The following is a 57671-nucleotide window of genomic DNA, read 5'->3' as shown; positions in this document are numbered from 1 at the left end:
TTGGCCGGTCCCTCTTGCGCAGGTGCGATCTCTCTTCGGGAATGGAGACTGAACACTGCCGCTCGCAGGCAAGGGTCAGGTCGAGGGGGTTGCTCACGCTCCCTCGGCAAGGGCGGTCAATGGCCGCTAAGACACAACGGCCAGGGTCACTGGTCACCACCCGCGCACTTGGTTACGACTTGCACACCGGACGCAGCGGGGCTGCCTTTGTTCTTTTAATGTTCTCAATCGGTTGCAGTGCAAATTCGGCATGTGCATCGACCGATTTGACCGCAAATCGCGATTTGGATTCGCAAATTGGCTGCAATTCATCTTCGTCTAAAGCGCTGGAATAGATAGGGAACTTTTCGTTTTCCTACATGGCCTTCGTTATTTACTGTGATCCTCGCCTTCCGCAGGTCGAACCAGGCTTCTTGAGCACAAGGAGCTTGGAAAAAATGCAACGTTACAGGGTCCTCCAGACCTACGTCCCGCCGCTGATTGCGGACTGGATTCTGGAGCAGTCAAACACCCGCGATACAAGCGTGAGCGTGGTCATTCGTGATCACCTGGTCACCGCCTGGAACCGCGACAACGATCATGCAGATCGTCCCGGCGGAAGCGATCCGGCTCGCCAGATGGTGTTCCTCACCACGGCGCTCGATGCGCTGCTGGCGAGCCATCCCGACGACACTCTGCGCAAGCGAACCCATGCCGCTTACCACCGCCGCCTGGCCCAGCTCGGCTTCATTCCTGCGCGTGCGAAGGAGGCCGGCGATGAAGAATAGTATCGTCAACTTCACCCGCGGCACCCAGCTCCTGGGACACTTCGGTTTCATGTTTGCAGCCGGTTTCAAGCTGCCGCTCATCATCTCTGCACTGGTCGTGCTGGGGACCTGCTGGTGGCAGGTCAGCAGCGCGCTCGACGACTACCAGGCCTACCTGCTGTGGATGCATCTCTATACTTCGGGCTACATGTTCATGGAGTTCGATCCGGCCAAGCTCGTGAACCTACGCCTGCCCGATGGCGACATGGTTGCTTTCCCCATGGCGGTGGTCCGGGATTTCCCGCCGATGCGCGAAGCATGGGACCTGTTCTTCGCCACGGTGAAGCAGGCGGTGGTGCTCTCCACGGTGTGCCTTGTGCCGCTCATGGCACTCTTCTGGTGGGTTGCCGAGCACTTCGGTGAGAAGTCCAAAGCCAGGCGCCACCTGCGCGGTGCGCGCCTCGTCTCGCTGCCCGAACTCAAGACCGACATCGCGCGCCACAATCGCGGCAAGCGCGCCCTCGAATATGGCCGTGAGCTGGGTTGGAAATGGCGGCTCGCTGGTCGCAACGCATTGCAGGAAGCGGGGCTCTATGCGCCCGCGCATCTCGCTGGTGTCAGCTACCCGTGGCGGCAGGAACAGGGCCACGCCATGCTCGTCGGCACCACGGGCATGGGCAAGACCGTGGCGCTCTTCGAACTCGTCGACGAGATCAGGCAGAGGGGAGAACGCGCGGTCATCTTCGATCTCACAGGGGCCTTCATCGAGGCCTTCTACGAGCCCGAACGCGACGTCATCCTGAACCCGCTTGATGCCCGCTGTCCGGCCTGGAGCGTGTTCAACGACTGCACCACCAGTTCCGAGTTCCATGCCGCTGCGGAATCGCTCGTACCGCATGACGGCGGCGGAGCAGAGCAGTTCTGGGTGCTCGCAGCACGTACCCTGTTCGTCGAGACCTGCCTCAAGCTCGTCGAGAAGGGCAAGGGCACCAACGCGGCGCTCGCAAGCGACCTGATGAACGCCAATCTCTCCGACCTGCACAAGCTGCTCGAGGATACGATGGCGGGGCCGATGACCGATCCGCAGGCCGCCAAGATGGCGGAATCGGTGCGCGCGGTGTTCAACGTCAATGCCAAGGCGCTGCAATTGCTGCCGACCGAAGGGAAGCCGTTCTCGATCCGTGACTGGGTCAAGGGCGGCGGCATGGAGGGATCGTTCCTGTTCCTCTCGGCGCGCTATGCTGACCTCACCGTCCTATCGCAGATGCTCACGCTTTGGCTCGATACGGCGATCAACACGCTGATGACCGGGCGGACTTCGTCTGACCTCAGACTGTGGTTCCTGATCGACGAGCTGGGCGCGCTGCATCGGCTTCCTTCGCTCGAGAAGGGACTGCAGACCGCACGCAACTACGGCGGCGCGATTGTTACCGGCGTGCATGCCTATGCCAAGCTGAAGGAGGTATATGGAGAGAACATGGCGATGACCCTGTCATCGCTCGCGAAGACCAAACTCATGCTCGGTACCGCTGACCGCGAGACGGCCACCTGGTGCTCGGACACTGTCGGTCACCGCGAGGTGCGCGAGGTCGAAGAGAACCAGAGCTATGGGCACAACAGTGCCCGCGATGCGGTGAGCCTGACCGCCCGCCGCGAGATCGCACCGCTGCTGCTTCCCGACGAGTTCATGGGGCTGAAGAGCCTGGAGGGTTACATCAAGTTTCCTGAAGGGCTTCCAACTGCGCCGATCACGCTTGAGCCGCAGGACTGGCCCCGCGTTGCCGAGGGTTTCATTCCCCGCGAGATACCCAAGCTCGCAAGACCTGCTCCCAAGCCCGGCACCGTTGAACCGCCCGAAGACGACGATAGCGGGCATCATGACGGTGACAGCGACGATTCCGGTGAACGCCGTCGCCGTGACGAGAAGCACCGCGGGCAGCAACTCGATAGCGATCAGGAAAAGCGGCCGAACCGGAGGTCACGGCGCAAACGCGCAAGAGACCGATCGAGTGAGGAAGCGCAGTACAAGGATTTGGCCAACGAACGTGGCAGATCGGGTCGCAGCGAAGACCCCGCCAAGGCGCATGGGCGCGCAGACCAAAAGGGTAATCGGCAACGCGAACTGACGCTTGGCACCGACAAGGATCGGGCACGCGATGAGACCACCAAGGGTCGGTCCGCGAAGAGCGGTGACGACCATGATCCGGACCGCGCCAGGGCGAGCAGAGAAGCGCGCTATCGTGCCGACCAGGAGCGCCGACAGCAGGGTCTGCTTGGTGGTGCCGCGCATGACAGGGACCGCGACAAGCCTGACCGGGACGAACCCGACGTGGGCGATATCGAGCCGGATATCTGATGTGCGGGCACGTGCCAGCAGCGGGCTCGTTGGAGGTCTAGGGCAATGCTCTCAATTGCCAATGTGCGATCGCCCTCTGCTGCCGCCAGCTACTTTGCTGACGATAATTACTATGCCCGGGCCGATGCCGATCGGTCCGGGCAATGGGTCGGCGAAGGCGCGAAATCACTCGGTTTGTCAGGGGTCGTCGAGACCATGCAATTCGATGCCTTGTTGCGCGGTGAGCTCCCCGATGGAACGAGCGTCGGCAATCCCGGTCAGGCGCATCGGCCGGGCACGGATCTAACCTTCTCGCTGCCCAAGAGCTGGTCGCTGCTGGCGTTGGTCGGCAAGGACGAGCGGATCGTTGCTGCCTACCGCGAGGCGGTGACCGAGGCGCTCAAATGGGCCGAAAAGAATGCTGCTGAAACGCGCCTTGTCGAACGCGGCAAGGTCAAGACCGTGGCCACCGGCAATCTCGCCATCGGCCTCTTCCAGCACGACACCAACCGCAACCAGGAGCCCAACCTGCATTTCCACGCGGTCGTCGCCAATGTGACACGAGGGTCCGATGGCAAGTGGCGCACGCTCAAGAACGACAAGCTCTTTGCGCTCGGCACTCTCCTCAATTCCATGGCGATGGCGCGCTTCCGGATTGCGGTCGAGAAGCTCGGCTACGAGCCCGGACCGGTCGGCAAGCACGGAAATTTCGAGGCCCGCGGGATTACGCGCGAGCAGGTGATGGTCTTCTCATCGCGGCGGAAGGAAGTGCTTGAAGCGCGCCGTGGTCCGGGGCTGGAAGCAGGCAAGATCGCGGCCCTTGCCACGCGTTCGCCCAAGCAGCCAATCGAGGATCGCACGGTCCTGGGCGAGCAATGGCAGGCGGCTGCGCAGACTGTCGGTCTCGATCTTCCGCGACTGGTCGATACCGCAAAGACAAGGGCCAGCGAGCGCGAAGCTGCCGATGCAAAAGTGCCCAATCTGGTCGAGCGGGGCCTGGCGCTGCTCAAGGACTTTGCCGAACGCATCAAAGGGAAAGAACGCGATCCGCTGGTTCCCGACCATGTCCTCAAGCGGGGGCCTCAGGAGATTGCGGCGGCCCAAGCCGTGGCATTTGCCGTGCGCCACCTGTCGCAGCGCGAGGCGGGGTTTGCGCGCGAAGACCTGTACAAGGCAGCGCTCGATTTTGGCCTTCCCACGACCATCGGGCATGTCGAGAAAGCGGTGCGCTCGCTGGTTCGTTCGGGGCAGTTGTTGCGGGGCAAGGGCAAGCACAAGGGCTGGCTGGCCAGCCGCGAAGAAGTCGAGCGCGAGGCGCGCATCCTCGCTTGGGCAAATGCAGGCAAGGGCGCGGTCGAACCCATCCTCACCGAGCGTCACGCCGACGCCAGTGTCCAGGCATCGGCTCTTATCAATCAGGGCTTCAAGCTGAACGAAGGCCAGCTCGGCGCAGCTCGGCTTATCCTGACTTCGCGCGATCGCACTGTGGCTGTGCAGGGCGTTGCCGGTGCGGGCAAGTCGAGCGTGCTCAAACCTGTCGCCGATGTGCTGCGCGAAGAAGGTCACAAGGTGCTCGGTCTCTCGGTGCAGAACACGCTGGTGCAGATGCTCGAACGCGACACGGGAATTGAGGCGCAGACCCTCGCAAGCTTCCTCAAGCGCTGGGGACCGATCAGCGAGGGGGAGGGACGGTCAGGTCTTGATCGTGAGGCGAGCAAGGAACTGGGCGGCAGTGTTCTTATCGTCGACGAGGCCTCGATGGTCTCGAATGCCGACAAGGAGCAGCTTGTCCGCATCGCCAATCGCGGCGGTGCCCAGCGGCTTGTCCTGATGGGCGATCGCAAGCAACTGGGTGCGGTTGATGCCGGCAAGCCTTTCGACCTCCTGCAACAGGGAGGAATTGCGCAGGCCCAAATGAACACCAATTTGCGCGGACGCGATCCGCTCCTGCGCGAGGCACAGGCGGCTGCGCAGGCGGGACTGGTTCGCACGGCACTCGACCACCTCAAGGGCAACACGGTCGAAGCCAAGGGCGATGGAGCGATAGTCGCTGCTGAGCGCTGGCTGTCGCTATCGCCGGAAGAAAGGGAGAGGACCGCGATCTATGCCTCGGGACGGAAGATCCGTGCCGCCGTCAACCAGGCTGTCCAGACCGGCCTTGCCGCCAATGGTGAGATCGGCCCGGAGAAGCTCCAGCTCGACGTCCTCGACCGTGCCAATCTCACGCGGGAGGAGCTGCGCTACCTTGCCGCCTACAAACCTGGTATGGTTCTCGAGGTTGCAAAACTCGAGCGCGCGCTTGGTCTCAAGCGGGGCGAATATACTGTGCGCAAGGTGGATGACCGGAAGGTCTCCGTCGAACTCGAGGACAGGCAGGGCAAGCTGCACCAGCTCAAGCCGTCGCGCATCGGCCGAATGGGAAAGGACGACAACCTGGCCCTGTTCGACCGGCGCAAGCTCGAGATCCACCAGGGCGATCGCATTCGCTGGACCAGGAACAATCATCGGCGCGGGCTTTTCAATGCCGACCGGGCGCGCGTTGTTCAGATCGACGGCGACCGCATCACTGTCGAGACTACCAAGGGTGTGGAGCACAGGCTCGGCAAAGACGATCCGATGCTGAAGCGCCTTGATCTTGCCTACGCGCTCAATGCCCACATGGCGCAGGGCCTCACATCAGACCGCGGCATTGCCGTGATGGACAGCCGCGAGCGCAACCTTGCCAACCAGAAGACATTCTTGGTCACCGTCACACGCCTTCGCGATCACCTGACGCTGGTGGCTGACAGCGCCACAAGGCTCGGTGCCGCCGTCTCGAAGAACAAGGGGGAGAAATCATCGGCTCTCGAGGTGACCAAGCGCTTGACGGCGGCTGCTCAGGCGGGGACGCGTAAGGCGATGGCTGAAAAAGACCCCAAGGTTTCCGAACAGGAACTCACCAAGGAGCGCAGTCGATCAATGGACTTTGGAATTTGAGGGAATGCGCGGCCTGGACTGACGGCTTTGCGCCCTCATCTAAGTCGTTCAACCCCTCTGACCGTTTTCCCGAGAGCGGACATCGTATCTACCATTGTCGAACGGCAGCAATGGGGGACTGTCCGGACAGGCAGCTTCTGGGAGAGCAGATTGGGATGGCGGACGCTCCCCACGGCGAGCTAGCAAGTCAGCTTCGCGCCTCAATTGAAGCCATTTCGAAGCGTGAACGCGATCCCCAAAGTAGTCGCAACCCCTTTGTAGGTGAGCTCGCCTAGGTAGCCCGTTCCGCTAAGCTCGACGAGATCCGATCCGAACAGCCCCAGACTTGTCGAGCTCAGGGCGAACACGAACGAACGCATCAAGTTTATCTGGCTATTTTTTTGGTTTCATCTGCGGTCTCGCTGCCTCCGCTACCTGACTTTCAGTCTTAAGGTCCTCGACGAGTTTCTCCAGCGCCGAGATGTCTGCCAAGAATTCATCTGGCTTGGGGACAGGGACCGTGTCCGCAGCCGGATTGTCGTGACTGTGCGTATTGGCTTTCGTCATTCCCTCATGGAATCGAATGGCGAGCGCGTCAGACAACGTCACATAGCGCAACAGCTGCGTCTGTATAACGTCGGTGCCGCGGCGCACGATGTCGCGGAAGATCACCTCCTCGACCGCGCGTTCGTACGTGTCGCGCAAACGCCCATAGAGGTGCTTGACCTTGTATTCATATTCGGCCGGACTGGTCGCGAGCAGTTTGGGCAGCGGCGCGAAGTCGTTCTTGATCTTGCCGATGCGCTTGGCGACGTTGAGGCCTTTCCAGACCATGCCTGCAGGGTCAATCTTGCCCGCCGCGTCCTTGTCGCCGAACAGCGCAATCGTCACTGGCTCGATGCCCCGATTTTCGGCTGCAGTGCACAGCTCATTGAAGAAGATGATGTCATGGGTGAACACGATCACCTGGCGCTCACAGGCCTCTTCGGCGAGCCGTTCGGCAACCCGCGCACTGCGATCACGGTCGAGCGAGGACACCGGATCGTCGACGACGATCGGGCCGGAGCCATCGGTTAGCGCCACTTCGGTGAGAAACCCCGCCAGCGCGAGTGCTCGCTGTTCGCCTTCACTGAGAATTTCCGAGGTCACCTTCGTGAGCTTGGTTTGCGGATCGATTTCGAATTCTGCCTTGGTCTGGCCACTTTTGCGCGAAAGACCGACTTTCAAGTGCATGATGTCGAACCGCTCGCGCTCGGCGTCAAACTGAGTGATAACCGCCGAGGTCAGATGCGTGTCGACCAGTTCGTTCGCGCGTTGCGTGATGCCCCTGGTTTGCACTTCGCCAAGCGCTTTGTCGTAGGCGGCGTCGGTGACCAGCAGATCGCGCCGCGTGACGAGTTTTGCGCGATTGGCGGCGAGGATTTTCTTGTCCTCCAGTTCGGCCTTCTCGCTGGTCAGTTTGTCGCGCTCATCAGCCTCGCCAGCCTTCGCGAGCGACTCCTTCTCATCGCGCAGCTTCTGCCCCAGCGCCTTCAATTCGATATGCGGAGAGGTGAACGCCGGAACGGGTACGCTGTCCTCGCCCGCCAGTCTTGCGGCGGCATCAGTTCGCCGCTGGATCACAGCGGCCTGGAAACTCGCGACGGCGTCGGCGAGATCGGCATCACGCTGCCGGACCTGTTCGACCCGATCGGTAAATCCTTCTGCGCGCAATTGCGTCAGCGGCGCGAGCGCCGCAGCGGCATCCTCGCGCGCCTTCTCCGCCTTGGTGGCGGCGACATCGAGCGTGTCGTCCATATATTTCTGGAAGCGCTGCATCCGCTGCGCGCCATCATCGAGCAGCGGTTGCTGGCACAGCACGCAGGCCGCCGGGCTGGTACCGCTGGCCAAGACCGGAAAGTCCGAACCGACATAGGCTTCGCTCACCGAATAGTCGCGCGCCGCGTTCCACAGCGCCCGCCAGGTTTCGCAACCCACTCCCGGCAGCGGTTCGTCGGTGAACAGCGCGCCCGCCGACAACTGGGCCGTCTTGCGCGCGGTTACGGCGGTTTCGCGTAGGTTGGTGAAGGTCGCCAGCGAAGCGTCCGCATAGGCGGTCGCCGCTGTCTCGCATTCGCTGGCGATCGCGTCGACCCATCCGATGAGCGCATTGAGATCGGCGACAGCCGAGGCGCCGGCCGAGAGGACCGCGATGATCTCGTCGAGGCGCTCCTGATCGCTAGGCGCAAATGTCGCCGCCTCGTCGATCTTGGCATCGTTGGTAGTCTTGGTTAGCATTCGGTCGAACGTCTGCGCCTTGGTGTTGCGTTGCAGCGGAAAAGCAATGGCGGTCAGGCTGACCTTGTTGCCGACTGCCGTCGCCCGTTCGGCATCGATACGCTCCTTCAGCTTGAGGCATACCGCGTTGAGCCGGTGTGGCAGGGCGAGGCCGAAGGGCAGATAGCGGATCTGGTTGCCGCCATCGACATAGAGCTGCGCCGATAAAGTATCGAACACCGCAACTTGCATGAGCTCGGGCCGGGCGGTCATGCCGCTCGTCCACGCAATCGGAGCGTCTCCGCTGCCCTCATCGATGATGATGTCGGCGGCTTGCGGCCCCGTACTGCCGCCATAGACGTCGGAGAGTACCTTGAGCTTATCCGCCTTTTCCACCCGGGTTCGGCAAGCGGTCCGCAGGATTCGCACGAAACCACTTTTGCCGCTGCCGTTGCGGCCGTAGATGACCGTCAGCGCAGTTGGACAAAAAGCGAGCCCCGCCTTCGGGACAAGCCGGTTGACGTTTTCAACATTGGCGATGCCCTTGAGCACCACGGGTTTCTGCTTGCCCCCGCCGAAATGCGCCTTCACGAAGGGCTCTGGCGTGGCAGCTGGGTTTGCGAGGTTGAACCCTGCCGCTTGCTTGATCATTGCCAGCAGTTCGTCGAGATCGCCGTCGGTCAAATCGGTGCTTATTGCGAGCCGGCGCAAGGTGTCTTGCCGCCACGGGGCAAGTTTCTTCGACCAATCCTCGATGTCGTCTATCGGCTCCGTCGCCATCTTCCCCTCGCTTCTTCCAATGATGCCTTGCCCGCGCTTACGCTTGGGCATGCCTCTCTTCGTGTCCTGACGCAGCCTGGCACCTGCCAGCAATCGTGTCCGCCGCGTATTCTTTCCAAAATGGACTATTCATTTGTATTGGTAGACCCACTCTTCCTGCCCTGCCGCTATTGTTCGATATTTGTTCTATGCATCGCGGAACTGATGCCGGTTCTGTATGTGAGGCTCTAGCGCAGCCTTGCTGAATAGAGTTTCCTCACAACTCGATTTATAAAAGAGTTCAGTCCTTCACCGGCCCGCGCAAGATCCACCAATTGGTTGAAGTTTATCGACCCGACTGAGGAAGATGTATATCGGTAAACTGCTCCGGTTTTGAATTGAATGTCGATTTGACCTTCAGAAATCTCAAAGGCTCGAACGCCTGAATCATTATCCCAATCTCGATAAGGTTCCATCATTCACCTTTATTTCAGTTGTATAATAATTGACGGATATTGGGCAATCAGCCTAGCCGAGCCTCGATCTGGCTGCCATTTACACCCTTACGCACGGTGAAGCCGTTGGGGACTGCCTGCTGGACCAACGGCACATGAGAAATCAGTCCTACGGCGCGTCGCTCACCTACGATGTTCTGGAGGACCTGCAGGACCTGATCCAGCGTGCCAGCGTCATTTTCCGTGTCGAGGCTGCCAAAGCCCTCGTCGATGAAAATCGTATCCAGCCTTATGGCTCCATTGGTCATTTCCACGATGTCAGAAAGCCCCAAAGCCAGCGACAGGGCTGCAATGAAGGTTTCGCCGCCAGACAGGGTAATGATTTCGCGGGCCCGACCAGTCTCGATGTCGTGAACCCGCACGTCGAGACCCCGCTTCGACCGCCCACCGACACTGACGGTGTCGCGTTCGAAACGATATCGACCACCAGTCATGGGATCGAGCCTCAGATTTGCGGCTTCAAGAACCTGATCAAACATCGCGCCAATGGCAAAGGTCTCAAGGGTAGTGCGTAGCTCGTTCTGCCCGTCAAAGGCTTCGGCCAGACCGCGCAGCGAGCCAGAACTTTGCTCGAGATTCTGCAGATTCTTCAATTCATCAGCCAGGCTCGTTTGCAGATCGACAAGCGATTGATGCTTCTGCCTTGCTCCAGCACTGTTCCTTGCAGCCTCATCGGCTGCTGCCTGCGCTTGAGCACAGTTGAGACGAAATGGCTCCAGGCTGGGCCGCTGGGCGCTACCAACGGCATTCCTTGCTGCTGACAGTCGCCCCCGCGCTCCCGCCAGTTCCTTGTCGAATTTGGCAATCGCCTCCTCCAGCTCTCCAATCAATTCGATGTCGGGAATGGCAGAGCGATAGACCGCCTCGGAGATGTCGAGTTCGACGAGGCGACTCTCAAATCCGGCCTGCTTTCTCGCGACGTCGTCCGCGCAGTCCTTGAGCGAGACCTGCGCGCTCTGCTTGGCCGCTTCGGCTTTGATCTGCGCGGCTTGGTCACTCTGTTGTTGCGCGATTGCGTCGGCGATCGCCTTCTTGCGCAGATCAAGTTCACCAGTCGTGGCTTCAATCGCGGCCCGCAGCGCAGCAGGGGCCCGCAACTCCTCCGGGACCGACGCGATGCGGTCCGCATAAGCCTGGCGGGCAACGGCTTCGGCAGTCGTTGTTTCGCTCAGAGCGGAATTGGCCTGCTGGAGCTTGGTGGTTGTCGTAAGCTTTCGCTCACGCAGTTCCTCAACTTCCTTCGCGAGAAGCGTGACATCGGCAATTTCACCGAGTTCCTCGATTGCCTCGACAGCCAGCCGATAGTCAGTGTCGATCTCGTCCATGCCGCGCCGGGGCACCGGAAGATCGGAAATTGTTGCCCGGCGCGCCTCCAGGGTTGCTGTTGCCGAACTGACGCGTGATTGCGCCTCGCGATCAAGCTTTGCCGCCGCGATGGAAGCGGACTGGGCGCCTCGCCACGCCTTCTCAAGCAGCGCTGCATCGCCTGCCCCTTGAGCTGGCTGGGGATGATCGGCGGCACCGCAAACCGGGCAGGGCATACCATCTTCCAGTCGCTCAGCGAGGATGCTGGCTTGCGCAGAAATGAATTCATGCTCGCGTGCGGTTTCATCTTCCTCCGCACTACGATGGCGGGCTTGCGCATCCAAAGCGGCTGTCGAGGCTGCTTCGAAATCGGCCTGTGCCTGTTCCGCGGCCTCGCTTGCACGAAGATGGGCACCTGCACTGTCCAGTTCACGCTTCAGCTTGTCTCGCTCACCGATCAATCGCTGCCGCTCGACGGTGTTCCTCTGTGCAACCGCGTGTGAGTAAGACTTCTCATCGAAGCTCTGCTCGGCCTTCTGATGGTCGGAAGCTGCTTGCTCATGCGCCTGCTTGGCTCCGTTCAGCGCACTGAGGGCATTTTCATGCTGCCTGTGCCGCTCTGAAGAATCGACCAGAACCTGCTTGTGCCGATCCAGTTCATCGATCTTCCGGGCCAGGCCATCGAGTTCGTGCTCGCGGGACCGGAGATCATCCAGTTTCACAGTAGCCGCCAATGCAGCGTCGCGTGCCCGCGTTGCCTCTCCCGCGGCTTTGGCCAGTGCAGTTTCGGCTGCGGCATGGCGCGAGCGAGCGTCAGCAAGGCTGTTATCGAGATCTGCCATCCGGCGCGCCAGCTCGGCCCTGGATTTGCGGCCACGCATGGTCTCGAATTCGGTGATTTCGCCATCGAGCACCTTCAAGGCTGCATCTGCTGCGTCCACCTCGCCAAACAATCTCTCCTGGGCCTGGGCTGCAGCAAATGCGCTGTTCGCAGCGTTGAGTGCCGCAGTTGTTTCAGCCACAGTCAGTCGGCTCAATTCATATCGATCGAGTGCTGACGCGATGCCGGTGCCGAGTTCATCTGAGCTGGCAAAGCCTTCGGCTTGGAGCCGCTGCCCGTTCAATCGATAGCCATCCTCGATCTCGCGCCGGACGTTCGCAGCATCTGCCTTGAGCTTCTCCGTGAGCCTCCGGTAGAGTGATACGTCAAACAGTTCGCGCAGGATTTCGAGCCGGTCCTTACTGTTCGAGACCAGGAATCGCTCGAACCGGCCCTGAGGCAGCAGAACAATCTGGCGAAACTGCTGCGCGCCATAGCCAAGCAGCTCTTCAATATGCCTCACAACATCGCTGACTTTGCGTTCGGCGATCGGGGTGCCGCAACAATCCGGACTGACATCGTCGACAGCGATTTCCGACACGTCGAACAGCCATGCCGCATGTGCCTGCATAGTCTGTCCTTCCCCTCGGCTCTTGGGGCGAGCCTGATCGGGGATGCGCCGGACGAAATATCGTTTGTCACCGAGTTCGAATTGCAGGCTGACCTCGGTCAGTAGTGCCTCCGGTGCGAAATCCGAGCGCATCGTGCCAATGCCCTGCTCTTCTTTCGCGCCTTCGCCAAACAGGGCAAAGGCGATCGCGCTGAAGATCGACGACTTACCCGATCCGGTTGGTCCATAGATTCCGAAGAGACCGGCGTCCGTGGCTTCGCGAAAATCGATGGTCTCGACCCCGCCGTAAGGGCCGAAAGCGCTGATGGTCAGTTTGATCGGCCTCACTGCCCTTCCTCCGTTGTTTCGAACTCATGAAGGGCGGAGGCGACAATCCCTGTCTCCGTCTCTGACAGCGCATCACCGCGGACGAACTCGAGGAAAGTCGAAGCCAGTGTTTGTGGATCGTTGATTGCCGCGCGCTGTTCTTCGAGGCGCTGTGCGACGGGCCGCTCATTGCGTTCATAAGCGAGCTGGACCGCATTCGGGTAGAACTCCCGGATCCTTTTCATTGGGTCGATCTGCGGTGTCTCATCGGTCAGAACGACACGAACGAGATCGTGGGAAACCCCGGTTGCTGCCAGCAGTTCCAGAAGCTTGCCGCGGATGGATCGCACTTGCCGCAGCGGTTTAATGGGTATCACCGCCACCTCGACGCTGCCGTCAGGCGCGAGATCGATCAGACTGACGGACTTTTCCTGACCTTCTTCGTCAAAACCGAAGGCCAGTGGTGCGCCGCAATAGCGGACATGATCCTGCCCCACCGATTGCGGGCGGTGCAGGTGTCCGAGCGCAACATAATGCGCGCCGTCGAATGCGCTCGCCGATACCGTTTCGATCCCACCAACCGTCCGCACCAGAGGACGCTCGCTTTCGCTCGTCGCTGCGCCATCGACGAATGCATGGGCAACGACGACCCAGCGCATATCGTCGCTGACGTGCTTGCGCGCACTCGCAATCTGAGCGCGGATGACATCGGCAGGACAGGCAATTCCGTCGTCTTCGAAGCACAGTCGCGCCGAATATTCGAATGCGAAAGGCAACGCTGAGATCGCCACCGGACCATGGGCGTCAGAGATGATCAACGGCCTTTCGTCTTCATCCAATGGCCCTCGCACGATTGCCTCACCGTCGTTTGCGAGAACGCCCATTGCTCCGATCTGCGCAGCGGAATCATGGTTGCCTGCGATCAGGACGATGGCGGCGTCGGAGGTTGCTCGTACCGTGGTCAGGAATTCGGAAAGCCGTCTGATCGCGCCTTGGGGTGGGTTGGCCCGGTCGAAAATGTCGCCCGCGACGATCACGACGTCCGGACGATGATCATCGATGATCGACAGGATTTGGACGAGGACGTGGTCGTGGTCTTCCTCCAGGCTCAGGCCATGGAACTGACGGCCCAAATGCCAATCACTCGTGTGCAAGATGCGCATTTAACGGTCCTCGAGTCTCTATATGTATAAAATTTATATAGACAGTGAGGGGCGAGTCAAGTAGCGTCCGACGGGATGAATGGTTCTGCACTCAAACCGGCGATGCTCGCCCGACTGGTCTATCTCGACCAATGCCTGACGTGGCGCGGGCAAGTGAACCGTAAGGACCTGATAGAGCGCTTCGGTATTTCCTCCCCTCAGGCCGCGATCGATTTCAGGGAGTATCTGGAGCGGGTCGCGGAGCCGAAGCCGAGCTATGACACGGTCCGCAAATGCTATGTGGCTGATCGCGAACATGTTGGATTGCCGATCCCTCACGACACCGGCTCGCCCGATGAGCTAATTGCTGGCGCTGCCGAGGACGAGTTCTCGCGCTTGCCGTCGCCGGTGCGGCAGTGTCCGCCTCTCATCATGCGCCAGCTCTATCAAGCAATCGAGCAGCGGTTGAAGATCGAACTCGACTATGTTTCGATGTCGAGCGGGCTCCGCCTGAACCAATGGATCGCCCCCGCTCATTTTGCATCGGACGGTGAGCGATTGCATGTCCGGGCCTGGAGTTTTCATCACCAGGGCTGGCGCGACTATCTTCCTGTCCGGGTTCTACCGGAAAGCAGCTTTTCTGCCGCGCCGATCGACGAAGAGCTTCCGCGGGATGCTGATTGGGAAGACCTGATTGAGATACGCCTCAGGCCGCTGAGCGGCCTGTCGGACGCGCAGAAGGCCGCTGTCCGACTGGAATACGGCTTCACAGAGGATGCCCTGAGCTTTCAGGTTCGAAAGTCGCTGGAGTTTTACATCGAGCGGCGTTGGGGCCTCAACCGACCGGGAGCGCGATTGGAACGATGTTAGATTCTGGCGGATGCGAACGTCAGTTTGGAGGTGATCATGGCAGAAAGCGCAACCATCGATCTGCGTGAATGGATCAAGGTCCATGCCGTCAGATCGACGGGAATGGTGGCGGAAAATTGACAGACGCAAGGCGACCTTGTGCCTCGACATGGCAAAGGTCTGGCGACCTGCGAGTGCCCTTTGCCCGATGCAATGACGGCGTCGCACGTCACGTCGATAAAATCACCGGCAAGTCAATGGGGCCGTTTCGCTGTCTCGATTGTGATGAACTCCTGCAGCTGAGAATTTCGATCAGGGCGCGACCACATTTTGCGCATTTGCCGGATTCCCGCTGCGCAGGAGAAACGGCACTGCATGTCTATGCCAAGGAGCTGCTGCAACGGGAACAAGAACTCACCTTCACACCGCTCGTGTTGCGGAAGGAAGGCCTCGAGGAAGTTGTGTTCGAAGGTGGTCGGTTCAAGCTTGATAACGTCATCATTGAGGTGGATCGATCAGGGTTTCGACCGGACGCAATCGTTGCGTTATCCAGCAAGGAATTTGCCGTCGAGTTCAAGGTTGCCCACGCTGTTGACGATGCGAAACAGGAGAAGGTCGCCGCCGACGATATTCCCATGATAGAAATTGACCTCAACTCCCTAAGGTTTCGGCAGATCAGCATGGAGGAATTGGACGATGCAATCCTTCATAGTGCTGATCGCAAGTGGATACACCATCCCGAACGCGCTAATGGACAGGCCCGTCTAGAAAGCCGGGTCGCTGCCAAGAAAGCGGAGCGCGGTCGGCGCCTCAAGTTCCATATCGAACGCAAGCCGCGTGGCAACGTCGACTACGACTACCATCGGGAGTCACTGGCAGCGCTCGAAGATGCCGGTCTGCTCGACGCGATCGGCATACCGGTGGATTGCCAACACTGGTTCTGTGTCGGCCTGCCGGTTTGGCAAGCAGCTGTGCTGGCCACGTGTATTGTTGCGCCTTCACGGACTTACACTCCGGGGGCGAGGATCAAAGTCTGTGGCGACTGGCCGGACTACCAAGGCTATGCCAACCGTTTGCCCGACTGGATGATCCGCAAAGATCTGAGCCCTTATCATTGGAAGAGGCTGGAAGAAGCGGGTTACTCGACATCCAGCTTCGGCAACGCGGATCACGCGGTTTTTTACTACTTGGCTCACCTTGCCGCCACGCAAGAAATCGTAGCGTGGGACCGGGATGAAGAGGCCTTCTTTGTCACGTCGGAGTTGCACGGCCGGGTGTACAGACTTCACGAACTGGGCTGGAAAATCCGCCGAGTGCTTGAAGCCGCAGGCGCCCCCGACCCCAATGAGGTCAAGGCGCGGTGGCTGCACAAATACAATGTCGATGGCGCATCGCCAGCGGAAATCGCCAGCACCGGAGGTGCCACATACGATCTACTTCTGTCGAGGGTAGATGCACTCGTGCGAATGGCGGACTCATACTATAACCCGGTTGTCGTTGACGACTTATGTGGACTCCCACTTGAGCCGATGCGTCAGAAGCGCTTGACGGAAATTGAAGAGCAGAACGCAAAACTGGCGCAAGCGAAAGCAGTGGCTGCGTTGGCACGCCTAAGTGATCTTGAGAACTCTGCGCGCGAAGGTCTTGGGCCCGATGCCAGGGCTTGGCTTAGCCAGAACGTGGCGGACCCAGCCCAACCGATCAGAGAATGGGCGAGCGAAACCGACGGCAACCTGGCTCAGGCATTCTCCTTCCTTCGTAAGGCAATTCGAGAGAGGAACGCTCGGTTGGCAGCAGCTGACGCCGTCCAGAACTATCAACGCCAACTCGAAGAAGCTGCCAGGAAAGCCTATCCTGACAAGACACGAGCCGGCCTCTTTGTCAGTTCTTGGCGTGCAAAATGTGACAGCCCGTCGGCGCTGCGGTCAATTCTTGAGAAGCTGCCCAAGACCCGGAGGTAAAGGGCGAAAGCCTCCCCGAGCCGGAGCCGCTTCGCTATCTCCGGCTACCCTTCTGCGACGGGCAGGATCGTATGCTGAACGGCAGCTATTGAGAATAACGATATGGAAAGCCGACTGACCGCAAACGGCCCCTAATTTGACGCGCTCGGCCACATCCCGCGACCGAACAGATTGCGAGGATCGATTGCACGCTCGGGAGCTGGAAACCCGTAGAGCTTGCGCTGGACCGCCCAATCGGTCGGCACGTTGGAATTCAGCAACACCTTCCTGTTGAGGCCGGGCGGCTGCGTGCCATCGAAAACCGCGGTGATGATATCCGGGGCAAGATAATTCAGCCGAACCAAACGTGCGAACTGCGCCGTGCGACAACCCTGGATCTTTGCCAGCGCGTCGAGGTCGAGTTCGCGGTTCTCTTCAACGAGCCGTTGCGCTTTTCGGGCGCTGCGAATGAGATCCACAAGCTTCTTGTCGGGCGTCCCCGTGCACGAAGCTTGTCGCGGTTTAATATGCAGGGATGGCCAACGCTCCGCAGTTACCGCTCTTACCGCGACAACATGGTCGTAGCGCGCATCGCTGCACGACCAGTTCGATGGACGCCCGCGGAAGCTCATTTCGCTCTTCCACTCGAGATAGCGACGTACCTCGAGCATACGAAACTCGATTGAGACTTGGTCCTCGCCAAGCTCCACACGATGCGCGATTGCCCTGAAAAGCTCATGCAGATTTGGCTTCGCGGTCGCCATCAGCCGGTCGGAGGCTGCAGGCCCTTTCTCGGCCAATGTTTCCAGGTTTTCGCCGAACAGACCCAGCCCTTTGAGCGCCTTTCTTAGCTTGACCCGGTCGCACAAAAATTCGGCGACTGCCGCCAATACTACCGCATCGAGCTCGTCGGCACTTGAACGATACTGCCGAAGAAACATCTTCTGCGACCAGATGGCGTTGCTTGAAACGTAGGTCTTGTATAACTTGCCCCAATGCCATTTCAGGTCGAGCCGCATATGGCGTCCGAGATCGTCCCAAAGCAGGCCCGCGAGAAAGTGGTCAGTATCTCGATTGTTCGGCTTACGCTTCTTGCGCTCATTACAGATCGCTTGCGCCTCCTCCCAGATTTCGCGCGATATGAGCGCCTCGTGCTCGCCTGGATAGGTGCGATCATGTCCTCGAATTTCGCCGACATACATGGGATTCTGAACGATACCGTAGACGGTACTGGGTGACATCGGCGTTCCCCCGCGCGGCTTGCCCCGCGGCGAATACTTGACCGAGCTGCAAAGACCCCGTTCGCGAACGGCCGTCATGACGCGAGTGTATCGTCGTGTCCGCAGAAACTCGTCGAAGATAAACCGGACAATCTCAGCTTCTGGCTCGTCGACCTTCAATCCCTCAGGTGTGGCAACATAGCCGAACGGCGGCAAACCACCGTGCATCTTCCCGTGCCGCTTTCGCGTACGGATGCTGTCGCGCACCCTTTCCGCGATAAGCTCGCGTTCGAATTGGGAGAAGGTAAGCAGCACATTGAGGATCATCCGGCCCATGCTGTCAGAAGTATCGAAAGCCTGTGAAATGGAGACCAGAGCGATGTTGCGGCGATCGAATATCTCGATCATCCGGACGAAATCGGCGAGGCTACGGGTCAGCCGGTCGATTTTGTATACCACGACAATGTCGATCTCTCCTGCTTCGATGTCCTGCATAAGCTGCGAGAGCGCAGGGCGATCCATTCCGCTCCCCGAGTGGCCGCCATCGTCGTATCGGTTGGGCAGCTCGACCCAACCCTTGTACTGCTGACTCTTGACATAGGCGCTACTGATTTCGCGCTGCGTAACCAGTGAATTGACATCATGCTCGAGGCGCTGGTTAGTGCTTTTGCGTGTGTAAATGGCGCATCGCTTCAACGGTGCGATAGCTTCGATATCCATGGCCATACTCCGAAATTTCTTCGAAAATATCGCCCTATTGTGGTCGGCGGAGAAGACCTAGGCTTCGCCATCATGAAGCCCGAGTGAGGCGCTCGCATGCAGGACCGATCAGTGCCCATATGGCATCAACGACCTCCAGCAGTTCGACATTCTCGAGCTCGATCGAGGCTGCATAGGCGTTCCACTGTCGCTGCTTGTTCGCATCATTTGCCATCTCCGGCGTAAGGCCGGCAGGTCGTTCAGTGGGGATGGCTGTTTCCCGCCGCCCGAAAGTGGCGGCCAGGGCGGCATCGAGTTCTTCGTCGCGGACATTGATTGATCTTGGGATTGCCCACAGATCGTAGAAGTCCTTCATGCGTCCGTTTGCAATTCCGAGCACGACGATCGCCTGGAACTTCTCCGCGATGACTGTTGCGGGAGGATAGGCCCGAATGTTTGGCGCTGGCAGATCGAGCAGCGTTGGATAGTCCAGCTGGCGTGTGGGGTCCGCCATCGCGTCGCCGAAACCGATGTCGATAGTTATGGGGATGCGCGTTTTCTCGAGATAGGCGACTGTCTTCAGCCGAGTTCCGCCATACTCCATCTCCTCGCGGATTGCCGTCGCCGAGAGATTGTCGACATCGAAGACAAGTCCGTCGTCTACAGCAACGCTCATGATTTCCTGGAAATCTGCCACAAGCCGGTCGGCATCCGCATCGCCATGGCCGAGGAAATCGGCATCGCGCGTGACCCGGTTGTCGTCGTCGAGCCAGACGGTGACGAGCATCCCGCCCTTGAGCACGAAACGATCGCGATGCGCGGAAAGCGACAGCCGATAGAGCAGCCGCTCAAGCGCGAAGCGCACCAGCACGACATCGAACACCTTGCCTTCCGCCCGTGCCAGGTTGAGCAGCCGATCCTTGACCGACTTGGCGAGGTTGACCGGTTGCTTAGCCATTGGAGGTGAGGGCTTCGAGATAGGGTTGCATCTTCTTCCAGGCTCCGCCCTCGACGGCCGCTTGGGCTATTTCGCCGGGCCGAACCTTGCGCTGTTCGATCGCGGCGCGAAGGCCTTCGATTGCGACCGAGCGGTCCACGAGCTTCGGGTTCCGGAAGATGTCCGTGAGCGTCTTTGGCACGGAATAAATGGGCACGGATATCCCGGCGATCTGGTGGTGCTCGATCCCTTGCTGGAGGTATTTGTCGCTGAAGCGAACGGTGCGGATTGGCGGATAGGACAGGGTCGGCGACCAGTCCTGGTTTCCGATCGCGACCCAGATGCGGCGCGGCATCTGGTCGGTGAGGCCGTGAAAGGCGAGCGCCGAGAGCATAGCAATGACGCCCTTGGGGATCTTCTTTGCTATTTCCGCAAGGGCCTGGTCTGCGTCGTTATCAGCATCGGCGTATTGATAGAGGCCGCGCGATATTCTCTCGATCTCGCCGTCTTCGACCGCCCGGGCAATGGTCTGAGGAGCGACACCTGCCTTGCGCAGGTCGCGCGCGCGCAGGATGGGCTGCGCGCCAAACAGTTCGCGCAGGGTGTCGCGCTGTGTTTTCTGCACTTCGGGCATCGTGTGACATTTCCTCAAACTAGAATTCATATTATCTGAGGAATTGTCACATAGCACTGGACTACGTTGGATCGCAAGCTCACAGTCCCTTCCGAACCCATGGCCTGGTCTGTCGACCGCAAAGGTCAGAGCGCTCGCCCAAACCAGATAACCCGTCCGACGACGTGTATTTCAGAACGATCCATGTCGTTCCAGGTCGGATAGGCCGGATTGTCGCTGGCGACGGTGATCTGCTTCGCTCCTGGCTTGATGGCGATGCGTTTGACGGCCAGCACATCGTCGGTGCGCAGAACATAGATGCCATCGCGCAGTCGGGCGCCATGATCCGATGCATCGACGAGGACTTCGTCGCCGTCGCTCAGGGTAGGCTCCATGGAATCCCCAAGGACACGCACGATCGACAGGCTAGCGCTCTTGGCGGGCGTCAGTGCGCGCAGCCAGCGTTCATCGAAGCCGAACCTTGTGTAGGCATTTTCGCTCGCTGCAATCGCCCCGAACCCGGCCGAGGCCTGCACATCGAGAATGGGAATTTCGACCATGCCGTCGTTGTCGCTCTTTTCCGGGCCACCGAGCACATGCTCGTCGACGCCCAGAAAGGAGGCGAGCATGCGGCGATCCTCCGGTTCAAGCGTCTTGGGCGAACCGCGCTTGATGAACTGCTGGATGTAGCTGGGGTTGCGACCGAGCATCCGCGAGATCGCAGCATAACCGCTTCCCCGCTCACGCAGGAGCCGGTCGAGCTCTTGTCGGACATGTTCCATCGTCTCGTGCCTTCGTTCTGGATCGTAGGATTCTTCCTAGACCTGAGGATGTCTTCCTACTAAGAACATAACAAGAACACAAGTGATTCTTGAGCTGATGCGAGTTGTGGATGACCCTCCTGGAACGGATCGAAAACCATCTGAGAGATAACGACATTTCGGCGACCACGTTCGGAAGGGAGGCAGTCGGCGATCCACGTTTCGTGCTGGATCTCAGGAATGGCCGCAATCCGCGCCGCAAAACCGTGTTGCGGCTGGAAGCCTACCTGTCTGATCGTGGCGCCAACGCGTGTGCCGGCCAGTGTGGGAGCGACCGCATCATGGACGGGTGTGCCAGTGAGCAATTCAAATATCGGGCCAATTCGGCTATGGTAGAAAGGCTCGAAACTGGAGCGTCCCGGAGGGGAGGCTACTCTGGATCTGGCGAAGGAGACAATCGATGACCAATCCTGAAAACTCCCCGCCGCCATCCAAGGAAGACTGGCAGGGTTTTCGCGAGCTCGATCGAGCCATCGCCGAAAACCGTCTTACAGAATACACTTTCAAGAAGGCGTGGGCTGACCGGTGGGAGCGATATGCATTGATCGCTACCGGTGTCCTCTTCGTTGCGTTCGCTGTCTTTGTCGTGATCTACGACGGATTGCTCTGACCTACCACTCCTTGATCTCGTCGGCCGCTTCCGCGCTTGCTCCCCGCGCATTGCGTGTGCGCCCGTCGAGATAATCGCCAACGCTATCGACCCTTTCGCCGCCACGGCTTTGCACACGGTCCACAGCACGGCCGATATCTTCTCTTGCAGTTGAAGGGCCCGACAGGGTTCCTGGCACCGATCCCAATCGCACAGACCCGCGGACGTCACCTCTGCTGCCGACTCCCGGCCGCGAGACTGGTGCGGCAGCGGGCAGGGACAGTTCGCTCTCGATATCGTCATGAAGCCGGTCGGCGTAGCTGGCGACAAAGCGCGCCTGCAGTTGCTGTCCGGCTGGGCTCATCTGGAATGCGATGTCGTCAAATCGCACGGGACCGTAGTAGTCGCGATTGGCCTCGATCTCCGCCATTCCCCATTCGCGATAGGCCTGGCTGAGATTGAGCGTGCCCGCAGCATTGGCGCTCTCGTACCAACTGGCCTGATCTTCGAGACGGTTGGCGAGTTCTTCGGCGCGACGCGCTTCAATCGTGTAGCTCTGGGCCTCGGTGAGAGAGGTGTTGAGACCCGAGGCGGTTGTCGAAACGAGGCTTTCGGAACTGGAACTGGTCTCCCGCAAGAAGCCCTCGCGCGTGCTCGACCAGTTGTTGCTCTCGGAAATCTGGCGCAGCGTCGAGAGCAGCCGTGACCGATCCTCCGAAGCAATCCCGATATCGCTGTCGGTCCAACTTTGGTTGCGACCACCGCGCAGACCCAGATCACCCCTGAAGGTCCGGCCCTGGCGTCTGGCGCCGACACCTGCATCACCATTGAGGAACCACGACACGGTGATGTCGTCCGAGGCCCGCCGCGACAGCCCGAACTGCTGCTGCAGCGTGCGCGAGGCATTGTCGATCTCGCTGAAGGTGGTGCCGATGCTGTCGCTTGACGAGGTCCCGCTGACGGTTTCGTTCGACTGACCGGTCGAATAGGCATCGCGCAGCTCGAAGAAGCGGGTGATGGCCGAGCTCGTCGATTGCTGCGCGAGGTTGGAATAGGTTTCGCTCTGGCTGCGGCTCTGCCCGGCAATGGTCGAGAGCCTGCTCGAGAAGTCCGATCCCAGAGTCGGGGAGAAAGGATAGCTCGAGGTCGGGACATGCGCGAACTCGGCATCGGGAAAGCCCGTGGTCTGCGTGCCGCTGTCGCCGAAGCTGCGCGTCTGGCCCGCGCCGTAGGTGATATTGGGCGCAAAATTGCCCTGTGCGAATTGCCGCGAGAAGACGGACGAATTCTCAAGGTTGGTGTTGCCGAGCGAGATGTTCCCCGTGCTCGCCTCGCGCGCGGCTTCCTCGGCGGCGTTCTGGCTCGGATTGAGGTAGGAGGTCGCCTGGCCCGAGATCGCCATGGCGCCGCGTGCAACACCGCCCGCAAGGAACGGAATTGACGCAACGAGGTAGCCGGCAAGCACGCCGATATCGGAGTTTACATCGGACATGCCCGCGAATGTCGCGAGGCTGAGGCCGGTATCGCCGCCAGCTGCAGCCACATCGCTCGCTCCCTTGAACATGAGGATCATGTGGAGGATCACGAAGAGTGGCCCCCAGGCGGCAAGGTAGAAGAAGCCGGTAACATAACCTCGCAAGGCAATCGGCCCGGTCCGCGGCATGAGGAAGAGCGGGAAGAGCACCGGGAAAAGCGCGTAGAAGATGACCGTCAGCACGACATTGAGGATTGGCACCCATTTCATGGAATTGTACGCGATCGAGGCATAGGTGCGCTCGGTCTGGATATCGGCGCGAGTCTGGGCGAAGACATCGATGCTGCCCATGCCGCTCGCTCCGGCAAAGCCGTGCATCGCCTGGTTCATGGCGTTGATCGAGAGCACCTGGCGGAAGATGTCGCTGGCGTTGCTCGAAACGCCCGAGAGGTAGCTGTAGGCGATCGGCAGGTCGGCAAAGAGCTTGGCGCGCGCGAGCGCCTCGGTCTGGCGCGGATAGAGCTGGCGGCCGAAGGCAGTGCCCATGTCGTCGATCAGGTTCGCCCATTGTCCGCCAAGCGTGTTGTAGGCGTCGCGGCAGGTGGTGACTGCCGAAGTGACCTCGCCAGTGTTGACGTCGCGGATGAGGAAGCGCTGCGCGCGCGCTTCGCTGCCAGGGCCGATGGTCGCCCAGATATCGGCGCTCTCGGCAAGCTCCTGCATCGAATAGCGACCAAGCAGGACGTCGTAGAACACACATTGCTTGAAATGCTCGTCGAGATTGGCGGCGAATTCGGGATCGGAGATGCGCAAGCCCCGGGTCGCCTCCAGAAGCCGCGCGCCATAGATCATCCCGTTCTTCGAGTAGTTGAGATCGTCGGGCAGGCCGAATACCAGTTCGGCCGAGCGGGTGAGATAGTCGCCAGCCTGGCTGGTGAAACTTGCCATCAGCGCAAGTCCGAGCGGGACATTGGCCACCGTTGCCGGTGCAAGGCTCGGATTGACGCGGTCAGTAACATGGACGTCCATGCGCGGAACCATCAGGCACATGTAGATGAGCGTTGCGCCAAGGAACCAGTTCACCCAGGCGCGCCAGTCCTGGTTGAAGGCGAGCACGATGACGCCAAGCGCCATGCCCATCACGAGCGCCACCTGGATCAGACTCTTGTAGCCGCCCGCGCCGGTCCATGCGGCGACCGCGTTGAAGACGTTGACGAGATATTCGCCGCCGCCAACCGTGTAGACTTCGACCATGGGATTACCTTTTAGGGAACGATCGAGCGCGACTGGATGCCGCGCGACCAGTCGAGCGCGGCGGCCATCGAGGGCGACATCGACGCTGCGAGCATGTTCTCGATCATCGCGGTCTTCTCGATGATCTGGACGATGGCGGTAATGCGCGCCTGCCCGGTCGCCTGCCTGCTGGCGAGCTGGTTTCGGACCTCGGCGACCTGCGCGCGCCAGAGCGTCAGCTTGGCTTCGTCGGCGGCGATGAAGCTCGCCATCGAGCGGCTCGCTTCTGACGATATCCGTTCGAGGATCGCGTGCAAGAGGTCGATGCTGGTGACCTCGGCGAGCGTCGCCCGATCGTCGGTCGCCATCCCGCGGCCATAGGCGGCCTGGACGGTGAGGATCTTGTACAAGGGGAGCGAGGCGACCTGCAATAGCTCGATCTCGGCAGCGCCGATGGCTGTATCTTCGCGGATCGCTTCGACCATATTCCCGATCATGGTCGCTACGCGCGGGCGGATCGCCTTTGCCGAGGACAGGCTCAATTGCTGGAAGGTCGGGTTTAGACAAAGATCGGGCTCATCGCAGCGGAAGACCTGAACGTTTTGGCCCTGCGTCCCGTCGAGCAATGCCGTCACCAGCGTCGAGGAGGCATCGCCCGCAAAGGGAACGAAACTGCCCGGATCATCATCGCTTGGCGGGACGTAGATCACCGTGCCGATCAGCGTCATGGCGTATTCGGCGAGGTCGCGGTCGAAGGTACCGCCGGGATTGAAGAAGGCGGATTCCTTGAGGACATGCCAGGTGTAATTGCGCGGCACGCCGGGATTGACGTCCTCGAAGTCGGGCCCGCCGGCATTGTTGGTGCTTTCACGCTGGCCGCGCGTGCCGCAGCCATGCTTGGCAGCAGCATAGTCGGTGAAGATGCCGGTCGAATTGCCGATCGCTTCGCAGATCGCCTTGTCGGCAAGGTCGCCCTGCGGCCAGACGCCGCCGACGAGGCCCTGTGCCATTTCGCAGGAGTTGATCGACAGCTCGTTCATGAGCTGCGCCTTCTGCGAAAACTCCTGCATGATCTTGTTGCACTCGGGGCAGATCGTGTCGATCGCGAGGCTGAAGGCAAAACCGACCGCATTGTTGGCGACGGCTTTCAAGAGCGCGACCATTTCGCTCGCATTGATGAAGGAGAAGGAGCCGGCAAAGATATCGATCCCGCCGCAGCCCGCACGCGCGCGCGGCAGCTGGAGATTGGCGATGTTGGTCGTCTTCTGGGGAAAGCGGGTCCAGACATTGCCCATGGAATAATAGCCTGCGGACTGGCCTTCGAACGCGGTAGGACCTGTGACATTGGCCGCCGCGCCCATGTCGTCCATGAAGCGGTCCATGCTGTTGCCGACATCCTGTGCTGATGCGGCAATCGGCGTCGCTGTCATTGCGGCTGCGCCCAGTGCGAGCGCAAGTGTTCCGATCCTAGTAGTCATGGCCGGCTTCCCTGGTGGTGAGGAGGTAGATGCGGTCCTGCAGCTCGTCGGCCGAGAGAACGCCGTAGCCGATCGGGATCGGGCGGCGGGTCTCGCTGTCCCACAGGACGACCGCAGGGGTAATGCCGGGCTCGAGGCCCATGCGCGGACGATGCCCGTTTTCGACCGTGTAGTTCGGGAAATGCCGCGAGGGTCCGCCATCGGTCGAGATCGCTCGCACCGTGATGTGCCAGCGCTCCGCGACCGATTTGACGATCGGGCTCATGACCTCGCAGGCGCCGCAGGTCTGGGCGAAGAAGTAGAACAGGCCGTAGCGCTCGGAGAGACGTGCCATGACGACGTCGCGCTCGGCAGCGCGCGCATCCTGCCATTGCCGCTTGGCAAGCGCGCCGACGGGGCGTTCGAGCGTGTAGTCGAGCGCGGGATCCTGCCAGAGTGCGCGCTGCCAGACATCGGAGAACAGCGAAGCGCGATCGAGTTGCTCGCGCTGGAAGCGGATATAGGCGGTGACGTTTTCCGGGGTCGGATAGAGGATCGCCTGGGCCTTCAGTTCGCGCAGTTCGCTCGTGATCGCGTCGAGTTCTTCGGCGGCGCTTGCCGTTGGGGTCTGAATTGCTTCTTCCTCGCGCGGCTCCGGCTCGGGATCGATGCAGTAGAACCAGTATCCGAGCTGCCTCTCCTCACAGTAGAGCGTGTCGGCAGTGCTTGTGCTGGCCCGAACCTCTTGCGCCACGACAGTCTGGCTGACGCCTGGCATGGTCATCGACAGCACAAGCGCGAGGGCGATGAATTGGGCGGCACGGCACATCACGGGTTGCTCCTTGCGTAGTAGTCTTCGATTTTCTGCTGGATCAGCACGCTGGTCTCGAGTTCGTCGGGCAGCCGCGCGGCATCGGTGAACTCGGCATAGACTTCGGAGAAATCCATCTGGCTGAGATCGAGCTGCGCGAACTCGTCGAGTGTGAAGCCTTCGCAGGTCTCTTCCTTGGGGTCGTCCCAGGGCTTGGGCAGCTGCGCGCGGCCTTGCTCCTGCAGGATGCGCGAGAGCTTGGACTCAAAGCAGCAATAGGCCTTGCGCTTGGTGAGGCACACGCCAAGGAACTTGTCCGAGCAATAGGTCCCGACATAGGCGCATAGGCCCTGTGCGTCGCGTTCGTGGAGCAGCACTTCCTCGCGATCGCAGCCGAGCGCCACCAGCAGACTGATCCCCGGAATGAGCGGGAAGCCCTTGCCCTTGCAGCAATTGAGAATGCCGAAGACCTTTGAAGAGCAGGTGTTGCGCGTGCCGGTGAAGAGCGTGAGCGTATCGGGATCGAACTCGCCGCGTGCCTGGTTCATGGCGTTCAAGGCAACGACCGCGTCCTTGAACTCGTCATTGGCAGTCCGCTCGATGGTCTCGCACGAGCCGTCGATACAATAGACATCGCCATCGCAGATATATTGCGCAGGCGCCGAGCCGTCGGGCGGCAATGCGCATTCGTAGATCCGCTCGCTGGTCTGGCAGGGTGTCTCGTCGGTGAGGCATTCTTCGCGCAGGAAGCGGCATTCGGGATTGGCTTCGATTTCGCCGCAATCATTGCCCGACACCGTGTCGAGGCACTGGTAGTCGCGCTGCCATTGCCAGCAGCTGCGGGTGATCGAGACGCCATCGACAATGCGCGTCTGCGGACTGGCATCGGTGCAGGTCTCGGTCACTTGTGAGCAGGTGGAGGCCTGAGCGAGCGGCAGGCACAGGCTGTCATCGAGCCGGACATCGAGTGTCCGGGTGGTCGTCACATCGTCGGGCGCGAAGCCCCCGATCTGCTCGCCGCAGCGAAAGCGGTGCACCTCGATCATGTTCTGCCCGCGGCAGGGAATGCTCGAGAATTGCGGCAGGCTCGCGCAATGTACGAAGGCGGTCTGGTAAAGATTGCAACTGCCGCCGGTATAGTTCGTGCAGGACCACTTGCCGTCGTCGGGCGCGTTGTTGGGCAGGCAGTAATAGTCGTATTCGCTCGTCGTGGTGACTTCGGGCACGAGGCTCGCCGTGCAGCTGGCGTCGACAATTTCGCCCGAGGTCCCGCTGTTGCAGGTCGCAATATAGGTGCCTGCCGAGGCGGAACCGGGCGGCAGTTCGACGCACTGGCCCTGGCTGCCGCCGATGGCCATGCCGCTGGTATAGTCGAGCGGTGCGTCGCTGATCGCTCCCGCCCGCGCGATCACCGCCTCGATCTCGGTGGGATCGAACCGCGCCCGGCGTGCAAGGCTTTCTTCCATCGCGCGGTAGCCTTCGTGGACCTGGGCAGCGCTTCGCGAGTTGTTTTCGATCCGGTCGGGATCGTCGGCCAGCGTCTCGAGACCCTGTACGCCTGCCGGATCAAAATTGGGCAACCGATTGGCATCGACCGGCGCAGAAGCGCTGCCGCGTGCGGTTTCGAGCAGATCGCGCGCTGTCTCCTTGCCATCGGCGCGCGCGGCATCGGTCGATTGCGACATGGCGCTTCCCGGCATGGCGAAGGCAAGCAGGCAAGCGAGGATCGGTGCCAGTCTCATGGCCGGGCTCCTTCAAGCTGGGTGAGGTGATGACGGGCTGCAGTGGCCCCGGGACCGCCGCCTCCGGCGAAGGTTTCGAGGACGAAGGCGACGCTAACATTGCCTGCGAGGCGGTCGTGCGGCGGCACCTTGCTGGTACAATCGAAGCCGTCGCAAGGGCTGAAATCGCCGCCGAGCATGACGAAGCTCGGTGCGGCTTTGATATCGAAGGCGCGGAACAGGCGCGGGTCGATCCCGAGTGCGCCCGTTTCGCTGCCATCGCTCCAGATCGACGCAAGGCGGCGCTTGAAGGCATCGGCATTGCCTTCGGGAAAACCGCGCAGCACGGTGACGCCGCCTGCGCGCGCCATGTCCTGCACCAGCGCCTTCAATGAGGCTTCGGGCATGGAAAGCGAGGCAAAGGCGATAAAGCGCGGACTTGTTCCCAATGCGCTGCGCTCGGCGGCAGCCTGCTCACGCACCATGGCATCGAAGTCGAGCACCTCGCCCGAGCTCTCTGCGTCGACGCTTGCGACATAGGCGGCGCGATTGGCTTGCGCCTCGCTTTGCGTAGTGCGTGCATCGTCGACCAGTGTTTCCGCGCGATTGCGCACGCTGGTTGCCAGCGCCTCGGCATCTTCGGTGAACTCTCCGGCCCGCGCGCGGATTTCTTCGAGATCGAGCGCAGGATCGGTATCCTGCGCGGCGACGGCAGCAAAGCCTGCGGCGGTCACAAGCGCAATCACGACGAGCAGGGGAAAGGTGTGTTTCATAGCGCGCAGCAATTCCTCTTTCGCCAGACGAGGTAGCCCATGTCCTCGCCGATGGCGGGAATGACCTGTCCGGGTTCCTGGAGCGTGGTGGAGGCGCCAATCGGCGGGCAGGCGTAGCGGCCCGAGGTCGCCGGATTGGGGTTGGTCATCTGGAAGCGGTATTGCTGCTTCCTCATCACTGGCATGAGGTATTTGCCGCACAAGCCTGCGCTTCCCATCGTCCCCCAGGAGACGAGTTCGCGATGGAGCTTGTAGGCAAAGCGCGAGAGTACGAGCCGTGAAGCCTGCACATGGCCGATCGAGGCAGAGACATTGCCATTCATCGGATACATCGAGCCCTGGCACCCTGCGCACCAGAACATCTCGTCGAGCGGCAGGTTCGCGGTCGAAGCAGCGCAGTCGGCCGCGCAGGCAGCGAGCGCCAGCGGATTGGCGAAGAGCACGGCTTCGGGATTGATGATCGCGGTGAGTTCGGAATCCTGCCACAGCGGATCGATCTCGGAGATATAGAGAATGTCGATCGAACCGGGTTCAAGGCACAGGAAATCGGCGACGATCTCCATCCAGTAGATCAGCGGATAGGCATACCAGTGGACATGCCAGCTCGAATAATACTGGCTTGCCCCGCCAATCGCCGAGGGACCCGAGATCGAGCGGAACCCGATATCGAAGCCGGGATCGAGCTTGGTGCCGCCCAGATTGACGAAGCACCAGGGCTTCATGCTGACATCGGCAAGTCGCACCGGTTCCCAGAAACCCATCGCGATACCCGGCCGGATACCGCAGAGGCACAAGGGCAGGTCGGGATTGTCGGGATCGGGACGGCTTGACGGCCAGATATCGAGCGCCCCGATCGAGATCGGGAACAGGCACGACCAGCAGATATCGGTGATCGGATTGACGAAGCTGCCGGTGCATTTGCCTGGCTCGCCGCCTGCTGCCGCAGGTGTAGCGAAGGCCAGCGAGACTATCGCAAGCACGGCGGCAAGCAGTTTGCGCAAGGCGGTCATTGGCCAGCCTCCGCTCTGGCGGGCAGCGCGATTTCGCTGACTTCAAGCTGGCGGCCCTGCTGGCGCACGCGCGCAGGGACGGCCCTGATGCCGAAGCGCGAGGTAAGCGTGCCCTGCTGGTCGAAATAGAACCGCCGCTGGCGTGCGCGCATCAGCTGCAGCGGCGCGCCGTTCACGAGGATCAGCTTGGGTTGGCCTTGCTGGCGCAGCGCCCAGGCGAGTTGCTCGGTATCGTCGCCATCGAGAAAGAGGAGATCGGCGCGCAGGGAGACGCTGTCGAGCGGATTGACGCGCGTCCCGGCGGCATGGATCAGCTCGCCGCGCGCACCTCTGATATCCTGCTGCAACGCAATGGTCGGATCGAAGAGCCACGAGCGGCTTTCGCTGGCACGCGCAATCCCGGCGACGGGCGAAGGGCGTTCGACGCGCGCGAGCGTGCGGCGCTTCAGTTCCTCATTGAGGCGTGTAGTTTCGCCAGAAGCTTCCATCGTCACGAGCCGCGACTGGATCTGTTCGAGCAGGTCGCGCTCCACCACCGGGAAGACGGTGCCGCGCTGACCGTAGTCGCGGGCATGCGCCGTTGCGGGCAAAGCGAGCGCAAAGGCGAACATGATAAGGGCGCGGCGCATCACAGGATCGCCTTTCCGCTGCCGAGGATCTGGCCCCGGCAGACAAAGCCGATCTCGCCGTAGCGGCTGTCGAAGCCGCGCGGATGGTCGGTTCCCACATAGAAGCAGTTGTCCGGCACCGATCCGTCAGGGCCGCGCGTCAGCGTTATGCCGAGCCGGGTCCGGGCAAGCCGCGTGGCGACCTGCTTGCCGTTGACGAAAACTTCCATGCCCTCATGGCTCACCACATCGCCCGGCAGGCCAATTACCTTCTTGCCGAACATCTGCGGATCCTCCCCGAAGTGCTCCGCCACGAGCGCGCTTGCGGGCGGCTTGAAGAAAATGAGGCTGCCGCGCTCGATCGGTGCGGTCTTGTCGAGCCAGAAAGCCCAATTGGGGAGGCTCGGGCTCGCATTGATGAGCAAGGCATGGCTCTTGCTGAAAGCGTCGATCGGCGCCCAGGCGAGCGGCAGCGCGACGAGGCCGCACAGCAGGCCGACCCGCTTCCAGTTGAAAAAGCGGCTCATGGCTGCGCCTCCGCTTGGAGCCTTGTGGCGATGCGGGCTTCCAGTTCGGGGGTTGCGTCTTCGGCAGCGCCGGCGAGCACGGCTTCGGCGACCAGCACCACCCGCCCGTCCTTGCCCATGTCGGCGACTGCCAGTTCGGCCGCCTGGAGGTAGGCAAGGCTTGCAGCCTGCACCGTGGCGAGATCGGCATCGGCGCGTGCTGCCTCGTCGATGAACTGGCCGATGGTCTCGGCAAGCCGGACGGTGACGATCCGGGGCGGATCGTCCGTCAGCACCGCGCGGGTGATCCAGCCTGCCCAGAGCAACACGGCCGCAATTGCGAGCGTGGCGGCGATCTTCAAGGCCAGCGGGCGCGAGAAAGCTCGGTCAGTCATGCGGCATCTCCCGATCTAATTTGGTGCAAAGACGCCGAATGAAGGTTGGCAGGCGCAGCAGTGTGAACCCGCCCGCAAGGACCAGGAAGCCCATCTGCAGGTCGCGACTGAACGCGATGCGCGCGTGCTCCTCGGCGCTGGCATAGTGATCGGCGAGATTGCCGAGCTGTGCGAAAAGCAGTGCCAGGTCCCATCCGGCGAGGAACAGGAAGACGAACAGCGGCAGGCCGAGCACGGTGAGCAGCGTGCTCGCGGTAAACCCCGCCGCCTCGATCAGCACCAGGCAGGTGCCTTGCACCATGGGCACGATCGCGATCTTCGGCTTGGGAAATGTGCCGTGCTCGATCCGGTCGAGCATGGTTTCGACATGCATGCACATCATGCCTCTCCCCCAAGAACGTCAGGGCGGCCAGCAACGAGCGCGATGGCCTTGTCGAGCGGCATGCCGTCTTCGACATGGCCATGGATAGTGGCGTAGGTGTCGGGATCGGAGGAGAAGATGGTCGCCGAAAGTGGGTCGAGCACGAGCCGCCCCACCGCCTCGACCTCGGGACCCTTGATATAGAGCTCGCTGTATTCAGATCCCGAGCGCTTGAGGCTACGGATCAGCGTCTCGGTGCGGTCGTCCATGTCGAGCCGCGCCTCTTTCCGGAAATCGGCGATGGTCTCGGGCTTCTGCTGGAGGACCAGCATCCAGTCGCTGTTTTCAAGCGCCGCGCGCGCACCGCCGGACTTGTAATAATCGTTGAGCGACTGCGTTGCTGTCGCAAGCGCGCCGCCATATTTGCGCGCGGTGCGGGCGTAGGTCTCGACGAACTCGCCCATCGATCCGCCCTTGAGCATGGCCCAGGCCTCGTCGATCAGCAGCAGCTTCTTGGTAGACCGCGATGAGCGGGTCATCGCCTGGCCGGTCATGAACATGATCGCCGAAAGGACGACGCTCCTGAGTTCCTCGCGTGACGCGAGATCGCTCATCTCGAAGACGGTAAAATCATCATCGAAAGCAAAGCTCGCCTTGCCCGAAAAGAACCCGGCATAGCTGCCGCCGCGGCAGAAGGGGGCAATCGCGAGCGCAAGCTCCTTGCCGGTTTCGTTCTCGCCCTCGTGGAGGGCATGGGCGACATCGTCGATCGATCCGCCACTGCCAAGGCTCGCCCAGACCTGCGAGATCGCCTTGTCGATGAGGCCGCGTTCGGTGTCCGAAGGCGCGGTGCTTGGCCGCGCCATCTGCCCGACGATCGCTTTCACCATGGCAAAGCAGTCGAGCCGGTAATCCTCGTCGATCTCGGCGCGGGCCTCGTCGATCAGCGAGAAGGGATTGAGCGAAAAGCCCGAGGCGAGCGTGAACTCGACGAAGCGGCCGCCTTGGAGCTTCACCGAATGCTCGAAGCTGCGCCCGTCATCGATCACCACGACCTTGGCGCCGGCGCCGCGCAGGGCCGCGCAGAGCTCCTGCAGCAGCACCGACTTGCCCGAGCCCGACTTGCCGCAGATGGCAATATTGTGGTTGCCCGCACCGTTCTCGAATGGCGACCAGAAGAAGGGCTGGCCGCGGCGGCCAACCAGAAGTAGGTGCGGGACATTCCCGCCGAGATACTCGCCCTGCATGGGGGCGATATTGGCCGCCGTGGTCGAGAGCATGGTGCGAAGGCGCTTGAGGCGCGTCATGTCCGCCGCGAGCCCGTCGGCAAGGCTCAAGGGGAAGGCCGCAACGAGGCCCTGCAATTGCAGGAAGCGTTCGTCGGCGAGATCCCAGCCTGCCGCCTTGTAAATGGCTTTCACCACGCGTTCGTGTGCATCGCCTTCGCCCAGCGGCGAATAGGTGGTGAGCCCGTAGAAGAGCTTGACCAGCTTCTTGCCTTCCTGGAGCTCGGCCTGGACGTGCTTCCATTCGGCAGACTGCTCGCCAAGCCGCGGAAGGAAACGCGCGCTCTTGGTATCGGCAAGGCTGGTCGTGCGCATGAACTTGTAGCCCGCACGCGCGGCGGCGGCTTCCTGGTCGGGGTAGACGAGGCAGAGCATGGTCGCGGCAGGGCAGGGGAAGCGCAGCTTGTCGGTGAACATGTCGCCAATCAGCCGCGCGCATTCCCACGGCGCCCAGCGCTCGGGCGCGGTGCGGAAGGCATAGTGCCTGAGATCAAAGCGGTCGGGATAACATGCACCGACCTGCGGTACGCCCTGGCGGTCGCGTCCGGTCTCGCGGAAGCGTTCGGTGCGAAGGATCAGCCGGTCGTCCTCGACCTCGAGTTCGATATCGCGGCGGATGGCCTGGACATCGAGCGTTTCGTGCGGGTTCCAGTCGATCCGGTCAGGCTCGCGCGCCGTGGTCGGCGAGGTCAGCTCGTCGATGAGGGCGAGAAGGCCCGCGGGTTCGAGCGGCGCGGCGTGCAGGCCGAGTGAATGGAGCATGCCGAGCAAGCCCTCGCGGCACTCGGTGAGCTCGGCGTCGCTAATGCTTCCCGGCACCGGCACGCCCAGGGAGACAACCAGACGGCTGCTGCGGGCATGGAACGGCGCATGCGCGCTTCCCGATTGCCAGACGAGATCGTAGAACCGGCTCGTGCGGGCCTTGGCGATCGCTTCGTAGATCCCGCCCTGTTCGTAGCGCGGGGCAAACCAGGGACCGACGACATTGCCGATCCTGGGCGAGGCGAAATTGAGCACCTGCAGGCAGGCGCCGGGCGGCAGGCCTTCGGAGAAGAACTGGCCGAGGATCTCGCCGGTGCGCTCGTCTGCGCCGACCAGCGGGGTCACTTCGAGCACGAAGCCCTTGGATGCACGGTTGCGATAGAGCCCCGCGCGCTCGTCATAGACGCGGTAAGGCAGCCAGTCCGAGAGCATGTCGAGCGCGAAATGTGCAGCGCCCTTCTCGGCCCGGTCGGTATCGGCGAACAGGCCCGCCATGAGCGCGTCACGCGCGGCAGCAAAGGAGAGGTTCATTGCTCGTCTCCATGGGATTGAAGAGGGTGGGGCACCCGGTCGGTTGTCACCGGACCGCCGGGCGCCCCGATGACCGGCGCGGTTGCGCCGGGCGAGGCCGGAAGGGGCTGCCAAAGGGGGAGTGGCATTTCCGGCACTTGCTCGGGTGTTTCGTATTGGGGTGGGCGGGTCGCATTGCCGTCACGGGCAATCGAGTTGCCGATCGCGCGCAGCACCTCGCCTGTGCGCTGCGGCGCGAGCCAACTGGCACTTGCGGGTTCGGGCAGGGTCACATGGACGACGCGTGCTTCGTGCGTGCGGCCTGCTTCGTCGCGATAGCCGGCGAGCACGATCCGCAGGCTCTGGCCATTCCCGCTGGCGGTCGATGCTCCGGCCACCAGCGCGGTGCTCGGCTGCGCATCGATCCCGGTGGCCGCCGCATCGATCAGCGTCGTCGGCGCGCACGACCCTTCGGGCGCGCGGCAGGCGAAGTCGCCCGACACATTGCCGCCGAGCGTCGAGCAGCCGCCCGCCAGCATGAGCAAGGCAAGGCCCGGTGCGCGCAGATGCAAGAGCGCGCTCACTTGCGCTGCTCCTTCGAAGCCTGCGCAAACTCGCGCAGCGTGGCCGCATCGCGAAATCCGTGGAGCACTGCGCCATCGCTCGCCCGGACGATAACCGGGGTTCCGGCAAAGCCATTGGCGCGGGCGAAGGCTTCGTTGGCATCGAGCCCGCGCGTCTCGGCGCAGCTTGCCCCGCCCGGATCGAGCGCCCCTTCATAGGCCTGGTGCAGCGCAGCTGCGGGACTGCTCGCGCAGATCACGGTCTCGGCAAGGCGGCGGCTTTGAGAGCCGAGGATGGAGATGGGCCGCTCCTCGACCAGCACACCCGCCTTGCCGAGTTCATCGACCAGGCGGAGGCAATAGCCGCACTGGAAATCGGAGAAGACGATAAGCTTCGGACCCTTTTTGTTCCCCCAGTGAATTGCCCCTTCGGCGGGCAGGGTGGAAAGATCGACCTTGTCCGCGACCGGCGCGCTGGCTGCATTTTCGTTTGCAGACGGGTTGGCGCGCGCAGCGCCTGCCGCGATCAGGTCGGGGTTGAGTTCGAGCAGCCGCGAAGCGGTGACATCGCGCCGCTCTTCCATGTCGTAGAGACGCCCGACCAGGAGGTAGCGCGCGCTCTTGTCGATATAGAACAGCGTCTCGCCCGAGACGACCTCGCACCAGGGACCGAACCTGTCGCAGGCGATCTCGTCGATCGGCGTCTTGGGCAACCGCAGTTGCAGCGCCTCGGCGACTTCGCTCGCCAGATCCTGTGCCGTTGCAGGCATGGCAGTGACTGCACTGACTCCGACGGTCAGGACTGCGGCTGCGCTGCTGGCTGCAATGGCGATATGGGCGAGGCGGGCCTTGAGGCCGGGCTGGTTCTCGGAAAAGTTCATTGGGGTGTGCTCCTGACATGGACGCCGTCGAGAAAGACGATCTCGACCTCGATGCCGGTCGGCATCTCGACGACTGGTTGGTATTGTTCGGCGCGTTCGATGAGATAGCGGCTGACTGTATCGGCCGCTTCGCCCGCGCCCTGGCCGATGCCACCGGCAAGGATGTCGGTTGGCGAAAGCGCCTCACGCTGGCCATTGGCGCCGACCTGGCCTGTGAAGATTCCGTTGGCGTTGGCGGAGAAGCCGCGCCCGAACCCGCCGACGATCCCGGCGAGCAGCGCCTGGCTGACAAGACTGCCTTCGCGGCTGACCACGCGGCCGCGCACGCCCAACTTGCCGGCAAAGGCGATGAAACCCTTGACCTCGGAGACCGCGTAGCGGCCGCCGGGCTGGGCGCAGGTCATGCGCACCAGCTGGACATAGACCTTCTCCGCCGAGAGGTCGCCGCGCGCCGCGCCATTGACGAGGCAGCCGGTGATATCGGTCGAGAGCAGTTCATTGCCGCGCATCACCGAGCGTGCGGGTCCGGTGATCCGTAGCACCACGGGCAGCGGATCGGTCTGGCTGGCGACGCCCGTCGAGGCATCGACCCCGACGATGACGCGTGCGGGCGCATAGGAATTCGGCGGCAGGTAATCGCGGCTTGCCTCGAGCATCAGCGCAGGCGCGCGCTCGGAAGCGGCGGGCCGCGCATTTGTTGGCGTACGCTCGCCAAAGGTCAGCATGTCGAGTCCGCCCGGTCGCGCGGCAGCAGGGGTAGCATTGCCATTGCTCTCGCCGGGCGGTGTCACGCCCGGGCCATAAGCGGGCGGTGGCAGGGCATGCGCAGCGGGCACCGCTTCGCGCGAGCGTTCGAGTTCGGTCCTCAGCGCCGCATTCTCGGCCGAGATCGCATCGATCGCGACCTGGCCATCGCTCATCATCCGCGCGTTCTCTGCGCGCAAGGCTTCGAGTTCCTGCTCGATCTCGGGGCGCGGGAGCTGGGTATCCTGTAGGTCCTTGATCGCGCGGCCCTGCGCATCGAGGCGGTTGCCATAGGTGGCAACGAATTCGCGCTGCGAGAGATTGCGATTGACGAGGCCTCCGGTGTCGATGCTGGCAACGCTCTCGCTGTCAGCCGACGCGCTGTCGTCATCGTCGAGGATGAACCAAGCTCCGGCCAGCAGCGCCACGCCGCCAATCCCTGCGAGCAACAGCTTTTGCCGCTGCGCGACATTGGCGTTAAGGTCGCGCCGCGTATCCTTACGCCCAGAATCCTTGTTCCTAGGATCCTCGCGTTCGCTGGGCCGGGTTTCGCTTATGCCCTTGGTGTCTACGTCAGCCATCACTCGAGCCCTCCCGCGGCAAAGACAAGGAAGGCGCTGGTTGCTTCGCCGGGAGCAAGGCTCTCGCGGCCATAGGCAAAGGCGAGCGCACCAGCAGGAGCCTCGCGTTCGCTGGCAAGGTCGAGCGGTTCGTTGCCAAGATTGCGGATGAGGAAGCGCTGGCCGGTTAGCTCGGCGCCATCATATTGGGCGACCTGCTGAACTTCGATCGAACCGGTGCGGCGTGGGCGCGACAGTTCGGCGCGCGCGGCAAAGCCGGGCAGCACCGCATCGCTGGCCATGGCCTCGATCAGCCGGATGGCATTGTCCGACGGGCTTGCGCCTGCCTGCCATTCTTCGGCTTCGCTGCGCGCAAGCGCCGGGTTGGTGATGAACAGCTGGGTCGCTTCGTTTCCACCGAGGCGGCAAGCGAACTTGTAGACATGGCCCGCCTGGCTGGTGGCGAAGAAACTGATCCGGTCCGAGGCATATTGCGGCGGGACCGACACATAGATGTCGCCACGCACCGGCTCATGGGTCACCTGGAAATCATTGTAGGGAAAGCCGCTGGCAATCTTCGAGACGTTGGCAAAGCCGTCCTCGATAAGCGCGATACGGGTGAGCTCGCCGCGCGCCAGTTCGCAATCGATCGTCGAGCCATCGCTCGCCTCGATGAACTGGTCGGCGAGCGCAGGTGTCGGCACGAGCGCAAGGCCGAGCGCGGTCAGCCCCGCGAGTTTAAGCGCGACATCGCGGCGCTGACGTGCGCCCAGGCTGAACATTGCGAGACCGGTTGCCGCAAGCATGGCAGATGCTGGATTGCTGAGGAGGTTCATTGGTCATGGTCCTCTGAAGTTGAATTCTGTTCGAAGCCGGTGAGCGCGAGGCTCAAGCCCCGCCTTGACCAGCGGAATGTGAAGCTGCGCTCCTGGCTCGCGATCACCTGCGCGCCGACAAAGGTCTTGAGCGTGCCGCTGACGGTCGAGGTCAGCGCCTTGGTGTCGACCTCCATCGCGCGGATCACGAAGGCCTGTGAAATGTCCGAGCCGCGTTGCTCCTCGACGATGGCGACGAGCTCGGCCTTGAGGCGGCCATGGGCTGCCGGATCGGCGACCTTGAGGATCTGCTCCATCCAGTAGTCGAGGCTTTCAGGTGCACGGTTCAGCAGCATCAGCGCGGTGTCGCGGGTGACGAGCTCGAGATAATGGGCATCGACCCCGGCGCTCGAGACCGTCAGCGTTTCGGCGGTGATCGGCACCAGAACTATGGCTTCGTCGCTTGTGACGGCAGCGCCGATTCCAATCAGGCTGGTGACGCCAAGCACGCCGGCAAGCGCGGCAAAGCGGTTGCGCTGGGCAAGGTGGCGCTGGGCCTGTTCGTGCGCGAATTCGGATTGCATGGTTGTCCTCCCCTCAGCCAGCAAGAAGGCGGCAGTGGGAGGGCGGCGTGGCCTTCAGCCCGAGGAATGACCCCGGCAGGTACCAGTAGGCAGCATGCACCAGCTTCGCGCCCTTGTTACCTGACTTCGCCTTCCGCAGGCCGAACCAGGCAATGACCGACAGGCCTGTGCCGATGATGATGTGCTGCGTGAGTATGCCCCAGGCGAAGGGGATCAGCATCCCCGCAAACTCGTCCACGGTCCAGAAGCCGATAAGCTCAGGATCGTCGAGCCGCCGTGGAACAATATACCTGTCGGCCATGCCGCCCTCCTGTCGTTAGACCGTGCGACCAGGGTTCAGATGGTCGCGGTCACGACAGAGGTGACGATCGGCACGCCGGTGCCGACACCGATCCCGACGCCGACGGGCACGGCCACCTGGCCGAGTGCGAAACGTCCTGAGGCAAGCGCAATCAGGCCACCGGCGAGCGAGAGCACGGTAATGATCTTACCGCCCGAGCCCTCGAGGAAGTCGGTGAACATGGTGAGCGCCGGATCGAAGGTCGTATCGGCGCCGGCATAGGCGGCACCCGCAATGGCGAGCGCCAGCGCGGCGGGCACCATGTAGTCGCGCATCCGCGGGGCCGAATGGGCAAGGGTCTTGGTGGTCATGAAGGAAAACTCCGGTTGGTTGATCGACAACAGCGAGCTTTGGGGTTCGCTGTATGTTCTTTCCTTCAACCGGAGCGGTGATGTAGGAAATGGGGCGGCGCGCATTTGCGGCGGCTGACCAAGAAAAAAGCGACAATTCGCGCAGGCGAAGCCGGATCGCGCGCCAGCAGGGTGGGATTGTGCGCGGGGACGGCCGGAACCTGCGCGGAGCTTACCGGATTTTGCGATTTGGCGACCGGTTTCTGCGCGAATCATAAGCGCAAAACGATTTGTTCGCTCCTATAGGTTCCTCATATGTTCTTTTCGTTTTCCTACATCCGTCCTTCGGCCTAGCTTTCGAGTCGAACCTTGAGTGATTGCAGAAGGGAGTCGTCCGTGGCTGACGAGACAGACTATTCAGAGGAAGGGATCCGACTTGGGCTTGCGCGCCTATTGACTGCCGCAGTGGATGCGAGCGGGCGGGCCAAATGCGAAGTTGCTGCTGACGCGCGCCTTCACAAGGATGCGCTGCGGCGTGTCTTGCAAGCAGAGCGCTCGGCGACACTGGGTGAAGCCCTGCGCATACTCGAAGCGAGCCGGGCCACACCGCGGGCACACCTGCTGCTGTTCCTGGTTTGCGGCGAAGACCAAGCAATCGACTGGTTGCAATCGGACCTCGCTGAATTCTTCGAGGAGTTCAGTGCCGAGTTCCCGCAAGCATTGCAGCGATCGCTGGGAGACAATGTTGGCGATGTGAAATCGCGTTGGGCAAAAGGAACGGCGAACCGGGTCGCAAGGATGCTTGCCGATCACATCAATGAGCTCGCACGCAAAGACCAGTTTCTGGGAGACTTTCTCGCAGGTGGGCAGGATACAGCAAATGTCTGAGTTGCCGGAAACAAACGCGACAGGACCAGATCAGCCTACTCGCCTCATCCGCATTAAGGAAGTCCAGTATAGGACCGGCCTCGGTCGCTCGACAATCTATCGATGGATGTCGCAGGGAAGGTTTCCGAACCCGGTCCAATTGGGTGGACATGTTGTGGCGTGGCTCGAAGGCGACATCGAAGAATGGATAGATCGCTCAAGTAACAGAATTGTTCCATGAATGTGGCCTGCCTTTGGGATGACAAAGCAAGGTTTTTCGCCAGCTAGGGCCGGTCGTGTTTGCTTGATCGCCCGGCGGTGAGGCACCATGATCGCAATCAGCAGCAAACGACCGCTATCGCTCATTGTGGTATCAGCGGCACATCTCCCGTCCTGATTCCACCATGCTGGAAAGCCGCCAACAGCGCGGTCCAGAAACGGGGTGCAGGTCATAAGTCCAACCCTTTCCGAAACAACTGGTGCAAAATTTTGTATAATTCTTTTGCTAGTGAGGTTCGCACCACACGCGCCTAAGCGATCAGCTCCAAGGTGAGGTGACACGAAGCGGGCAAAAAGCCCGGCCGTGAGGGAGAGCAGCGATGCGCAATAATTGGATTGGCCTGCCCGCTATTGCACTTCTCTCAGCGTGCGCGATCAACCAGTCTGAAGCTGACGCAAACCGCGGCCCCTCTGCCGATCCAACCTTTGGCGATCCGGTCGAGCACCGCATTGCTGGCCTACTTGCGGCCGAGAGTGGCTATCCTGGACTTGCCTCGCTATGCGGAGAGCCCTCGCGAACCCTTGACCAAGCTCGTGTGCAGTCAAACGAATGGCGGATGCCCGATGCCGTTCCCGCAGCACAGGTGTTTGATAATCTGTACTTCGTGGGTAACTCCTTTTCCTCAGCCTGGGTGGTGCGAACTTCTGAAGGCCTGATCCTCATCGATGCCTTGACCAATGCGCAGGAAGTCGAGCGCGACATTGAGGGGGGGCTCGAACGCCTTGGCCTTGATCCTGCGGATATTCGCTACCTGGTGGTCAGCCACGGACACGGCGATCATTCTGGTGGCGCCGCATATCTTGCCGGGAAATACGATCTTCAAATCGTGATGTCGCGTATTGACTGGGAAGCGAGTCAAGATCCTCAACGCAGCATCCAGCTCCCCGGATGGAACGATGTTCCCCGGCCCGCCATCCTGATCGAAGGCGAGTATGCACTGACACTAGGCAGAACGACGATCACACTCGTCGAGACCCCGGGCCATACGATGGGCACGCTATCGACCATTGTACCGGTTACCGACGGAGTTGAAAGCCATACCGCAGTGATCTGGGGTGGCACTGGGTTCAATTTCGGCCCGATTCTTGCTCAATATCAGGCCTACGCAAATTCTGCTGAAGCGATGCGAAACCTCGTGCTTCGAGATGGCATCGACGTGTTCCTTTCGAACCATGTCGCGCGAGATCGTACTAGTGAGCGACTTGCCGCCCTTTTCTCCCGCATTGAAGGTGCGCCGCATCCATTTGTCACCAGTTCCGAAAACGTTGCGCGAGCCTTTGAGGTCTTCCGTGAGTGCTCGCTGTTTCAGGGTGCCAACCTTCTGCAATCGCAGGATGCGGGGTGATTTCAATTGGCTTTCCAGAGGGGAATTTTAGCATGACTTACAGAGCAGTATTGGTAACCGCGACTGCACTTTCATTGGCTGGCTTCGCTACCGCGCCTGCCATCGCGCAGGAGGCTGACGGTGATTCCTCGACCGAACAAGGTGACCGCATCGTCGTTACCGGTTCGCGCATCCAGCGTCAGGATTTTGTCGCGCCGAGCCCGATTGTTACCGTCACCGCTGACGACTACGCCGATTCCGGGCGTGTGGCCGTTGACGATTATCTGCGCGAACTGCCCCAGTTTACTGCAGGCACCGGCGATTACAGCAATGACAGCAATGGCGGCACGGCGGGTCGTGCAACGTTGAACCTTCGCGGTCTGGGGCCGCAGCGCAATCTCGTTATCCTCGATGGCCGTCGCCTTATGTCGTCGGGAACAGATGGTGCGATCGACATCAACACGATCCCTTCGCTCGCGATTGGCGGGATCGAGATCATCAGTGGCGGCGCTTCGGCCACCTATGGTTCCGATGCACTTTCCGGCGTCGTGAATTTCAAGACGCGCACAGACCTCGATGGTTTCGATGTCCGCGCACAATACACCGCGCTCGATCAGCCCGGTGAAGACAGCTATCTGATCGGAGGTGCCTTCGGGACCGATTTCGCTGGCGGCGCCGGTAACCTGCTCCTTTCGGCCGAATACTCCGACCGGGGTGGAGTTGCGGTGAACCAGCGTGACTTCTTCCTTAATCCGAACGCCAGCAGCTTCATCCCGCAGGGACGTTCGCGGATCGGCAACGCTTTCCTTGGGGTCAACGACGACGGGACGATTTTCAATCAGGGTAATGGCTCAGGTTACAATGGCCCCACCACCTTGCCATTCCTGATCAATAGCACTGGGGGGATCGGCTACCACGGTTCCTACAACAACCTATTGCAGGTTCCACTCGAGCGAATCTCCCTGTTCGGCAAGCTTGACTATGAGGTGAGTCCTGGAACGAACCTTTATCTGCAAGGCCTATACACGGACAGCACCGCGAGCAACATCGGTGCAGCACCCAACATTGCCGGTGCCCCATGGTCTGTAACCATCCCTGGTACAAACCCGTTCCTCGTTGCAGTGCGCGCCGCAAATCCGGGACAATTCGGTGCGAATGGCTCCCCGATCAACGTTTTCCAGACCAGGCTCTCGCAGTTCGGCGACCGCATCTACGAGACCGGCAACGAGACCTTTCAGTTCCTCGTTGGAGCTAACGGGAATTTTGGCTCGTCCGATATCAGCTGGGATGTCCACGCATCGTATGGCAAGGCCACCAATGAAGACCGGACAGTTTCCGGATCAGCCAGTGTTTCGGCCTTGCAGCAACTGCTTAACGCACCTGACGGCGGCAATTCGCTTTGTTCGGGCGGTTATAACCCCTTTGGCGGGCAGACGCCCCTGTCGCCCGCTTGCATCGACTTTGTCGAGCGCACACCACTCAACCTGACGACGCTTGAACAATACGTCATTGAAGGCAATGTCGAAGGGCCATTGTTCGAACTGCCGGCAGGCGGAGCCCGCTTTGCCCTGACCGCCCAGTATCGCAAGAACGACTATGGTTTCGTCCCTGACACGGATCTCGCCACTGGCGATCTCGCCAATCTGTCGATCACCTTGCCGACTACTGGCTCGATCGATGCGATCGAACTTGGCGGGGAGCTTTTCTTGCCGGTTATCGCAAGCGACAGCTTCCTTCAGGAACTGAACCTGACACTCGGCTATCGCTTTGCAGATTACAATCTTGCCGGATCCAACAGCACCTACAAGGCCGAACTCGATGCGCATCTGTTCGATGATGTTGTGCTGTTACGCGGGGGCTATCAACGCGCAGTGCGCGCGCCCAATGTTGGTGAATTCTTCCTTGCCGGCGAAACACGTGTGGTAGGCGTGGGTGTTCCCCCTGGCGGCGGCGACCCTTGCGATTTCCGCAATGCGCCAGCCGGTGATGCACTTGCCTTGTGTGCATTCCAAGGCATCCCATTGCGTCCGGATGGCTCCTCCAACTATCGCGCTGCCACGGCATCATTGCCTGCCACTACGCGAGGGAACCCGAATCTTACGCCCGAAACGGCCGACACATTCACGGCCGGCATCGTTCTTGACGTTCCTCTGGGGGGAACAAGCCTGCGTTTGTCATCTGACTATTACAACATCAAGATTGCCGACGCGATCGGCCCCGTTTCGGCTGCTGATAGTCTGCAGCGCTGTTTCAATGGCCTGAATGGCGCGACTGCCGGCTTCGATGCGGCATCCTACAATGCGTCGAATTTTTTCTGCCAGAACTTTGACCGCGATGCGGGGACTGGGGATCCAGCCAATATTGTCCAGCCAATCATCAATCTGGGCAGCCTGGAAACCTCAGGTATCGATTTTGCCGCAAACCTCGATATTCCGGTCGGCTTCTTTGGCTGGGGTGGCCGCGAGGGTTCGATTGTCTTCAATGCCAACTGGAACTACCTGCTTTCCTACAAGGTCGAGACTTTCGCCAACGATCCGATTTTCGACTATGCAGGTTCGATCAGTGCCAATGCGCAGGAGAGCCTTCCCGAGTGGCGGGGCCTAACCTCGTTGACGGTAAATACCGGGCCGATAGGTTTGACCGGGACATGGCGGTTCATTTCGGGCATGCAGGACCGAGCGACAGTGGTTGACCCGACATTGGTGCTCGCAGGAACGACCGATTATAGCCTGTTTGATCTGGCGGCGAGTGCTGAGGTCATGGACGCTTTCGAAATATTCGGTGGGGTCAACAACCTCTTCGATGTTGCTCCGCAAGAGATTGGCGGTCCATCTTCGACCAACCTTGCGACCTTCGATGTGATTGGGCGGACCTTCTTCATCGGCGCTCGCGTGCGTTATTGAGGAAGGCTGGAAGACCGGGGGAGGCAATTTCAGGGCTTCCCCGGTCGATCCGACGACCCATGTCACAACCTCGCACCTCGCCAGCGTCACGCTTTCTCCTCTCCCGGCGTTCGACCCTGGCGGGTGCGGGGCTTCTGGCATTGCAGGCCGCGATACCAATTCGGGCTCAGATGACGTACGGGCCCGATATTGCCCGGATCGCTGAGCGGTTTCCGCCGGCTTATCCGCAGTTCGAGACCGCGCTTGAAGTACTCGCCGAGGTCGGAACGACTATCGAGGTTGGCGCGAGCCCAGTCGGTCATCGGCGAATCGTGCCCATCACAGGTGGCTGGTTCCGCGGCCCTGGCCTGGCGGGAATAGTCATGCCGGGTGGCGCCGATCGGCAGCTTGTCCGTGCCGACGGAATTCGTGAGCTTGACGCGATTTACGAACTTCTAGCCGATGATGGCACTGTCCTGATGGTCCACAATCGCGTGCTAATCGACACGACGAATCCGCCAGAGGGCGAGGATCGCTATGCCAGGTCCGTTGTCACCGTCGCTGCACCAGAGGGACCACATGACTGGCTCAACCGGCGCGTGCTTGTGGGCACGCTGAACAGTTTACGTCCGGCACAGCCGTACGTCTTCCTGCGTTTCTCGATCCTTTCGTGAAACTGCTTTTCGGAGCCTGACAGTGTCCAACAGCCATCCGCTTGATCATCGCCCTATGACCTGGCGGCAGATGGTAGTCATTGCCATCACTGTGGCCCTTAATGCCCTCGATGGATTTGATGTGCTTTCGATCAGCTTTGCATCCCCCGGGATTGCTGCGGATTGGGGAATCGGGCGCGGCGCCTTGGGCATCGTGCTGTCTATGGAGCTCGTCGGAATGGCGCTGGGTTCGGTAGTGCTGGGCCGAATGGGTGACTGGGCCGGACGAAAGCCGACCATGTTGGTCAGTCTGGTATTCATGGCCGTGGGAATGATCCTTGCCTCGACAGCCACGGACATCAGCAGCCTCTCTGCCTACCGCATTGTCACCGGCGTCGGCATCGGTGGTATGTTGGCGGTGACGAATGCTGTTGCCTCCGAAATGTCCAACCGCAAGTTTCGCGGCCTTGCCGTTTCGATGATGGTGATCGGCTATCCCGTCGGTGCAATTCTTGGCGGTCTTGTCGTTGCGCAACTGCTGCAAACATCGGGCTGGCAAATCATCTTCGAATTCGGTGCGGTCGTGACAGCTGTCATGATACCAATAGTATGGCTGGCCGTCCCCGAAACGCCAGCATTCCACCTTGCCCGTCGCAAGACTGATGCGGTGGACCGGATCAATCGCAGTCTTGCCAGACTTGGTCACCACCCGATCAGTGACGTCTCTTTGCCCGCTGAAACCCAAGCATCAGCAAGAGGCATCTCGGGATTGTTTGCAGGCGATGTTCGCCGAACCACACTCCTGCTGACCATCGCCTACTTCACCCAAATCATAACCTTCTATTTCATCCTCAAGTGGACGCCGAAGATCGTTACCGACCTGGGTTTCACCGCAAGCCTGGCAGCAGGAGTCCTGGTTTGGGCAAATGTGGGTGGTGCCTTAGGTGGGGCGATCTGGGGCCTTGCAGCTACCCGCGTGCCCATCAGGAACCTGTCCCTTGTCACATTCCTTGCCTCCGCTACCATGGTGACAGTATTTGGCACGTTCGGGGTGGACTTGGACAGCCTCTCACTGCTTGCCGCTCTGGGAGGATTCTGTACCAATGCCGGCATGGTCGCTTTGTACAATCTTGCGGCACAAGGTTTTCCGGACAGGGTCCGCGCGACCGGGACGGGGTTCATTATCGGTGTAGGAAGGGGTGGAGCCGTTCTCGGCCCGATTGCCGCAGGCTATCTGTTTGAAAGCGGTGCATCCCTGCCGACTGTCGCGGCCATTATGGCGTCGGGATCGCTATTGGCGCTGGCTGCGGTCGCGTTCCTGCGGCTTGAGAACCGGCAGGCTGTGGCGAACTAGAAGATCAGCTGGATCCTCAGGTCATTGACATTGGTGAGGGTGGGCCCCGTCTTCACGAGGTCACCGAGCCCCGCGAAGAAATCGTATGATCGGTGCTGCTTCAGTAAGCTCGCGGGTGTCATTGATTTCGTGCGGGCGCGCAATAGCGTATCAGGCTCCACGATCGCGCCGGCTGCGTCGGAAACGCCGTCGATCCCGTCGGAATCTCCGGCAATCGACCAGATGCGTGGATGGCCATCCAGGGCCAGGGCAAGCGCCAACTGGAACTCAGTATTGCGACCGCCATTGGCATTGCAACCAGAGGGCAATGTGACCGTCGTTTCACCGCCAGAAATGATCGCAAGCGGCAGCGTCCTGCTGCTATCCGCAGCGCGCTCAATGCAAAGCTCGGCGATCTGCTGCGCGACCATAGAGGCCTCACCTTCGACACTGTCGCCCAGAATTTCGACCTCGAAGCCCGCGCTAACGGCAAGCTTGGCGATTGCCGACAACGCCATTTGAGGACTGGCAACAATGCGACAGTCCGCTGCCATGTCGGCTAAGTCGGACGCCGCCGTCGACGCTTCCTGTTCGAAGGCTGAGCGAACTTCCAGAGGCAAAGCAATCCCGTATCGATCCAGTAAAGCGAGCGCATCAGCCGGTGTCGAAGCGCACGGCAAGGTCGGGCCGGATGCAACCAGTGCGGGATCATCGCCCGGAATATCGCTGATCACCAGTGTGACCAAACGGGCAGGGTATGCTGCAAGCGCCAGTTGCCCCCCTTTCACCGCCGAAAGATGGGCACGAATGCAGTTCATTTCAGCGATCGTCGCACCGCTCTTGAGCAAGGCGTCCGTTATTGCGCGCTTGGCATCCAAGGTTAAGCCAGCTCGCGGCTTGGCGAGGCAGGCTGACCCTCCGCCGGAAATCAGCGCCAGCACAAGATCGTCTGCCCGCGATCCGGCCAGCAGGCCGAGCATTGCCTCGGCAGCGACCACGCTCGATGCATCGGGAACAGGATGACCTGCCTCGATTACCATTATCCGGTCGCAGGCAACGCCATGCCCATATCGCGTTGATACGACACCGGATAATTCTACGTCGGGCCAGGATTGTTCAACGGCCTTCGCCATCGCCGCAGATGCCTTACCGGCACCGATAACGAGGCACCGTCCCGACGGTTTCGAGGGCAGTAGCGAAGCGATGAGCACTTCTGGCCGAGCTGCGGCAACTCCGGCTTCGAAGAGTCTGCTCAGGAGTTGCCTGACGCCGGTGGCGTCACACATTGGATGTACGAATGGCGTCCACCACAGCCCTGGTCACATCCTTGGTCCTCGCATCTCCGCCAACATCCGGGGTCAAGATGCCTGCGGCTGTGGTTCGCTCAATTGCTGACATAAGGCGCGCTGCAGCCTTGGTTTCCTTCAAGTGATCGAGCATCTGTGCGGTGGACCAGAAGCTGGCGACGGGATTTGCGATTCCCTTGCCGGTAATGTCGAATGCCGAACCGTGAATTGGTTCGAACATTGAAGGGAATCTGCGTTCCGGATCGATGTTCGCAGTAGGAGCAACCCCCAGACTGCCAGCGAGTGCGCCAGCAAGATCCGAGAGAATATCGGCGTGGAGGTTGGTCGCAACGATTGTGTCGAGGCTTTCGGGCTTCAACGTCATCCGCACGGTCATTGCATCAACCAGCATCTTGTCCCAGCGAACGTCAGGGTAATCCTTGGAGACTTCCTCGGCAATTTCATCCCACATTACCATGCCATGCTTCTGGGCATTGGACTTGGTGACGACAGTCAGGAGCTTGCGCGGACGTGTAGCGGCCACCTCGAAAGCATAGCGCATGATGCGCTCGACACCGGTGCGGGTAAAGATCGATACTTCGGTTGCGACCTCTTCGGGATGCCCTCGGTGCGCCCTGCCCCCAACACCGGAATACTCGCCCTCTGAGTTCTCGCGGATGATGATCCAGTCGAGGTTGCCGGGCTTGCAATTGCGCAGCGGCGACTGGATGCCGGGCAAAATACGAGTGGGGCGGACATTGGCATACTGGTCAAAGCCCTGGCAGATCTGCAGGCGAAGACCCCAAAGAGTCACGTGATCGGGGACTTGTTGATCGCCGACCGCGCCGAATAGGATCGAATCGAAGCCCTTCAGCTGCTTCAGCCCGTCGTCGGGCATCATCACGCCATGCTTGCGATAATAATCCGACCCCCAGTCGAAGCTCGTTACTTTGAAGCGCAAGTCGTCGGACCGTTCTTCCAGCGCCTGAAGCACTTCGAGAGAGGCGTCGACCACTTCCGGTCCGATGCCGTCTGCCGGGATTGCCGCGATGGCAAATTCACGCATGGTGTTCTCCGTTCGATGAAGCGTTCTTCGTTTTGCTCAGCCCCGTCCGGGCAAGCACAAGGACAAGAATTGATGAGAGGACGAGCAGGGCGGCGACTGCAAACAGGCCTCCCTTGTAGGAACTGGTGACTTCGAGCACCCAACCGATAATGTAGGGGCCGAAGAAGCCGCCCAGGTTGCCGATCGAATTGATCGTTGCAATGCCGGCTGCTGCTGCGGCCCCGCCCAGGAACATGGTTGGCATGGACCAGAGCGGGGGTTTCGCCGAACTGACCCCGACATTCACGATCACCAGCGCAAGAAGAACCGCCATGAGCGACGAGGCATAGGCGGCCAGAATCAGGCCACCAGCCGCAACCAGGCAGGCTATAACCACGTGCCAGTTGCGCTCACCGGTCTTGTCCGAATGCATGGACCACAAGATCATGGCGATCACCGCGAAAATGGCCGGGACCGCGTTAAACAAGCCGGTCATGAGCGGCGTCGTTCCGAACTGCGCGATCATCTGCGGTGACCAGATGCTGAGCGTGTAGAGGCCGGCTGAAGTGCCGAAATACACCAGCGACAAGGCAAGGACGCGCGGGTTCTTCAGTGCTGTCAAGCCTTCGCGCCAATCATGCGCGGGTTTGGTATTCCTCGCCTCTTCAGCCATTTCGGCAAGCAACCATTCGCGCTCGTCGTCATTGAGCCAGTCGGCGCGATCAGGCCGGTCTGTGAGGTATTTGAGGACGAACCAGGCAAGAATGATCGCCGGAGCACCCTCGAGCAGGAACATCCACTGCCACCCCTTGAGGCCAAGCAGTCCATCCAGTTCCAGCAAGGCTCCCGAAATTGGGGAACCCAAGGCCACCGAGAGCGGAACCGCAGCCATGAACAGCGCCGTCATACTGGCGCGATGCCGGGCTGGAAACCAGTAGCTGAGATAAAGGATGATACCGGGAAAGAAGCCGGCCTCGGCAACACCCAGCAGAAAGCGCAGGATGTAGAAGCTCGTCTCTCCCTGAACCAGCGCCATGGCCATGGAGACCACGCCCCATGTTACCATTATCCGGGCGATCCAGCGACGCGCACCGACTTTGTGCAGGATCAGGTTGGAAGGAACTTCGAAAATGAAGTAGCCGACAAAAAAGATACCCGCACCAAAGCCGAATGCCGCGGATGACAGGCCAATATCGGCGTTCATGGTAAGGGCCGCGAATCCGATATTCACCCGGTCGAGATAGGCAATGAAATAGAGCAGCATGACAAACGGTATGATGCGCCAGCGCAGCTTGGCGATCGTCCGTTTTTCCAGCTCACCTGTTGTGGTCAGACCGTTGGTGGCCATTGTCCCCTCTCCATCCGCCATGTCACTTGCTCACAGGTTGCGGGAATTGGCAAAGCTGTATCAATTATACAAAGAAATGCGGCAATCGAGGGATGATTATTGCAGAATAGTGAATAATTTTCCGCGTCTTCGGCTTCAACGAGATCAGTGGCATCTGCGCGGTGAACGCAGCCCGGCTTGTTCTGGTGACATGCGCGAAATTGGGAATTCACCTAGGAGGGGAAAATGCCTGTGAACCATAACAAGATTGCTCAACGATTTGGGCTGGCGGCAAGTGTTCTTGCATTGGCCGTTGCCTCGCCGGCGCTGGCACAGGATGAAGCAGCCGGTGAACGCGAGCAAGACAGCGTGGCATCGGATGATACTCGGCGCGACCGCAATGACCGTATTGTTGTTACCGGTAGCCGGGTTCCCCGATCGACCTTCGATACGCCGAACCCGGTAACTGTCGTTGATGCAGAATGTTGATTTCCGCTGAGAGTTGACCCGGGCGGGATGATAATTTCCATCGAGATTTAACCCATGTTTGAACGGCTTCCGATCGAGGGATTGGAGGCGACATGGAGTGATCGAGATGGATTTACTGAGTGTGATCCGGCGCTGGCATTTTCGTGAAGGGATGCCGATCCGGGAGATAGAGCGACGCACCGGGCTGTCGCGCAACACGATCCGCAAGTACCTGCGCAGCGGCACGGTGGAACCGAAGTTCAAGGTTCCCGAACGGCCGAGCAAGCTGGATCCGTTTGCCGAGAAGCTGTCAGGCTGGCTGCGGATCGAGGCGGGCAAGTCGCGCAAGCAGCGGCGCACGGTGAAGCAGATGCATGCCGACCTTGTGGAACTGGGCTTTGACGGGTCCTACAACCGCGTCGCCGCCTTCGCGCGCAGGTGGAAGACCGAGCGGCAGTACGAGCAGCAGACCAGCGGTCGAGGGACCTTCGTGCCACTGGTGTTCGCACCGGGCGAGGCCTTCCAGTTTGACTGGAGCGAGGACTGGGCCGTCATCGCCGGCGAGCGGGTCAAGCTGCAGGCCGCCCATACCAAGCTGGCGCACAGCAAGGCCTTCATCGTCAGGGCCTATCTGCTGCAGACCCACGAGATGCTGTTCGATGCGCTGACGCAGGCGTTCCGGGTCCTGGGCGGCGTGCCCCGGCGCGGGATCTTCGACAACATGAAGACCGCGGTCGACCGGATCGGCAGTGGCAAGATCCGGCAGGTCAACGCCCGGTTCGCGGCGATGGCGAGCCATTACCTGTTCGAGCCCGAGTTCTGCAACCCGGCCTCGGGGTGGGAGAAGGGCCAGGTCGAGAAGAACGTCCAGGATGCCCGGCGGCGGCTGTGGCAGAAGATGCCGGCCTTCCCCGATCTCGACGCGCTCAATGCGTGGCTCGAAGAGCACTGCATCGAGCAATGGAGCGAGGTCGCGCATGGTAACCTGCCGGGCACCATCGCCGATGTCCATGGCGCCGAGATCGCCAGCCTGATGGAACTGGGCCGGCCCTTCGACGGCTTCGTCGAGCATACCAAGCGGGTCTCGCCGACCTGCCTCGTGCACTTCGAGCGCAACCGCTACAGCGTGCCGGCCTCCTTCGCCAACCGGCCAGTATCCTTGCGGATCTATCCCGAGCGGATCGTCATCGCCGCCGAGGGCCAGCTCCTGTGCGAGCACGATCGGATCATCTCGCGCTCGCATCACCTGCCGGGACGCACCGTCTATGACTGGCGGCATTACCTGGCAGTGATCCAGCGCAAGCCCGGTGCCCTGCGCAATGGCGCTCCCTTTACCGAGATGCCCGATGGCTTCCGCCAGTTGCAGGGCCACCTGCTCAGGCGTCCCGGTGGCGACCGGGAGATGGTGGAGGTCCTCTCGCTGGTCCTGCACCATGACGAACAGGCGGTACTCTGTGCGGTCGAACTGGCACTGGAGGCCGGCGTTCCCACCAAGACCCATATCCTCAACTTGCTGCACCGGCTGCTTGACGGCAAGCCGGCCAGCATCGCCGCCATCGATACGCCGCAGGCGCTCGCCCTGAACCGTGAACCAAGGGCCAACGTGGCCCGCTATGATGCCCTGCGCGGCAAGGAGGTGCTGCGTGCGTGATGATCCTGCCAGCGCCGCCGTGGTGGTCATGCTGCGTGGCCTGAAGATGTACGGCATGGCCCAGGCCGTCAGCGATCTGATCGAGCAGGGTGCGCCTGCCTTCGATACGGCGGTTCCGATCCTCTCCCAGCTGCTCAAGGCCGAGATGGCCGAACGCGAGGTCCGCTCGATCGCCTGCCAGATGAAGGCGGCCCGGTTCCCGGCCTACAAGGACCTGGCCACCTTCGACTTCGCAGCAAGCGAGGTGAACGAGGCCATGGTTCGCCAGCTCCATCGAGCCGAGTTCATCGAGGGGGCTCACAACGTCGTTCTCATCGGTGGTCCCGGAACCGGCAAGACCCACATCGCTACCGCCCTGGGTGTCCAGGCGGTCGAGCACGCCCGCAAGAAGGTACGGTTCTTCTCGACCGTCGACCTGGTCAACGCCCTGGAACAGGAAAAGGCGCTGAACAAGGCTGGCCAGCTCGCCGAGCGCCTGCTGCGCCTCGATCTCGTGATCCTCGACGAGCTGGGATACCTGCCGTTCAGCCCGTCAGGTGGTGCCCTGCTGTTCCACCTGCTCTCAAGGCTCTACGAGCGCACCAGCGTGATCATCACCACCAATCTCAGCTTCTCCGAATGGGCCAGCGTGTTCGGCGATGCCAAGATGACCACCGCCCTGCTCGATAGGCTAACCCATCACTGCCACATCCTCGAAACCGGAAACGACAGCTTCTGGTTCAAGGCCTCCGCTGCCAGAAGCAAAACAGGAAAGGAGACCGTCCAGCCCTTGACCAAACCCGAAACCACGGGAACATAGACCCCCACGACCCGGGTCACTTCTCAATGAAAATCCCGGGTCAACTCTCAGCGGAAATCAACACTCCGGGCCACTTTCGGCGATGAGTTCCGCGACCTGCAGATAGATGCCGGTCGTGGTGACGGCGAAGATGAACAGGATCAGCGGGAAGCTGAACCAGCGGTGGTAGCGACGCATCAACATGAAATCGGTCCTCTCTCGCACGTCATGCGTGCTGCAAGTTTCCGATTGTGCATGAAGCAGCGGAATGCCAAAGCTGCTGTAGATTATATAAAAAGCTTGTTCAATGGGAGGGAGCTTTGGACCTGAAGCTGCTGCGGCATTTCCAAGTTGTCGCATACGAATTGCATTTTGGGCGCGCGGCGCGGCGCCTTGATATTTTGCCTTCGGCATTGGGACGGAATATCCGCCTGCTAGAGGAAGAGATTGGCACCAGGCTGTTTGTCCGCTCGACTAGAAATGTCGCCTTGACCAAGAGTGGTATCGCCTTGCAGCATGAAGTCGACAAGGTTCTCACGACCGTCGATGACGCCATTGAGACTGTACTCGAAGCATCGCGCACAGAGGAACGCGTGTTTCGTATCGGCGCGATTGACAGCGCTGCAACGGGTCTGATCCCGCAGCTGATGCACGACTTTCGCAACGTAATCCCTGATCTTGAACTGGTGCTTGTCGAAGACAAAACAGCGCGGCTCTTGCCAAAGATGATGAACGGCGCACTCGATGTCGCTTTCGTACGACCACCAATGTCGCCGCGCCCGCAAATTCACTTTGAGCATTTGCTGGACGAGCCAACGGAAGTCGCCTTGCCGCCGGCGCATCCCCTGGTTGAACGGGATGCACTCACGGTCCAGGATTTGGCCGGAATTCCCCTTATCGTTCCATCTCCGCGCAACAGGCCTCATTCTTACAACATGACCATGCGGCTGTTCCGCGATGCAGGGCTTGAGCCAACGATTGCGCAGCAGGCAGAGGAAAAGCAGACAATTGTTAACCTCGTGGGTGCTGGGATCGGTGCAGCACTCGTACCACACTGGACCAGCCGTATTGGGGTTGAAGGTGTGGTGTATCGTCCACTGGTTGATGCGGAGGGAAGGTCAATAAGCCAGTTGCCGCTCGCCGCCGCCTGGGTGCAGGGTTCTCGCGACGCCAACCGCGAGCGATTGGTCGAATTGGTGAAAGCGAACCTCGACCGGTATTCTCGATAAGATTACATCGGATATTTGTATAATTGGATGAGTGCTGTTGAGGCGAGTGCGCCCGGCTAAGACGTTCACTAATCAAGCAAGGACGTCTGGGAGAGAGGACTGCACGCCATGACTGAGTTTACCCGCCTTAACCCGGTGACTGGCGAAGTAGCTTCGTCGGCGGAAGCCATGCAGCCTGGAGATATCCCGGCGATAGCCGCCAAGGCCCAGGAAGGTTTCGCTGTCTGGTCAAAAATGGGCCCCAATGCTCGCCGCGCGGTGCTGAACAAGGCGGCAGACGCGCTGATGGCCAAGAAAGATGACTTCGTCGCCGCGATGATGGGCGAGATCGGTGCTACGGCTGGCTGGGCGATGTTCAATCTCGGCCTCGCCGCTGGCATGGTGCGCGAAGCCGCCGCCATCACCACGCAGATTTCGGGCGAGGTCATTCCCTCCGATCATGAGGGCACTGTCGCCATGGCCCTGCGCGAGCCGGTCGGCGTGCTGCTCGGCATCGCCCCTTGGAACGCGCCGATCATCCTCGGCGTGCGCGCTATCGCGGTGCCGCTCGCATGCGGCAACAGCGTGATCCTCAAGGCCAGCGAGCAATGCCCGCGCACCCACGCGCTGATCATCGAGGCCTTTGCCGAGGCCGGGTTCCCCGATGGCGTGGTGAACGTGGTCACCAATGCCCCGCAGGATGCCGCCGAAGTGGTGGGCGCGCTGATCGATGCGCCGCAGGTCAAGCGGATCAACTTCACCGGGTCCACGGGCGTCGGCAAGATCATTGCAAAGCGTGCGGCCGAACACCTCAAGCCCTGCCTGCTGGAGTTGGGCGGCAAGGCGCCGATGGTTGTGCTGGAAGATGCCGACCTCGACGAGGCGGTGAAGGCTGCAGGCTTCGGTGCCTACATGAACCAGGGGCAGATATGCATGTCGACCGAACGCATCATCGTGGTCGATGCCGTGGCCGACGAGTTCGCGGCGAAATTTGCCGAGAAGGTGCGGGGCCTTCCCGCAGGCGACCCCACCGAAGGCAAGACCCCGCTGGGCGCGGTGGTCGATCGCAAGACCGTGGATCACTGCTACAGCCTGATCGAGGAAGCGACGTCCAAGGGCGCAGAACTGCTGGTGGGCGGCGAGACGACGATGAACGTGGTCATGCCCGCGCACCTGGTGGACAAGGTTACTCCCGACATGAAGCTGTTCCGCGACGAGAGCTTCGGCCCGGTGGTCGGTATCGCCCGTGCGCGGGACGAAGCCCATGCTATCGAATTGGCCAACGATACGCAGTATGGCCTGTCCTCCGCCGTGTTCACCAAGGACACTGCGCGCGGCATGAAGGTGGCCAAGCAGATCCAGGCCGGCATCTGCCACATCAACGGCTCCACCGTGGGTGATGAGGCGCAAATGCCCTTCGGCGGCATGAAGGCATCGGGCTATGGCCGCTTTGGCGGCAAGGCCGGCATCGACGCCTTCACCGAACTGCGTTGGGTCACCTTCGAAACCGAACCGGGGCACTACCCCATCTGATGGTTCGGATTGCGCTCATTGGTGCCGGAGCAATTGGCGAACGTCATGCAACCGCGCTGGCAAATATTGACAGTGCGGAACTGGCAATTGTCGTCAGCCGGACAGAGGAAGAGGCGGGCAAGCTCGGCTCTGCCTTCTCGGTTCCCGAAATCGGAACAAGTTTCGAGACCGCCCTGGACCGTACTGACATTGACGCTGTGATACTGGCGACTCCTACCCAGATGCATGCGGCGCAGGCGCTTCAGTGTCTAGATGTAGGAAAGCACGTGCTCGTCGAAATTCCCTTGGCCGATTCCTGGCATGATGCGCTCACCGTTCATGAACGCGCGCAGGACTGTCCGCAGCTCGCCATGGTCGCTCACACAAGCCGCTATTATCCATCCAACCAGTATCTGCGCCGCCTGATCTGCGCCGGCAAATTTGATCTTTTGCAGATGGCCGCACAGACCCACTTCATGCGTCGCTCTAACCTCAATGCGAAGGGTGAGCCACGCGTTTGGACTGACCACTTGTTGTGGCACCACGCAGCTCACACGATCGATCTGTTTGCCTGGCAGGCAGGGCCCATTGCCGAAGTGCAGGCCATGCAGGGGCCAGTGCATCCCGAATTGGGCATTGCAATGGACATGTGCATCCAGCTCAAGAGCCGCTTAGGCGCCTTGTGTACACTTTCACTCTCTTTCAACAACGACGGTCCTATCGGCTCTACGTTCCGCTATATTGGTGATGCTGGCACCTACATTGCGCGACGACTCGGATTGGAAGACGGATACGGCAGGCCGGTCGACATTTCTGGGCTGGGCTTGCCCGAAGATGGCGTGGAAGTGCAGGATCGCGATTTTGTCACTGCGATAGAAACAGGAAAATACCCGCTGACTACCGTAGAAGATGGTCTCGAAGCTTATCGTGTGATCGGGCAGATTGAGGCGCAATTTCATGCATAATTGCAGAAGCCTCCCACTCAGTGGACGCTTGGCAATCTGCAGAATAGGTGAGGTTTTCGATGATGCCTGCCAAAGGGGCAGGGTCGCAAAGCTGACAGAACTGAACGCTTAACGAGGACCGGGGCAAGCCCTTTGCGCTGCGGCAGTTCCTGCACATTTTCAAGACCGCCCCCGATCTCGATGTGGCGTTCGAGAATGAGGAAGACCGGGAGGCTGCGTGCAACTTCATGGATCTCTTGGGCTCCTGGGGGCGTGACTTGTTCCAGGGCCCCGTGCGCGCTTGCGAACCGGAGCAGGGTCAGGCGGCGGGAAGCTAGCGCATGTGATATGCCCCGCCTGCTTTGCTTCCCACGTGCCTTCCGTGTGCAGGGCGTGCCAAATGCAATGGCGAACGCTTCCCCAGCCGAAAACGCTCTGGGCCCTCGACACCTGACTTTTCATACTCGTTTCATACAACGAGTAACTGGACCATCTAAATCATTGAAAAGATGGTGGGCGCGGCAAGGATTGAACTTGCGACCCCACCCGTGTGAAAGCTGAGATTGGGTCGCACCTGTTGCTACTGCATGCTGGCTCTGAGCATTTAAGCTTCCCGAGACGAGGCCATTGAAATTCTTTGGGGTCACCGTTGGGGGCTGATTTCAAGAAGGCAATGTATAATATGTAATAAAAACATTATATTAGGGAATGGTTTCGAATCCCTCCCGCTCCGCCATGTTCTTCCGGCCTACCGCTTCGCTGCTTGAGGCCATTGGCTCCGAGTTCGGACTTCGTCTCAAATTCTTCGTCATTTTTCGCCGACAGTTGTTTATGGGCAGTCAGCCACCGCACGCCCCGTTGGGTGTAACGATGGGCTCTGCCTACCCTAAAGCGCTGTATCCCACCTAACACTCGCGACATTCGAGCAGGCAATGGAGAGAAGTGGCTCGGTTCGTCTGAACAGCCTTTGACGTTTGATAAGTGGATCGTC

Annotated in this window: 48 protein-coding genes and 1 pseudogene; 20 read left to right on the top strand and 29 right to left on the bottom strand. The window is 60.9% G+C overall.

Annotated elements, in window-relative coordinates; genetic code table 11:
• Positions 1 to 437: 437 nt before the first annotated feature.
• From D2V17_RS20225 to mobF, 3 genes are read left to right on the top strand one after another with little or no spacing between them, the layout of a single operon-like run.
• Positions 438 to 767 (top strand): hypothetical protein, encoded by a 330-nt coding sequence (locus D2V17_RS20225; protein WP_054525572.1) that lies wholly within the window; start codon positions 438 to 440, stop codon positions 765 to 767.
• Positions 757 to 3102 carry a type IV secretion system DNA-binding domain-containing protein gene (locus D2V17_RS20220; RefSeq protein ID WP_119594939.1) on the top strand — a complete coding sequence of 782 codons (2346 nt, stop codon included), beginning with the start codon at positions 757 to 759 and terminating at the stop codon, positions 3100 to 3102. Before D2V17_RS20225 ends, D2V17_RS20220 begins: the two co-directional genes overlap by 11 nt.
• Before the next feature lie 45 nt (positions 3103 to 3147).
• Positions 3148 to 6057 (top strand): MobF family relaxase, encoded by a 2910-nt coding sequence (gene mobF, locus D2V17_RS20215; RefSeq protein WP_119594938.1) that lies wholly within the window; start codon positions 3148 to 3150, stop codon positions 6055 to 6057.
• A 372-nt stretch (positions 6058 to 6429) separates the two neighbouring features.
• Here mobF and D2V17_RS20210 read toward each other — a convergent pair whose 3' ends face one another.
• From D2V17_RS20210 to D2V17_RS20195, 3 genes are all read right to left on the bottom strand, one after another.
• Positions 6430 to 9123, bottom strand: a complete 2694-nt coding sequence (locus tag D2V17_RS20210; protein ID WP_245978837.1) for an AAA family ATPase — start codon at positions 9121 to 9123, stop codon at positions 6430 to 6432.
• A gap of 451 nt (positions 9124 to 9574) precedes the next feature.
• The gene (locus D2V17_RS20200) at positions 9575 to 12649 is read right to left on the bottom strand and encodes an AAA family ATPase (RefSeq protein WP_119594937.1); all 3075 of its coding nucleotides are present in this window, start codon (positions 12647 to 12649) and stop codon (positions 9575 to 9577) included.
• A complete protein-coding gene (locus D2V17_RS20195; RefSeq protein ID WP_119594936.1) occupies positions 12646 to 13791 on the bottom strand; it encodes an exonuclease SbcCD subunit D in 1146 nt (381 codons plus the stop codon). Before D2V17_RS20195 ends, D2V17_RS20200 begins: the two co-directional genes overlap by 4 nt.
• 75 nt (positions 13792 to 13866) lie before the next feature.
• On the opposite strand from D2V17_RS20195, the gene D2V17_RS20190 reads away from it, so the two are divergent.
• Positions 13867 to 14640, top strand: a complete 774-nt coding sequence (locus D2V17_RS20190) for a BrxR family transcriptional regulator (RefSeq protein WP_147367492.1) — start codon at positions 13867 to 13869, stop codon at positions 14638 to 14640.
• 173 nt (positions 14641 to 14813) lie between these two features.
• Positions 14814 to 16580: a competence protein CoiA family protein gene (locus D2V17_RS20185; protein ID WP_191229329.1), complete on the top strand. Its 1767-nt coding sequence runs from the start codon at positions 14814 to 14816 to the stop codon at positions 16578 to 16580.
• A 131-nt stretch (positions 16581 to 16711) separates the two neighbouring features.
• On the opposite strand, the gene D2V17_RS20180 is transcribed toward D2V17_RS20185, so the two are convergent.
• From D2V17_RS20180 to D2V17_RS20165, 4 genes are all read right to left on the bottom strand, one after another.
• The gene (locus D2V17_RS20180) at positions 16712 to 18499 is read right to left on the bottom strand and encodes a recombinase family protein (RefSeq protein WP_191229328.1); all 1788 of its coding nucleotides are present in this window, start codon (positions 18497 to 18499) and stop codon (positions 16712 to 16714) included.
• A 70-nt stretch (positions 18500 to 18569) separates the two neighbouring features.
• Positions 18570 to 19436: a nucleotidyl transferase AbiEii/AbiGii toxin family protein gene (locus D2V17_RS20175; RefSeq protein WP_119594932.1), complete on the bottom strand. Its 867-nt coding sequence runs from the start codon at positions 19434 to 19436 to the stop codon at positions 18570 to 18572.
• The gene (locus D2V17_RS20170; protein WP_119594931.1) at positions 19429 to 20049 is read right to left on the bottom strand and encodes a type IV toxin-antitoxin system AbiEi family antitoxin domain-containing protein; all 621 of its coding nucleotides are present in this window, start codon (positions 20047 to 20049) and stop codon (positions 19429 to 19431) included. The genes D2V17_RS20175 and D2V17_RS20170 overlap by 8 nt, the downstream gene beginning before the upstream one ends.
• A gap of 125 nt (positions 20050 to 20174) precedes the next feature.
• Positions 20175 to 20810 carry a LexA family transcriptional regulator gene (locus tag D2V17_RS20165; RefSeq protein ID WP_119594930.1) on the bottom strand — a complete coding sequence of 212 codons (636 nt, stop codon included), beginning with the start codon at positions 20808 to 20810 and terminating at the stop codon, positions 20175 to 20177.
• 110 nt (positions 20811 to 20920) lie between these two features.
• Here D2V17_RS20165 and D2V17_RS20160 point away from each other — a divergent pair, with 110 nt between their 5' ends.
• Both D2V17_RS20160 and D2V17_RS20155 read left to right on the top strand, forming a co-directional pair.
• Positions 20921 to 21253: a hypothetical protein gene (locus D2V17_RS20160; protein ID WP_119594929.1), complete on the top strand. Its 333-nt coding sequence runs from the start codon at positions 20921 to 20923 to the stop codon at positions 21251 to 21253.
• Positions 21250 to 21459 (top strand): hypothetical protein, encoded by a 210-nt coding sequence (locus tag D2V17_RS20155; RefSeq protein WP_119594928.1) that lies wholly within the window; start codon positions 21250 to 21252, stop codon positions 21457 to 21459. Before D2V17_RS20160 ends, D2V17_RS20155 begins: the two co-directional genes overlap by 4 nt.
• A 1-nt stretch (position 21460) precedes the next feature.
• Here D2V17_RS20155 and D2V17_RS20150 read toward each other — a convergent pair whose 3' ends face one another.
• The 18 genes from D2V17_RS20150 to D2V17_RS20065 are packed head-to-tail and all read right to left on the bottom strand — an operon-like array spanning position 21461 to position 39143.
• On the bottom strand, positions 21461 to 24166 hold the full coding sequence (locus D2V17_RS20150; protein WP_119594927.1) for a conjugal transfer protein TraG N-terminal domain-containing protein: 2706 nt from the start codon (positions 24164 to 24166) through the stop codon (positions 21461 to 21463).
• Between the two features lie 11 nt (positions 24167 to 24177).
• Positions 24178 to 25623 (bottom strand): conjugal transfer protein TraH, encoded by a 1446-nt coding sequence (locus D2V17_RS20145; RefSeq protein ID WP_119594926.1) that lies wholly within the window; start codon positions 25621 to 25623, stop codon positions 24178 to 24180.
• Positions 25613 to 26431 carry a conjugal transfer protein TraF gene (locus D2V17_RS20140; RefSeq protein WP_119594925.1) on the bottom strand — a complete coding sequence of 273 codons (819 nt, stop codon included), beginning with the start codon at positions 26429 to 26431 and terminating at the stop codon, positions 25613 to 25615. The genes D2V17_RS20145 and D2V17_RS20140 overlap by 11 nt, the downstream gene beginning before the upstream one ends.
• Entirely contained in the window at positions 26431 to 28155 is a 1725-nt protein-coding gene (locus tag D2V17_RS20135; protein WP_119594924.1) for a conjugal transfer protein TraN, read from the bottom strand. Before D2V17_RS20135 ends, D2V17_RS20140 begins: the two co-directional genes overlap by 1 nt.
• Positions 28152 to 28907, bottom strand: coding sequence for a type-F conjugative transfer system pilin assembly protein TrbC (gene trbC, locus D2V17_RS20130; protein ID WP_119594923.1), 756 nt, complete (start codon positions 28905 to 28907; stop codon positions 28152 to 28154). The genes D2V17_RS20135 and trbC overlap by 4 nt, the downstream gene beginning before the upstream one ends.
• On the bottom strand, positions 28904 to 29917 hold the full coding sequence (gene traU, locus D2V17_RS20125; protein WP_119594922.1) for a conjugal transfer pilus assembly protein TraU: 1014 nt from the start codon (positions 29915 to 29917) through the stop codon (positions 28904 to 28906). Before traU ends, trbC begins: the two co-directional genes overlap by 4 nt.
• The gene (gene traW, locus D2V17_RS20120; protein ID WP_119594921.1) at positions 29914 to 30546 is read right to left on the bottom strand and encodes a type-F conjugative transfer system protein TraW; all 633 of its coding nucleotides are present in this window, start codon (positions 30544 to 30546) and stop codon (positions 29914 to 29916) included. The genes traU and traW overlap by 4 nt, the downstream gene beginning before the upstream one ends.
• On the bottom strand, positions 30546 to 31052 hold the full coding sequence (locus D2V17_RS20115) for a S26 family signal peptidase (RefSeq protein WP_119594920.1): 507 nt from the start codon (positions 31050 to 31052) through the stop codon (positions 30546 to 30548). The genes traW and D2V17_RS20115 overlap by 1 nt, the downstream gene beginning before the upstream one ends.
• Entirely contained in the window at positions 31049 to 31426 is a 378-nt protein-coding gene (locus D2V17_RS20110) for a TrbI F-type domain-containing protein (protein WP_119594919.1), read from the bottom strand. Before D2V17_RS20110 ends, D2V17_RS20115 begins: the two co-directional genes overlap by 4 nt.
• A complete protein-coding gene (locus D2V17_RS20105; RefSeq protein WP_245978836.1) occupies positions 31419 to 31784 on the bottom strand; it encodes a hypothetical protein in 366 nt (121 codons plus the stop codon). Before D2V17_RS20105 ends, D2V17_RS20110 begins: the two co-directional genes overlap by 8 nt.
• A gap of 20 nt (positions 31785 to 31804) precedes the next feature.
• Positions 31805 to 34366: a type IV secretion system protein TraC gene (traC, locus tag D2V17_RS20100; RefSeq protein WP_119594917.1), complete on the bottom strand. Its 2562-nt coding sequence runs from the start codon at positions 34364 to 34366 to the stop codon at positions 31805 to 31807.
• On the bottom strand, positions 34363 to 34929 hold the full coding sequence (locus tag D2V17_RS20095) for a hypothetical protein (RefSeq protein WP_245978835.1): 567 nt from the start codon (positions 34927 to 34929) through the stop codon (positions 34363 to 34365). Before D2V17_RS20095 ends, traC begins: the two co-directional genes overlap by 4 nt.
• Positions 34926 to 35789, bottom strand: a complete 864-nt coding sequence (locus D2V17_RS20090; RefSeq protein ID WP_119594916.1) for a DsbC family protein — start codon at positions 35787 to 35789, stop codon at positions 34926 to 34928. The genes D2V17_RS20095 and D2V17_RS20090 overlap by 4 nt, the downstream gene beginning before the upstream one ends.
• Positions 35786 to 37114 (bottom strand): TraB/VirB10 family protein, encoded by a 1329-nt coding sequence (locus D2V17_RS20085; protein WP_119594915.1) that lies wholly within the window; start codon positions 37112 to 37114, stop codon positions 35786 to 35788. The genes D2V17_RS20090 and D2V17_RS20085 overlap by 4 nt, the downstream gene beginning before the upstream one ends.
• On the bottom strand, positions 37114 to 37929 hold the full coding sequence (locus D2V17_RS20080; RefSeq protein WP_119594914.1) for a type-F conjugative transfer system secretin TraK: 816 nt from the start codon (positions 37927 to 37929) through the stop codon (positions 37114 to 37116). Before D2V17_RS20080 ends, D2V17_RS20085 begins: the two co-directional genes overlap by 1 nt.
• The gene (locus tag D2V17_RS20075) at positions 37926 to 38492 is read right to left on the bottom strand and encodes a type IV conjugative transfer system protein TraE (RefSeq protein WP_119594913.1); all 567 of its coding nucleotides are present in this window, start codon (positions 38490 to 38492) and stop codon (positions 37926 to 37928) included. Before D2V17_RS20075 ends, D2V17_RS20080 begins: the two co-directional genes overlap by 4 nt.
• Positions 38493 to 38505: 13 nt before the next feature.
• The gene (traL, locus tag D2V17_RS20070; protein WP_119585960.1) at positions 38506 to 38793 is read right to left on the bottom strand and encodes a type IV conjugative transfer system protein TraL; all 288 of its coding nucleotides are present in this window, start codon (positions 38791 to 38793) and stop codon (positions 38506 to 38508) included.
• Positions 38794 to 38828: 35 nt separating this feature from the next.
• Positions 38829 to 39143, bottom strand: coding sequence for a hypothetical protein (locus D2V17_RS20065; protein WP_119594949.1), 315 nt, complete (start codon positions 39141 to 39143; stop codon positions 38829 to 38831).
• A gap of 375 nt (positions 39144 to 39518) precedes the next feature.
• Between D2V17_RS20065 and D2V17_RS20060 the strand changes: the two genes are divergently transcribed.
• From D2V17_RS20060 to D2V17_RS20035, 6 genes are all read left to right on the top strand, one after another.
• Positions 39519 to 40010 carry a hypothetical protein gene (locus D2V17_RS20060; protein ID WP_119594912.1) on the top strand — a complete coding sequence of 164 codons (492 nt, stop codon included), beginning with the start codon at positions 39519 to 39521 and terminating at the stop codon, positions 40008 to 40010.
• Positions 39940 to 40230, top strand: a complete 291-nt coding sequence (locus D2V17_RS20055) for a helix-turn-helix transcriptional regulator (RefSeq protein ID WP_342767863.1) — start codon at positions 39940 to 39942, stop codon at positions 40228 to 40230. The genes D2V17_RS20060 and D2V17_RS20055 overlap by 71 nt, the downstream gene beginning before the upstream one ends.
• A gap of 358 nt (positions 40231 to 40588) precedes the next feature.
• Entirely contained in the window at positions 40589 to 41614 is a 1026-nt protein-coding gene (locus D2V17_RS20050; RefSeq protein ID WP_119594910.1) for an MBL fold metallo-hydrolase, read from the top strand.
• A gap of 32 nt (positions 41615 to 41646) precedes the next feature.
• Positions 41647 to 44496 (top strand): TonB-dependent receptor plug domain-containing protein, encoded by a 2850-nt coding sequence (locus D2V17_RS20045; RefSeq protein WP_119594909.1) that lies wholly within the window; start codon positions 41647 to 41649, stop codon positions 44494 to 44496.
• Positions 44497 to 44666: 170 nt separating this feature from the next.
• A complete protein-coding gene (locus tag D2V17_RS20040; protein ID WP_119594948.1) occupies positions 44667 to 45149 on the top strand; it encodes a DUF3237 domain-containing protein in 483 nt (160 codons plus the stop codon).
• Positions 45150 to 45204: 55 nt separating this feature from the next.
• Positions 45205 to 46482 carry an MFS transporter gene (locus D2V17_RS20035; protein ID WP_119594908.1) on the top strand — a complete coding sequence of 426 codons (1278 nt, stop codon included), beginning with the start codon at positions 45205 to 45207 and terminating at the stop codon, positions 46480 to 46482.
• Here the strand turns inward: D2V17_RS20035 and D2V17_RS20030 are convergent.
• From D2V17_RS20030 to D2V17_RS20020, 3 genes are read right to left on the bottom strand one after another with little or no spacing between them, the layout of a single operon-like run.
• On the bottom strand, positions 46479 to 47747 hold the full coding sequence (locus D2V17_RS20030) for a glycerate kinase type-2 family protein (RefSeq protein WP_119594907.1): 1269 nt from the start codon (positions 47745 to 47747) through the stop codon (positions 46479 to 46481). The genes D2V17_RS20035 and D2V17_RS20030 overlap by 4 nt on opposite strands.
• On the bottom strand, positions 47740 to 48813 hold the full coding sequence (locus tag D2V17_RS20025) for a tartrate dehydrogenase (RefSeq protein ID WP_119594906.1): 1074 nt from the start codon (positions 48811 to 48813) through the stop codon (positions 47740 to 47742). The genes D2V17_RS20030 and D2V17_RS20025 overlap by 8 nt, the downstream gene beginning before the upstream one ends.
• Complete coding sequence (locus D2V17_RS20020) at positions 48806 to 50140, bottom strand: MFS transporter (RefSeq protein ID WP_119594905.1); 1335 nt, start codon at positions 50138 to 50140, stop codon at positions 48806 to 48808. Before D2V17_RS20020 ends, D2V17_RS20025 begins: the two co-directional genes overlap by 8 nt.
• A gap of 225 nt (positions 50141 to 50365) precedes the next feature.
• Between D2V17_RS20020 and D2V17_RS21070 the strand changes: the two genes are divergently transcribed.
• The 3 genes from D2V17_RS21070 (at position 50366) to istB (ending at position 53037) form a co-directional block, all read left to right on the top strand.
• Positions 50366 to 50608, top strand: coding sequence for a hypothetical protein (locus tag D2V17_RS21070; RefSeq protein ID WP_147367490.1), 243 nt, complete (start codon positions 50366 to 50368; stop codon positions 50606 to 50608).
• A gap of 106 nt (positions 50609 to 50714) precedes the next feature.
• Complete coding sequence (gene istA / locus D2V17_RS20015) at positions 50715 to 52238, top strand: IS21 family transposase (RefSeq protein ID WP_119594947.1); 1524 nt, start codon at positions 50715 to 50717, stop codon at positions 52236 to 52238.
• On the top strand, positions 52231 to 53037 hold the full coding sequence (istB, locus tag D2V17_RS20010; protein WP_119594904.1) for an IS21-like element helper ATPase IstB: 807 nt from the start codon (positions 52231 to 52233) through the stop codon (positions 53035 to 53037). Before istA ends, istB begins: the two co-directional genes overlap by 8 nt.
• A 57-nt stretch (positions 53038 to 53094) precedes the next feature.
• On the opposite strand, the gene D2V17_RS21950 is transcribed toward istB, so the two are convergent.
• On the bottom strand, positions 53095 to 53220 hold the full coding sequence (locus tag D2V17_RS21950; protein ID WP_281270619.1) for a hypothetical protein: 126 nt from the start codon (positions 53218 to 53220) through the stop codon (positions 53095 to 53097).
• Positions 53221 to 53336: 116 nt separating this feature from the next.
• Between D2V17_RS21950 and D2V17_RS20005 the strand changes: the two genes are divergently transcribed.
• The 4 genes and pseudogenes from D2V17_RS20005 to D2V17_RS21855 form a co-directional block, all read left to right on the top strand.
• Positions 53337 to 54245, top strand: a complete 909-nt coding sequence (locus D2V17_RS20005) for a LysR family transcriptional regulator (protein WP_119594903.1) — start codon at positions 53337 to 53339, stop codon at positions 54243 to 54245.
• A 108-nt stretch (positions 54246 to 54353) separates the two neighbouring features.
• The gene (locus D2V17_RS20000) at positions 54354 to 55757 is read left to right on the top strand and encodes an aldehyde dehydrogenase (RefSeq protein WP_119594902.1); all 1404 of its coding nucleotides are present in this window, start codon (positions 54354 to 54356) and stop codon (positions 55755 to 55757) included.
• The gene (locus D2V17_RS19995; RefSeq protein ID WP_119594901.1) at positions 55757 to 56701 is read left to right on the top strand and encodes a Gfo/Idh/MocA family oxidoreductase; all 945 of its coding nucleotides are present in this window, start codon (positions 55757 to 55759) and stop codon (positions 56699 to 56701) included. Before D2V17_RS20000 ends, D2V17_RS19995 begins: the two co-directional genes overlap by 1 nt.
• A 107-nt stretch (positions 56702 to 56808) precedes the next feature.
• Positions 56809 to 57018: pseudogene (locus D2V17_RS21855) on the top strand (hypothetical protein); the annotation flags it as partial.
• Between the last annotated feature and the right edge of the window lie 653 nt (positions 57019 to 57671).

Origin of the sequence: Aurantiacibacter xanthus, from assembly GCF_003584015.1 — a bacterium.
Lineage (GTDB): Bacteria > Pseudomonadota > Alphaproteobacteria > Sphingomonadales > Sphingomonadaceae > Alteraurantiacibacter > Alteraurantiacibacter xanthus.
This window is presented reverse-complemented; position numbering and strand designations above follow the sequence as displayed.

Excerpts from the sequence above, each read along its gene's own strand:
- D2V17_RS20170 (WP_119594931.1), bottom strand. The coding sequence starts at position 20,049 with ATGCCCGAAGTGCAGAAAACACAGCGCGACACCCTGCGCGAACTGTTT.
- D2V17_RS20035 (WP_119594908.1), top strand. The coding sequence starts at position 45,205 with ATGACCTGGCGGCAGATGGTAGTCATTGCCATCACTGTGGCCCTTAAT.
- D2V17_RS20115 (WP_119594920.1), bottom strand. The coding sequence starts at position 31,052 with ATGAGCCGCTTTTTCAACTGGAAGCGGGTCGGCCTGCTGTGCGGCCTC.
- D2V17_RS20065 (WP_119594949.1), bottom strand. The coding sequence starts at position 39,143 with ATGACCACCAAGACCCTTGCCCATTCGGCCCCGCGGATGCGCGACTAC.
- D2V17_RS20135 (WP_119594924.1), bottom strand. The coding sequence starts at position 28,155 with ATGAGACTGGCACCGATCCTCGCTTGCCTGCTTGCCTTCGCCATGCCG.
- D2V17_RS20210 (WP_245978837.1), bottom strand. The coding sequence starts at position 9,123 with ATGCCCAAGCGTAAGCGCGGGCAAGGCATCATTGGAAGAAGCGAGGGG.
- D2V17_RS20110 (WP_119594919.1), bottom strand. The coding sequence starts at position 31,426 with ATGACTGACCGAGCTTTCTCGCGCCCGCTGGCCTTGAAGATCGCCGCC.
- D2V17_RS20075 (WP_119594913.1), bottom strand. The coding sequence starts at position 38,492 with ATGCAATCCGAATTCGCGCACGAACAGGCCCAGCGCCACCTTGCCCAG.
- traC (WP_119594917.1), bottom strand. The coding sequence starts at position 34,366 with ATGAACCTCTCCTTTGCTGCCGCGCGTGACGCGCTCATGGCGGGCCTG.
- D2V17_RS20080 (WP_119594914.1), bottom strand. The coding sequence starts at position 37,929 with ATGAACCTCCTCAGCAATCCAGCATCTGCCATGCTTGCGGCAACCGGT.
- D2V17_RS21070 (WP_147367490.1), top strand. The coding sequence starts at position 50,366 with ATGCCTGTGAACCATAACAAGATTGCTCAACGATTTGGGCTGGCGGCA.
- traU (WP_119594922.1), bottom strand. The coding sequence starts at position 29,917 with ATGACCGCCTTGCGCAAACTGCTTGCCGCCGTGCTTGCGATAGTCTCG.
- D2V17_RS20160 (WP_119594929.1), top strand. The coding sequence starts at position 20,921 with ATGACCCTCCTGGAACGGATCGAAAACCATCTGAGAGATAACGACATT.
- D2V17_RS20085 (WP_119594915.1), bottom strand. The coding sequence starts at position 37,114 with ATGGCTGACGTAGACACCAAGGGCATAAGCGAAACCCGGCCCAGCGAA.
- D2V17_RS20020 (WP_119594905.1), bottom strand. The coding sequence starts at position 50,140 with ATGGCCACCAACGGTCTGACCACAACAGGTGAGCTGGAAAAACGGACG.
- D2V17_RS20140 (WP_119594925.1), bottom strand. The coding sequence starts at position 26,431 with ATGTGCCGTGCCGCCCAATTCATCGCCCTCGCGCTTGTGCTGTCGATG.
- D2V17_RS20180 (WP_191229328.1), bottom strand. The coding sequence starts at position 18,499 with ATGGATATCGAAGCTATCGCACCGTTGAAGCGATGCGCCATTTACACA.
- D2V17_RS20055 (WP_342767863.1), top strand. The coding sequence starts at position 39,940 with ATGAGCTCGCACGCAAAGACCAGTTTCTGGGAGACTTTCTCGCAGGTG.
- trbC (WP_119594923.1), bottom strand. The coding sequence starts at position 28,907 with ATGAAACACACCTTTCCCCTGCTCGTCGTGATTGCGCTTGTGACCGCC.
- D2V17_RS20025 (WP_119594906.1), bottom strand. The coding sequence starts at position 48,813 with ATGCGTGAATTTGCCATCGCGGCAATCCCGGCAGACGGCATCGGACCG.
- D2V17_RS20045 (WP_119594909.1), top strand. The coding sequence starts at position 41,647 with ATGACTTACAGAGCAGTATTGGTAACCGCGACTGCACTTTCATTGGCT.
- D2V17_RS20145 (WP_119594926.1), bottom strand. The coding sequence starts at position 25,623 with ATGACTACTAGGATCGGAACACTTGCGCTCGCACTGGGCGCAGCCGCA.
- D2V17_RS20175 (WP_119594932.1), bottom strand. The coding sequence starts at position 19,436 with ATGGCTAAGCAACCGGTCAACCTCGCCAAGTCGGTCAAGGATCGGCTG.
- D2V17_RS20105 (WP_245978836.1), bottom strand. The coding sequence starts at position 31,784 with ATGCTCGACCGGATCGAGCACGGCACATTTCCCAAGCCGAAGATCGCG.
- D2V17_RS20040 (WP_119594948.1), top strand. The coding sequence starts at position 44,667 with ATGACGTACGGGCCCGATATTGCCCGGATCGCTGAGCGGTTTCCGCCG.
- istA (WP_119594947.1), top strand. The coding sequence starts at position 50,715 with ATGGATTTACTGAGTGTGATCCGGCGCTGGCATTTTCGTGAAGGGATG.
- D2V17_RS20165 (WP_119594930.1), bottom strand. The coding sequence starts at position 20,810 with ATGGAACATGTCCGACAAGAGCTCGACCGGCTCCTGCGTGAGCGGGGA.
- D2V17_RS20225 (WP_054525572.1), top strand. The coding sequence starts at position 438 with ATGCAACGTTACAGGGTCCTCCAGACCTACGTCCCGCCGCTGATTGCG.
- D2V17_RS20150 (WP_119594927.1), bottom strand. The coding sequence starts at position 24,166 with ATGGTCGAAGTCTACACGGTTGGCGGCGGCGAATATCTCGTCAACGTC.
- D2V17_RS20090 (WP_119594916.1), bottom strand. The coding sequence starts at position 35,789 with ATGAACTTTTCCGAGAACCAGCCCGGCCTCAAGGCCCGCCTCGCCCAT.
- D2V17_RS20000 (WP_119594902.1), top strand. The coding sequence starts at position 54,354 with ATGACTGAGTTTACCCGCCTTAACCCGGTGACTGGCGAAGTAGCTTCG.
- D2V17_RS19995 (WP_119594901.1), top strand. The coding sequence starts at position 55,757 with ATGGTTCGGATTGCGCTCATTGGTGCCGGAGCAATTGGCGAACGTCAT.
- D2V17_RS20220 (WP_119594939.1), top strand. The coding sequence starts at position 757 with ATGAAGAATAGTATCGTCAACTTCACCCGCGGCACCCAGCTCCTGGGA.
- traW (WP_119594921.1), bottom strand. The coding sequence starts at position 30,546 with ATGCGCCGCGCCCTTATCATGTTCGCCTTTGCGCTCGCTTTGCCCGCA.
- mobF (WP_119594938.1), top strand. The coding sequence starts at position 3,148 with ATGCTCTCAATTGCCAATGTGCGATCGCCCTCTGCTGCCGCCAGCTAC.
- D2V17_RS21950 (WP_281270619.1), bottom strand. The coding sequence starts at position 53,220 with ATGTTGATGCGTCGCTACCACCGCTGGTTCAGCTTCCCGCTGATCCTG.
- D2V17_RS20155 (WP_119594928.1), top strand. The coding sequence starts at position 21,250 with ATGACCAATCCTGAAAACTCCCCGCCGCCATCCAAGGAAGACTGGCAG.
- D2V17_RS20190 (WP_147367492.1), top strand. The coding sequence starts at position 13,867 with ATGAATGGTTCTGCACTCAAACCGGCGATGCTCGCCCGACTGGTCTAT.
- D2V17_RS20030 (WP_119594907.1), bottom strand. The coding sequence starts at position 47,747 with ATGTGTGACGCCACCGGCGTCAGGCAACTCCTGAGCAGACTCTTCGAA.
- D2V17_RS20050 (WP_119594910.1), top strand. The coding sequence starts at position 40,589 with ATGCGCAATAATTGGATTGGCCTGCCCGCTATTGCACTTCTCTCAGCG.
- traL (WP_119585960.1), bottom strand. The coding sequence starts at position 38,793 with ATGGCCGACAGGTATATTGTTCCACGGCGGCTCGACGATCCTGAGCTT.
- D2V17_RS20195 (WP_119594936.1), bottom strand. The coding sequence starts at position 13,791 with ATGCGCATCTTGCACACGAGTGATTGGCATTTGGGCCGTCAGTTCCAT.